This is a genomic window from uncultured Pigmentiphaga sp., assembly GCF_937950555.1.
In the GTDB taxonomy this organism is placed as follows: domain Bacteria; phylum Pseudomonadota; class Gammaproteobacteria; order Burkholderiales; family Burkholderiaceae_B; genus Pigmentiphaga.
Genome location: NZ_CALFCW010000030.1, coordinates 1 through 55,008 on the forward strand (window position 1 = coordinate 1; position 55,008 = coordinate 55,008).

The window sequence follows — 55,008 nt, forward strand, 5'->3', positions numbered from 1 at the left end:
CCCCTGCTCGATTCGGCCGGTCGGCTTATCGGCATCAACACGGCGATCTACAGCCCCTCCGGCGCCTCGGCCGGGATCGGTTTTGCCGTGCCGGTGGACACCGTCATGCGGGTAGTGCCGCAACTCATCAAGACCGGCAAATACATCCGCCCGGCGCTTGGCATCGAGGTGGACGAACAGCTCAATCAGCGCCTGCTTGCGCTGACGGGAAGCAAGGGCGTGTTCGTGCTGCGTGTCACCCCCGGCTCGGCAGCGCACAAAGCCGGGCTCGCTGGGGTCGAGATTACCCCACAAGGCATCGTGCCCGGCGACCGCATCGTTCGCATCGACGGCACGGCGATCGACGATGTGGCCAAGCTGCTCGCCCGGCTCGACGACAGGAAGGTCGGCGATGTCGTAGTCTTGTCCGTGGAGCGGGCCGGCAAATCGCGAGAGGTGCAGGTGGAGTTGCAGCCCGGGATTTGATTCAGTTGAATCTCTGGTTCATGCGGCGTTGAGCAGCCAAGCGGCTTCAGCCTCACGCCGTGTGACCAGTCCCGGCAGTACTTTTCCACCGCTATAGACCCATCGCCGCAGTTCCTGCCCAGCAGAAGACCAGTCCCGCTGGTTAATGCGCCGTCGCAGCGTCGACGTCTGCAACCGCCCCGCGCCAAGGTTGAACGTGAAGTCAACGATGGCCGCGAGCCGCGCCTCCGGCTCAGTGGCCAGTACCGGGCAGTAGCGCAGCGTCGCCGTCAGTGCCGTCTGCAGATCGCGCGCCAGATAGACCTCGGCTTCTGCCTCCGTGATCGGCGGATGCTTGGGGTCGCAGAGATGGCCGTAGCCGATCGTCGGATATCCTGCCGAGCAGATGTACGGATAGGCCCGGTTGGGATCGTGCTTTGGAACGCGGTGAAAGCCCTCGAAGCGCTTTGCAAGCTCAATGGCTTGGGGCGGCACGCGGATCACACGTTCGTCCGACCGCCCCATCACCGCAGCCCCTTTTCCAGGGTGCGATTCAGGAACCTGTAGTTCAGGATGCCTGCGAGCAAGGCCTGATCTGCCTCCGACCAAGCTGCGAGCAACGCTGGCCCGAACCCCACGCCCGACTGCACCGAGCCGACGAAGGTCGAGAGTTTCACCCCGGCATACATCAGCACGAAGAGGTAGGTGACCACGGGCCTGACCGTGGTGGACAGCGCATCGGCCCACTTCACGCCCGAGGTTCGGCCCTGCGCCGCCACCGCCTCGCGCAAGGTCTCGAGGGCCCCCACGTTCCAGGCGGCATCGGCCCCGGCGCCGATCTCGGTCATCCGCTGGGCGCCGCGCAGCTTCTCGAACGCAAGCAGCCGGTCCTGCATGGCGAGTTCATGGCTGCGCTCGCCCTTGCGGTCCAGCCACTTGAGGATCTCCGGCGCGAGACGGAAGGCCCCGCCGAGGAGGCCGCCGAGCAAGGTCTCGATCATTGGCCACCTCCCAGCGGCACAAGGACCAGTGGTACCAGGCCGAACACCCGCCCATCATCAGCCGCGAATTGTGGGACAGCGTCCACGCGATCCTGGAGACGAATGGCCGAGTGCGGGGCAACACGACGCGGGCAAAGGTTCCCTATCTGCTCAAGGGCATCGTGTTCGGCAACGACGGTCGCGCACTGTCGCCGTGGCACACCACCAAGAAGAATGGCCGTCGCTACCGCTACTACGTGCCCCAGCGCGACGCCAAGGAACACGCGGGTGCCTCGGGTCTGCCGCGATTGCCCGCCTCAGAACTTGAGTCGGCGGTGCTCGACCAACTGCGTGCCATCCTGCGTGCCCCGAATCTGCTCGGCGACATGCTGCCGCAAGCGATCAAGCTCGACCCAACGCTGGACGAGGCCAAGATCACCGTGGCCATGACCCGACTCGACGCGATTTGGGATCAACTGTTCCCGGCGGAGCAGACCCGGATCGTGAAATTGCTGGTCGAGAAGGTGATCGTGTCGCCCAATGACCTCGAGGTGCGATTGCGCGCCAACGGCATCGAGCGGCTGGTGCTTGAACTGCGTCCCGAGCCGGTCGAGCAACAAGCGGAGGCGTTGGCATGAGCGACATCCGCATCCAGAAAACTGGCGAGCCGGACATCGTTGAGGCGAGTGATGGCCGGCTAACTCTGTCTGTGCCGATCCAGATCAAGCGGCGCAGCGGCCGCAAGCTGGTCACCCTCCCGAACGGTGAGACTGCACCGGTCAGACCATGGGACGTGGCACCGACCTCCATTCAATTGGCGCTGGCCAGGGGTCACCGCTGGCTGGCGATGCTGGAATCGGGGGAAGCGAAGTCCTTGAAGGAAATCGCCACGCGGGAGGGGATCGACAACAGCTACGTCAGCCGGATGGTCAACCTGACCACGCTGGCACCCGACATCGTGGCGGCCATCCTGGACGACGAATTGCCGAACCACGTCACGCTGTTTGATCTGGCGGTTGATCCGCCAGCGCTGTGGGATGAGCAGCGGGAGAGAGTCGGACTCTGAGGTGGAGACACCACCTCAGCTCAACATGCCTTTGAGATCCTTGAGCATCAGGAACAGATGGTACGGATCAGTCGGGCTGGGCTCGAATTCCCACGATTCGTACCACTGCCGTGCTGCGTCGTCCTTGGCATGGACCAACAGGCAGCGGATACCCGCAATGTCGGCGGCCTGTGCGGTGCGCAGCAGTGCATCCTTGAGCAAGGCCTGGCCCAGACCTTTACGCTGATGCTCCTTGTCCACGGCGAGCCGGGCCAGGATCATGACCGGCACCGGGTGGCGCGCCAGCCCCTTCATCACTCTCGACGGCGTGGCTTCCGGATCGACGCTACCAACGGCTAGGCTGTAGAAGCCGACCACCACGTCACCCTGGCAGCAGACATAGGTCTGCGCGCTGTTGGCCTTCTGGTTGACGAGCGCGTAGCGCTGCAGGAACTGGTTCAGCGCGGCCTGGCCGCAGTCGAACGCATCGACCTGATCCGTTGCAGCCAGCTTGCGAACGGGCGAGTAGTCATTGCTCAATCCAGCACCCCAGGTTCACGCAGCAACTTCTTCAGACGCGGCTTGCTTTGCACCGGGCGGTCCAGCGCCTCCTGGAAGGCCTGCCACTGTGTGTCGTCCAGCACGAACTGGCGACGATCCGCCAGCGTCTGCGCGGCCGCCGTCACGCCCGCGTCGAGCAGGAACTCGCTGACGTTCTTGTGGCAGGCGCGTGCGGCTTCTTGAAGCAGCTGCTTGACCGGCGTGCTGGCACGAACGTCAATGCGTTCGGTCTTGGAAAGATTCAGGGTGCTCATGGTGCCCCTCCGGACTGATATTGGATTCCTTTATTGTACTCGTCCGGACATTGTCCTGACAAGAGGTTCCTTATCTTAGCCACCATCCAAGCACGTACTTTCGCGTTGCGACATGTCGGTAGTTCTCGATAACTACCGACGAAACGCACCCGCAGCGTGTCCTTCGCCCCCCGATGCTGCAATCCAACCGCTTGATTCGTCCGCGCGTAACCCTTTGATCTGTATGGCGCTGACTTGTGGCCCTTGCGGACTTCGGGCAACTTTCAGGGAGCGAGGTCGGAGCGAGGAATGGCTAAGAGAGAGTGGAATGTGGCCCGGAACGGGCTGGGAGGCTGACCGGCGAAGTCCGCAGGCTTCCGCAGGAGCCCCCAACAACACGCGGGAACCGGCGCGATCGGGCAAGAAAAAACCCCAACCGAGAGCGGTTGGGGTTTCATTATTGGTGGAGCCGGCGGGAATTGAACCCGCGTCCGGAAGCCCTCTACAGACAGTTCTACATGTGTAGTCGATTTATTTGGATTTAACCGCGGGCTTAGCCAACCGACAGGCCGGCACGCGGCGATTCACGTAGTTTAAGCATGAACCGTGTGACCCCAGTCCATGCCGAGTCCTTGTCAATGACGCTGCTGCGGTTCAGGATGCAGGCTGCTTCGGGGAGTATGGCCCTAGGCAGGGATCCTTAGGAAGGTTGCCCTTCCTCCGCCCGACCCAAGGACAGATCGGTGCAGCGGCTCACCGTTTAAGCGGCGAGAGCGAAACGCTCGTCGTTGGCGTTTATTTGATTTCCAGTGGTTTTACGAGCTTACTGGTGCTCGACATGCCCTGTGCTGCTTCGTGACCCCCGTCGAAACCGGTACGGCCCCGTATGGAGGATTGTAGCCCATATGGGGGCCGAAGCCCCGCTTTCAAGAGGGTTTTCTTTCTCGGGGGGCTGGGATGTGGCGACGGTTCGGCCGCACGTCTTATACCGGCGACAGCCGGCGGATGACGGGCAGCAGTTCGGGCACCGAACCTACCACGGCATCGGCCCCCCAGGCCTCGGGCGGCGCGAGGTCTCCGCAGTACCCATAGGCGGTGGCGATGGTTTTCATGCCTGCCGCTTTGCCGGCCACGATGTCCCGCTGGTCATCGCCTATGTAGAGGCAACGCTCGGGCGCCACGCCGGCCAGCCGGGCGGCATGCAGCAACGGCTCGGGGTGCGGTTTGGAATAGGGGGTCGTGTCGCCGCAGACGACGACGCGGCTATGTTGTTCGAGCGCGAGGTGGCGGACCAGCGGCTTGGTAAAGCGCGTCGCTTTGTTGGTGACGATGCCCCAGGACCATCCTCCGTCCATGAGATCGGCCAGTAGCTTTTCCACGCCTGGGAAGAGGACGGTATGGACGGCAATGTTGGCCGCGTAGTCGTCGAGAAACTGCTGCTTGGCCTCCTCGTATCCGGGGGATGCGGGCGTGAGGCCCAGCGCGACGCGGAGCAGTCCGCGGGCACCTTGCGAGGCAATGGGACGCAGCTGCTCGTACGGCAGCGGCGGCTGGCCGCGGCGGAGCCGCTGCTGGTTGGCTGCGGCGGCCAGGTCGGGGGCGGTGTCGGCCAGTGTGCCGTCGAAGTCGAAAAGGACGAGCGGTTTCATGAGCGGATCATCGCCACCAAGTAGTTCACGCTAGTGTCGTTGCTCAGTTTGTAGGTCTTGGTCAGGGGGTTGTATTCCAGGCCCTTGATCGCCAGAGCTTCGAGGCCGGCGCGGCGGGCAGCACCAATCAGTTCGCTCGGTTTGATGAAATGGTCGTAGCTGTGCGTTCCCCGCGGAACGAGGCCCAGCACATATTCCGCACCGAGAATCGCAAATGCAAATGATTTGAGATTGCGGTTCAGCGTGGAGAAAAACACGTGGCCGCTCGGTTTGACCAAACTGGCGCAGGCATGAATGACCGATTCCGGATCCGGCACGTGTTCCAGCAATTCCATGCAGGTCACGATATCGAAAGACCCGGGCTGCTCGGCTGCCAGCTGCTCCACGCTGATATTCCTGTAATCCACTTTCACGCCCGTTTCCAGGCTGTGGAGTTTGGCGACCTTCAGCGATCTTTCCGCGAGGTCGATGCCGGTGACGGTTGCGCCCCGGGCAGCCATGCTTTCGGCCAATATGCCGCCGCCGCATCCGACGTCGAGTATGGTTTTGTTACCAAGTCCGTGCGCAGTTTGGCTGATCCACTCCAGGCGCAGTGGATTAATGGCATGGAGGGGCTTGAATTCGCTTTCGGGATCCCACCAGCGCGAAGCCAACGCGCTGAATTTCGCCAGCTCGGCTGCATCGGCATTGACGGTTTGAGAGTCGTGGGCGGTAGTCGTCATGACAGGCTCCAATGAAAAAACCCCGCAGTCACTTACCTGCGGGGTTTCGAGCCAGCGGCTGTCACCGCTGGAAACCGGCTGGAATACCAGGCGGGTGCTGCTTATCGAGTGCGCGTACCAACCACTTCGACTTCCACGCGGCGGTTCTTCGCGCGGCCGGCGGCAGTCTTGTTGTCGGCGATGGGCTGCTTCTCACCCTTGCCTTCCGTGTAGATACGGTTGGCTTCGATGCCCTTGCTGACCAGGTAAGCCTTGACGGCTTCGGCACGGCGGACCGACAGGCGTTGGTTGTAGGCCTCGGAACCGATGGAGTCGGTGTGGCCGACGGCGATCACGACTTCGAGGTTGATGCCGCGGATTTGGTTGACCAGCTCGTCCAGCTTCGCCTTGGCTTCAGGCTTGACCACAGCCTTGTCGAAATCGAAGAAGGCGTCAGCCGAGTAGGTCACCTTTTCGCTGACCGGGACCGGAGCGGGGGCGGGCTTAGGAGCGGGAGGAGCCGGACGGGGAGCCGGGGCCGGGGCCGGAGCAGCGACCTTCAGCGCGCCATCGCAGGACGGATCGGCCGTGGCGGGGGTCCAGAACCCGTTGCGCCAGCACAGGCCGGTGGAGTTCTTCACTTGCACGCCGAAGGCGGAACGCCAGTTGTCGTTTGCTTTGCCGGTTTGTGCGGAGGCCACGCCCGAGGCCGATACGGCAGCGAAGGCGAGCGCCAGAGAGATTCCAATTTTGGAGCGTTTGTTCATGTTTCTCCTCTTAGCTTGAAATGAAACTCGCAGCGAACCCCCGCCGCAAACATGGATATACAGGTCCAGTATAGCATTGCGGTAGTTCAGCCATGCCACTTACTCCTGGGATAAGTAAGTGTTTGTGCCAGAAATCACACTGGATGCGCGCATGCGCCACTGCGATATCCGCGACATTATCCGTTCGAGTTCGCTTTTTGATGGCGATTTTGTTGCTTGTAGTTTTTTCGCAACTGAGTGACCATTCACCCAAACCTCTTCCACGTCCTCGCGGCCGGCCGCATATACGACGTGGGAAATTGGATCAAATACCGGCGCAAGCCGCGCCGTGTCAAGCCGGATCGCGACCAGGTCCGCGTACTTGCCGACCGCGATGGAGCCGATCTCCGCATCCCATCCCAGGGCTTTGGCACCGCCCAGCGTGGCCGCATGAAGGGTCCGGTGCGCCGGCATCGCGCTGGCATCGCCGCTCGCGCCTTTGGCCAGGATTGCCGCCAGGCGCAATTCCGAGAGCATGTCGAGGCGGTTATTGCTGGCCGCCCCGTCCGTCCCGATGCCTATGTTCACCCCGGCCGCGTCCAATTGCGCCAGCGGCGCCATGCCGCTGGCCAGCTTCAGGTTAGAGGCGGGGCAATGTGCCACGCTGACGCCGTGGCTGGCCAGCAGCTGGATGTCGCCCGCGTCGAGGTGGACGCCGTGGACGGCTATCAGCCGCGGGGAGAGCACTCCCAGCTGCGCCAACCGCTCTGTCGGGCGCATCCCGAGCCGGGCCACAGCGTCCTCGACTTCCTGGCGCGTTTCGTGCAGATGCATGGCAATGACCAGGTCGGCTTCCTCGGCGAGCGCTGCAAGGCGCTTGAGCATGTCGTCGCCCACGGTGTAGGGGGCGTGCGGCGCCAGCATGAAGCGCAGGGAGGCTTCATCCCGATATTGCTCGCGCGCGGCCAGCGCCTTGGCCAGCATGTCCTCGGCGGGAGGGGCGCCGGGCACCTCGAGCACCGCTCCGCCCACGGCGGCGCGTATGCCGACCGAGAGCGCCGCGCGCGCGACTTCTTCCGGATAGAAATACATGTCGGCGCAGCAGGTCGTGCCTCCCGCGAGCATTTCCGCGAAGGCGAGCACGCTGCCCTCATAGACGAACTCGGGGGACATCAGCTTGCTTTCCAGCGGCCAGATGCGTTCCCGGAGCCAGGCCATGAGGGGCATGTCGTCCCCGGCGCCGCGCAGCAGGCTCATGGCGGCATGGGTGTGGAGATTGACGAATCCTGGCAGGAGCGCGCAACCGGGCAGCGGCCGGGCCTCGGCGCCTGGGTGGAGCGCCAGCAGCTGCTCGTGCGGGGCGATGTCCAGGATCCTGCCGGCGCGCACGGCGACGCCGTGTCCGGCGAGCGCCGTCTGGGCCGGTTCGACGGGGATGACCCAATCGGGCAGCAATAACGTGACGGGTTCCATGCAGCAGTGAGGGGGACGGGGCGTTTATTACAGCATGGGTCGGGGCGGGTGCTAAACTCTTTAGCTTCGTCCGACGCTCGTTCGCGGGGGAATTTCCCCCTGGGATCCAGGCTGCCGTCCGGTTATTCGCCGCCCGCCGGCCGACCGGGTCTCAGCGGTACGGGGCGCGAAAACACTTCTTGATGCAGCTTGCCCATGGATTCCTTCGCCAAGGAAACACTACCGATCTCTCTCGAAGAAGAGATGCGTCGCAGCTACCTCGATTACGCCATGAGCGTAATCGTGGGACGCGCGCTTCCCGATGTGCGGGACGGTCTGAAGCCCGTGCACCGGCGCGTGCTCTACGCGATGCACGAACTGAACAACGACTGGAATCGACCCTACAAGAAGTCGGCCCGCATCGTCGGGGACGTCATCGGTAAATACCACCCCCACGGTGACCAGGCGGTGTACGACACCATCGTCCGCATGGCCCAGCCGTTCTCGCTGCGCTACATGCTGGTGGACGGTCAGGGCAACTTCGGCTCGGTGGACGGCGATGGCGCGGCGGCCATGCGCTATACCGAGGTCCGCCTGTCCAAGATCGCCCATGAGCTGCTGGCCGACATCGACCAGGAAACCGTCGATTTCGGACCCAACTACGATGGCAGCGAGAAAGAGCCCTTGCTGCTGCCGACCCGCCTGCCCAACCTTTTGGTCAACGGCAGCTCTGGCATTGCCGTGGGCATGGCCACCAACATCCCTCCGCATAACCTGGCGGAAGTGGTGGACGGCTGCCTGTATTGCCTGCGCAATCCGGCCTGCACCGTCGACGAGCTGATCGAAATCATTCCCGCGCCCGATTTCCCCACCGGCGGCATCATCTACGGCATATCCGGGGTTCGCGAAGGTTATCGCACCGGCCGCGGCCGCGTGGTCATGCGCGCCAAGACCCATTTCGAGGACATCGAAAAGGGCGGGCGGCAGGCGATCGTGATCGACGAGATCCCCTACCAGGTGAACAAGCGCTCGCTGCTCGAGCGCATCGCCGAGCTCGTCAACGAGAAGAAGATCGAGGGCATCTCCGACATCCGCGACGAGTCCGACAAGGAAGGCATGCGCGTGGTGATCGAGCTCAAGCGCGGCGAAGTGCCCGAGGTCGTGCTCAACAACCTGTACAAGAACACGCAGCTCCAGGACACCTTCGGGATGAACCTGGTGGCATTGGTCGACGGCCAGCCCCGCCTGCTCAACCTCAAGCAGATGGTGGAGCATTTCCTGTCGCACCGTCGCGAGGTCGTGACCCGGCGCACGGTATTCCAGTTACGCAAGGCCCGCGAACGCGGCCACGTGCTGGAAGGGCTCGCGGTGGCGCTGGCCAACATCGACGAATTCATCGCCATCATCAAGGCTGCCCCGACGCCTCCCATCGCCCGCCAGGAGCTGATGGCGCGTTCGTGGGACTCCTCGCTCGTGCGCGAAATGCTCACCCGCGCCGCAGCCGACACGCCGGGAGGGCGCGACGCCTACCGCCCCGACGGGCTGCCCGCGAATTACGGCATGCAGGACGACGGGCTCTATCGCCTCAGCGACGTCCAGGCCCAGGAAATCCTGAACATGCGGCTGCAGCGCCTGACCGGCCTGGAGCAGGACAAGATCGTCGGCGAGTACAAGGATGTCATGGCCAATATTGCCGACCTGCTCGACATTCTTGCCAAGCCCGAGCGCGTCACGGCCATCATTGCCGACGAGCTGACGGCGTTGAAGGCGGAATTCGGCACCGATGCCAAGGACACGCGCCGCTCGCACATCGAGCTGAATGCGACCGAGCTCGAGACCGAAGACCTGATCACCCCCACCGACATGGTGGTCACGCTGTCGCACGCTGGCTACATCAAGAGCCAGCCGCTGTCGGAATACCGGGCGCAGAAGCGCGGCGGGCGCGGCAAGCAGGCGACGGCGACGAAGGAAGACGACTGGATCGACCAGCTCTTCATCGCCAACACGCACGATTCCATCCTTTGCTTCAGCAACCGCGGCAGGGTCTACTGGCTCAAGGTCTGGGAGGTGCCGCAAGGCACGCGCAATTCCCGCGGCAAGCCCATCGTGAACATGTTCCCGCTTTCCGAGGGCGAGAAAATCACCGTGGTGCTGACCGTCAAGTCGTACAGCGAGGATCACTACGTCTTCATGGCCACCGCCAAAGGCACGGTGAAGAAGACGCCGTTGTCGGAGTTCTCCAATCCGCGCAAGGCCGGCATCATCGCCGTCGACCTGGACGAGGGCGATTACCTGATCGGCGCCTCGCTCACCGACGGCAAGCATGACGTGATGCTGTTCTCGGATGCGGGCAAGGCGGTGCGCTTCGACGAAAACGACGTGCGGCCCATGGGGCGCACGGCGCGCGGGGTGCGCGGGATGATGCTGGAAGAGTCGCACAGCGTCATCGCGCTGCTGGTGGCCGAGAACGAGACGCAAAGCGTGTTGACCGCCACCGAGAACGGCTATGGCAAGCGCACGCCGATCAGCGAATACACGCGCCACGGCCGCGGAACCAAGGGCATGATCGCCATCCAGACGACCGAGCGCAATGGCAAGGTCGTCGGGGCGGTGCTGGTCGATCCTACCGACGAAATCATGCTCATCACCACGGGCGGCGTGCTGGTGCGCACCCGCGTGAGCGAGATCCGCGAAATGGGGCGGGCGACGCAAGGCGTGACGCTGATCAACATCGACGAAGGCACCCGTTTGTCGGGCGTCCAGCGCGTGGTGGAATCTGATACCGAAGAGCAGGAGAACGGCGCCGACACTGGAGCTCCGCCTTCCAATGAGGCTGAATGAGGCAGCAGCCATGACTCGACCCTATAACTTCTCGGCCGGTCCGGCCGTTCTTCCCGAGCCCGTACTGCGGCAGGCTGCGGCCGAAATGCTGGACTGGCGCGGCAGCGGGATGTCCGTGATGGAGATGAGCCATCGCGGCAAGCAGTTCGAGCAGATTTGCGACGAGGCCGAGGCCGACTTGCGCGAGCTGCTGTCGGTTCCAGACGATTACGCCGTCCTTTTCCTGCAAGGGGGAGGCATAGGCGAGAACGCCATCGTTCCGCTCAACCTGATCGGGCGTCGCCAAGCCCATGCGGCCGACTACGTGGTCAACGGGTCGTGGTCGACGAAGTCTTTCAAGGAAGCCCTTCGGTACGGCGATGTGGCCATGGCGGCAAGCGCCGAAGGCCCGGCGGTGCTGGACGGCGTGGAGCAGGGGCCGTGGACCTACATGCCCGATCCGGCGTCTTGGCGGGTGCGCCCACAGGCGAGCTACGTCCACCTGTGCAGCAACGAGACCATAGGCGGCGTCGAGTTCATGGATTGGCCCGACCTCGCCGCGCTCGGGGCTCCCGAGGCCGTCCTGACCGTGGACGCCTCGTCGCACATCCTGTCGCGGCCGATGGATGTACGCCGCGCGGGGCTCATCTATGCCGGTGCGCAGAAGAACATCGGCCCGGCCGGGTTGACCATCGTCATCGTCCGCAAGGACCTGCTGGGCCATGCGCTGCCCATCTGTCCCTCGGCATTCGATTACGCGATCGTCGCGAAAGAACGCTCGCGGTTCAATACGCCGCCGACGTATGCGATCTACATCGCCGGGCTGGTGTTCAAGTGGCTCAAGGAGCAGGGCGGCGTGGCCGAGATGGAAAAGCTCAATGTGGCCAAGGCCAAGCTGCTCTACGACTACCTGGACGGCACGGACTTCTATCGCAACACGGTGCACCGGCCGGTGCGGTCGCGCATGAACGTGCCGTTCATGTTGCACGACGACGCGCTGAACGCTCCTTTCCTGAAGGCCGCCGAAGAGGCGCGCCTGCTGCAACTCAAGGGGCACAAGAGCGTGGGCGGCATGCGCGCTTCCATTTACAACGCCATGCCCATCGAGGGCGTGCGCGCCCTGGTCGAGTTCATGAAGGAGTTCGAGCGCACCCATGGATGATCTGCAAAAGAAGTTGGCGCCGCTCCGCGAGCGTATCGACGCCATCGATGCGCAGATCCTGGACCTGTTGTCCGAGCGCGCCCGCACGGCGCAGGAAGTCGGACGGGCGAAGGAGCACCATGCCGGCGTCGTTTTCAGGCCCGAGCGCGAAGCGCAGGTCATCCGGCGGCTGCAGGAGCTGAACCGCGGTCCGCTGCCGGGCGAGGCCTTGTCGGCCATTTGGGGCGAGATCATGTCGGCCTGCCGGGCGCTGGAACAGCCGGCGCGGGTGGCCTACCTCGGCCCCCAGGGCACGTATTCCGAGCAGGCCATGCTGGCGCACTTCGGCCATGCGATCGAGCCCATTGCATGCGGCACGATCGACGAGGTCTTCCGCTCGGTCGAAACCCGCCGCGCCGATTTCGGCATCGTGCCGCTGGAAAACTCCAACGAAGGCGCCGTCAACCGGACGCTGGACCTGCTGCTCACTTCGCCGGTGAAGGTCATCGGCGAGCGCTCAGTGCCGGTCGTGCAGTGCCTCATGACCCGTAGCGGCACCTTGGACGGCGTGACCGTCATCCGGTCCCATCCGCAGTCGCTGGCGCAGTGCCAGGGCTGGCTATCCGACCATCATCCGGGCCTGGCCCGCGCCTCGGCCGCCAGCAACGCGGAGGCTGCCCGCCTCGCGTCCGAGGATCCGACCGTTGCCGCCATCGCGAGCGAGCAGGCGGCCAAGCGCTGGGGGCTCCAGATCGTCGCGGCCGGCATCCAGGATGATCCGCACAACCGCACGCGCTTTCTTGCCATTGGCCACCAGGAGACGTCGCCGTCCGGCCGCGACAAGACCAGCCTGATCTTGGCCGTGCCCAATGAGGCGGGGGCCGTCTATCGGATGCTGGCGCCGCTCGCCGAGAACGGCGTTTCGATGACGCGCTTCGAATCGCGGCCTGCCCGTACCGGGCAGTGGGAATACTACTTTTACGTCGACATCGAGGGGCACCGCCAAGATCCCCACGTCGCCAAGGCGCTGGATGCGCTGCAGGCTCGGGTGGCCTTTTTCAAGGTGCTCGGGTCATACCCCGTGTCGCCTTGAGCAGGGTGGCATCCATGTCGCCGGCCGTACCGGGAGACCGCAGCCCCTCGCCCTTGTTGCCGGTGCTGGCGGTGGTTGGAGTCGGGTTGATCGGTGGCTCCTTCGCCGCCGCGCTGCGGCGCGCCGGCCAGGTCGGCGAAGTCTGGGGCGTCGGCCGGCACGAATCTTCGCTCGACGACGCGCTCAAACTCGGCCTCGTGGACCGCGCGGTTTCGATTGAGCAGGCCGCGCGGGCCGATCTCGTCTTCTTGGCGGTGCCGGTGGGCGCCACCGGTGCGACGCTGGATGCGCTCGCGCCGCATCTGGGCGAACGAACCGTCGTGACCGATGCGGGCAGTACCAAGATGGACGTGATTCGCGCGGCCCGCGCGTCACTCGGCAGCCGCATCGGCCAATTCGTGCCCGGTCATCCTATCGCTGGCAGCGAGCGTAGCGGCCCCTCGGCAGCGTTCCCCGAGCTATATGATGGCCGGACGGTGATCCTCACCCCCTTGCCCGAGAATCCGCGCCCGGCCGTTGCGCTGGTCGAGCAGGCCTGGGGGTACTGCGGCGCGCTGGTGCGTATCATGTCGGCCGATGAACACGACACCGTGCTGGCCTCGGTCAGCCACGTTCCGCACTTGCTGGCCTTCGCGTACATGGCGCAAGTGCTGGCCGCATCCGATGCGGCGCTGCGGCTGGACCTGGCGGGAAGCGGGTTCCGCGATTTCACACGCATCGCGGGCGGGTCGCCTGCCATGTGGCGCGACATTTTCCTCGCGAACCGCGATGCGATGATCCGGGAGACCGCCGCCGTGCGGCGGGCGCTGGACGAGTTCGAGGCCGCGATGCTCCGCAACGACGGCGCGGCCCTCGAGGCCATGCTGCGCGATGTGTCCGAGGCGAGGCGCTCGTGGCGGGCCGCCCAGCCCGAATCTCAAGACATGACGGAATGAGTGCATGACCGACGCTTCCCACCCAACGCCTTACCTTGACTTGGCCCCTGTCCGCAACGCGCGGGGCACGGTGAGCCTGCCCGGTTCCAAGAGTATTTCCAACCGGGTATTGCTGTTGGCGGCGCTGGCCGAAGGGAGGACCCGGGTCACGGGCCTCCTCGATTCGGACGACACGCGGGTCATGTTGGCGGCGCTGCGCACGCTGGGGGTGAACATTACCCAAGGCGAGCGCCCCGATGAGGTGCTGGTCGAAGGATGCGGACGTTTTCACGTGGGGCGTGCCGACCTCTTCATGGGTAACGCCGGAACGGCGATCCGTCCGCTGACGGCGGCTTTGGCGATGATGGGCGGGCATTACCTGCTGCACGGCGTGCCGCGCATGCACGAGCGCCCGATCGGCGACCTGGTCGATGCGCTGCGCATGCTGGGCGCTTGCGTGGCCTACCAGGGAAAGGAAGGGTATCCGCCGCTTTCGATAGGCTGGGGCGAGCTGAATCTGTCGCGTCCGGTCAAAGTCAATGGTTCGGTTTCGAGCCAGTTCCTGACGGCGCTGCTGCTGGCCGCCCCGTTGGCGACCCGTAGCGCAGGCCGGGATTTCGTCATCCAGGTCGAGGGCGAACTCATCTCCAAGCCTTATGTGGACATGACCCTGAACCTGATGCGGCGTTTCGGCGTGACGGTCGAGCGGGACGGGTGGCAAAGGTTCGTCGTCCCTGCCTCCGCGGTTTACCGATCGCCCGGGCAGATGCTGGTGGAGGGGGATGCCTCTTCCGCTTCCTATTTCTTGGCGTTGGGCGCCATCGGGGGCGGGCCGGTGCGGGTGACGGGCGTAGGCCGGGACAGCATCCAGGGAGACGTAGCGTTCGCCCACACGCTGGAGGCGATGGGGGCGCAGGTCGAGATGGGCGCCGATTGGATCGAGACGCGGGGTGTCAAGGTCGCCGAAGGCGGGCGCTTGAAAGCGTTCGATGCCGATTTCAATTTGATTCCCGATGCTGCCATGACGGCCGCGGTGCTCGCCCTTTATGCGGACGGGCCTTGCAGGCTGCGCAACATCGCCAGCTGGCGCGTCAAGGAAACCGACCGCATCCATGCCATGGAGACCGAGCTCTCCAAGCTCGGCGCGACGGTGCAGTCCACGCCGGACAGCCTGACGGTCACGCCGCCCGCGTCGTGGCGGCCTGCCGAGATCGGTACCTGGGACGACCACCGGATGGCCATGTGCTTCTCGCTGGCCGCGTTCGGGCCGGTTGCCGTCCGCATCTTGGACCCGGGTTGCGTCAGCAAGACTTTTCCGACCTATTTCGACGTCTACGCCGGATTGGTGGAGGCCTGAGCTTGACCGGCCGCGGGCGTCGGCACGGAGGTGGGGGAGGCGTGGCGTCGCTCCCAGAATTTGTCGAAGAAAAAATGCGCGACCGTATTGACCGCGGGTTCGACAAAGGTCACCGCGCCGCTGATGGCGACGCTGCCGGTGATAATGTAGGCCACGCTGAAGGAGGTGACGAGGTGCAGGCCGCCGAAAGCCAGGGTCTTGGCCATTGCCGCGTTCCTTTTTGTTGATGAGAATGGTTCGTATTTTGATTGCTGTGGTCTAAATACGCCAGTTGATCGATTTAAAACTATTGATAGGTTTTTTGAATGACGGCCAAGACGGTTCCCGTAATCGCCATTGACGGCCCTACCGCTTCCGGCAAGGGGACCGTTGCTGCGCGGGTTGCCGCGCACCTGGGGTGGCACATGCTCGACAGCGGGGCGTTGTACCGGCTCACGGCCCTGGCCTGCCTGGAACAGGGCGTGTCGCCCGCCGACGTGGAAGGGGCTGCCCGGGTGGCGGCGGAGCTGGACGTGTGCTTCGGTGCCACAGGCGTGAGCCTGGCGGGGCGAAATGTGAGCGAGGACATCCGTCGCGAGGAGGTGGGCAATCTCGCCTCCCAGGTCGCCGCCCTGGCGCCGGTGCGGGCTGCGCTGCTCGACCGGCAGCGTGCTTTCCGGCAGCCTCCCGGGCTGGTGGCGGACGGGCGCGACATGGGAACCGTTGTGTTCCCGGACGCTGACCTCAAAATATTCCTAGTAGCGAGCGTGGAGGCGCGGGCCGAGCGACGCTATAAACAGTTGATCGAAAAGGGGTTTTCGGCTAACCTCTTAACCCTTTTGCGTGATTTGGAAGCGCGCGATGCACGCGATACGCAACGGGCCACGGCGCCTTTGGCCGCGGCGCCGGATGCGTTGGTGCTGGACTCCTCCCACTTATCGATTGACGAGACGGTGGCGCAGGTTCTTGCGTGGTGGCAGGAGCGCGCATCCTTGGCTGGCGCCTGAAGGCGCTGCCAGAACGTGTAGGCCCTCAGCTATGAGGTTTTGCAACTCCACCGATTGGTGCGGTGTCAGGTCGAATGTCTCGGCCGCCCCCATGAGGTGCGTAACCCGGTAACACATACATGTCTTCGGTTTCCCAAAATCTTGCCGGCGAAGAAAGCTTTGCCGCCCTGTTCGAAGAAAGCATCAAGCGCCAGGAGATGAAATCCGGCGAAGTCATCACCGCCGAGGTGGTGCGCATCGACCATAACTATGTCGTGGTCAATGCCGGCCTGAAGTCCGAGGCCTTGATCCCCATCGAGGAGTTCCTCGACGACAAGGGCGAGCTCGAGGTTTCCGAAGGCGATTTCGTTTCGGTCGCCATTGATGCGCTCGAGAACGGTTACGGCGACACCGTGCTGTCCCGCGACCGCGCCAAGCGCCTGGCGGCATGGCTGCAGCTCGAGAAGGCCCTGGAGTCCGGCGAGCTCGTCACCGGCACCATCACCGGCAAGGTCAAGGGTGGCCTGACTGTCATGACCAACGGCATCCGCGCCTTCTTGCCCGGCTCGCTGGTCGACCTGCGTCCCGTCAAGGACACCACCCCGTACGAAGGCAAGACCCTCGAATTCAAGGTCATCAAGCTCGACCGCAAGCGCAACAACGTCGTGCTGTCGCGCCGCGCCGTGCTCGAGGCCAACATGGGCGAGGAGCGCCAGAAGCTGCTCGAGACCCTGCACGAAGGTGCCATCGTCAACGGCATCGTCAAGAACATCACCGACTACGGTGCGTTCGTCGACCTCGGCGGCATCGATGGCCTGCTGCACATCACCGACCTCGCATGGCGCCGCGTGCGCCACCCGTCGGAGGTCCTGTCCGTCGGCCAGGAAATCCAGGCCAAGGTCCTCAAGTTCGACCAGGAAAAGAACCGCGTCTCGCTGGGCGTCAAGCAGCTGGGCGAAGATCCGTGGGTCGGCCTGGCTCGCCGCTATCCGCAAGGCACCCGCCTGTTCGGCAAGGTGACCAACCTGACCGACTACGGTGCGTTCGTCGAGGTGGAAGCCGGCATCGAAGGCTTGGTCCACGTATCCGAGATGGACTGGACCAACAAGAACGTGGATCCCAAGAAGGTCGTCACCCTGGGCGACGAAGTGGAAGTCATGGTGCTCGAGATCGACGAGGATCGTCGCCGCATCTCGCTGGGCATGAAGCAGTGCCGTCCCAACCCGTGGGAAGAGTTCGCGATCAACCACAAGCGCGGCGACAAGGTCCGCGGTGCCATCAAGTCGATCACCGACTTCGGCGTGTTCGTGGGCCTGCCTGGCGGCATCGACGGCCTGGTGCACCTGTCCGACCTGTCGTGGAGCGAGCCCGGCGAAGAGGCCGTGCGCAACTTCAAGAAGGGCGACGAGGTCGAGGCCGTGGTGCTCGGCATCGATACCGAGAAAGAACGCATCTCGCTGGGCATCAAGCAGCTGGAAGGCGATCCGTTCAACAATTTCGTCGCTACCCATGACAAGGGCGCCATCGTCCAAGGTACGGTGAAGTCGGTCGAACCCAAGGGCGCGGTCGTGACCCTCTCGGTCGACGTCGAAGGCTACCTGCGCGCTTCCGAGATCTCCTCGGGCCGCGTGGAAGACGCTACCACCGTCCTGAACGCCGGCGACAACATCGAGGCGATGATCCTGAACATCGATCGCAAGACCCGCTCGATCCAACTGTCCATCAAGGCCAAGGACAACGCCGAGACGGCCGAGGCCATCCAGCGCATGTCCGACGCCAGCGCCTCTTCGGGTACCACCAACCTGGGCGCTCTGCTGAAGGCCAAGCTCGATCAGCGCGAAAACGGGTAATTTCCGCCCCTGTCGGCCGCGTCGCCGCTCCATGGGGCGGCGACGAGTGGCTGGCGGGCCCGGCCAGGCCTGGTAAGCCTGGAGTGCTCTGAGGCCCATGGGGGAACGGCGTTCTTTCGAGGGGGGCTTTGTTCTTTCGAAGCAAAGCCTTGTAGTTCGCGCCATTGGCAGTTCGCATGAGGTCCGAGAACTCCATGACGAAATCCGAGTTGATCGCCCGATTGGCCGCCCGGTATCCGCAGCTAGTCGCCAAAGATGCCGATTACGCCGTCAAGACCATTCTCGACGCTATGGCCCAATCCCTTTCGGAAGGGCAGCGAATCGAGATTCGCGGTTTCGGTAGTTTTTCGCTGTCCAAGCGTCCGCCGCGCATCGGGCGCAATCCCAAATCCGGAGAAAAGGTGCTCGTGCCCGAGAAACGGGTGCCGCATTTCAAGGCCGGCAAGGAATTGCGTGAGCGGGTAGACATCGCCGCTCAGGAGCCTTCCAGCCGTTGACCCAACCGGCCGTGCGGCCCGCAATGGAACCACCCCGCCTCGGCGGGGTTTTTCTTTGTCCGCATATCCATCCCCCCATGTGCGCGGGCGCGGTGCGGATTCCGGCCTGGGGCAGGCATGCGAGGTGCGCCGGGGATGGGCTCAATTACAATTCCAATTCCTCTGCCACCTGGAGTTTCGACATGCGATATCTCGTCTGGGCACTGCGGCTCGTGGTATTCGTGGTAGTCCTGCTGTTCGCGCTCAAGAATACCGACCGGGTGAATGTGTATTTCTTTGCCAATCACCTCATCAGCGAAGTGCCGTTGATCGTGGTCATGTTGGCGAGCTTCGTGGTAGGCGCCATCTTCGGCTTGTTGTTGACCGTGCCGGGCGTGCTTCGGCGGCGGCGCGAGATGGCTGCGCTCAAGCGAGAAGTCGAGCAGCTCAGGGCGGCCGGGCAGGGCGCTGCCTCGGCAGACGCCCCGCCGTCACCGGACGCGGTGCTCCCCTCGACTCCCTTGTAAGGCCGTTACGACGTGGATTTCGAACCCTGGTGGCTGATCGCCATCCCCTTGTTATTTGGATTGGGCTGGATCGCGGCTCGCGTAGATATCCGCCAGATGCTTTCCGAGCATCGCAGCGTGCCGGATTCTTATTTTCGCGGCCTCAATTTTCTGCTGAATGAACAGCACGACCGGGCCATCGATGCCTTCATCGAAGTCGCCAAGCTCGATCCGGAGACCATAGAGCTGCATTTTGCGCTCGGCAGTTTGTTTCGCCGCCGGGGCGAAATCGAACGCGCCATACGGGTGCACCAGAACCTGCTGCAGCGCGCCGACCTTCCGGACAACCAGCGGGAGCAAGCTTTGCACGAGCTGGCGCAAGACTATCTGCGCGCTGGCATGCTGGACCGCGCCGAGGCGGCTTTCGACCAACTCAAGGGCACGCGTTTTGCCCCCGATGCGTTGCGGGCGCTGATCCGCATCCACGAAACCGAGCGGGACTGGCCCCGTGCGATCCAGGCGGTCCAGGCCTTGCAGGGGTTGATCGACGAGCCCGTGCCGCAGGCTGTCCATTTCCACTGCGAGGCGGCGGCCGCCGCGATCGCATCGGGCGATCTCGAAGGTGCATATGCCGCGCTGGACGCCGCCACCCATGCGTCGATCCAGGCGGCGCGCGGTAGCGGCGATTCGCCGCACGTCCGCGTGTCGATGATGCGGGCCGACTTGGCCAAGCGGGAAGGGGATTTGCGCACGCAGCTGCTCCACTTGGAGTCGGTGCTTTCCTCCCATCCCGAATACGCCGGCCTGGTGGCCGAACCGTTCCTCGCGAACCACGAGGCGCGGGGGACGCTCAACGAAGGCTTGGAGAAACTCCAGGCGCACTACGCCCGCTATCCCTCGCTGGATTTGTTCAATGCCATTTTCCAGGCCTTGCGCCGCCAGCGCGGCTTGAACCAGGCATGGAATTTCGCGCGCGCCGCGCTCCAGCGCAATCCCTCGCTATTGGGGCTCGATCGCCTGCTGGAAGCCCAGGTGAGCGGCGAGAAGACGGCCCAAGCGGCGGCGGGGCAGCAGGCGGCGGCCAACGTCGTGACGCTCAACAATCCGCAGTCCGAGGCCGCATCGCCGTGGACGCCGGCGGATGATGCTGTGCTGATGCGCAGCCTGATACAAAAGCATACGCAACGCTTGGATCGTTATGCCTGCCAGGCATGCGGCTTCAAGGCGAAGCGGTTTCATTGGCAATGCCCCGGCTGCAACGCTTGGGATACTTACGCGCCTAAACGGCTGGAAGAACTCGATGGATAGACATGGCCCCCATTACGCCCTGAAGGGCGCTCCCGAGAATGCGGAGCGGACACGGAGGCGCCGCCTGCTGGATTGCTCCGGCACCTCCCCGGCGACGCAGGGGGGCCTCGAATGACCGGGGCAGCCATGGGCGCATTTCCCTCCGATGCCCAGCGCGCCGCCGCGCGCGTGCTGGTGGTCGGGGACGTGATGCTGGACCGTTATTGGTTCGGCGAAGTTCACCGTATTTCTCCCGAGGCGCCGGTGCCGGTCGTGCACGTGTCGCGCAGCGAAGACAGGCTGGGCGGGGCTGCCAACGTGGCGCGCAACGCCGCCGCGCTCGGGGCCCGGGTTACCCTCGTCGGCGTCGTCGGGGACGATGAGTCCGGGCGCGTCATCGCGCGCTTGTGCGAGGGCGATGGCGTCATCGCGGACCTCGTGACGGACGCCGCCGTGCCCACTACGATGAAGATGCGCGTGCTGGGCAGGCAGCAGCAATTGCTGCGGGTGGACTTCGAACAGTATCCGACCCGCGGCGTGCTGGCCGAACTGGCCGCCCGGGTGGCCGTGCACCTGGCGGACCACGACGTGGTCGTATTTTCCGACTATGCCAAGGGCGTGCTGACCGAAGTCCAGGATTTGATTGCGCTTGCGCGGGCTCGTGGCGCCGTCGTGCTAGTCGATCCCAAGGGCGACGACTACAGCCGGTATAGGGGTGCTACCCTGGTGACGCCCAACCAGTCCGAAATGCGCGAGGCGGTCGGGCGTTGGCGCGACGAAGCGCAACTGACCGAGCGCGCGCAGCACTTGCGCACGGCCTTGGACCTGGACGCGCTGCTGGTGACGCGTTCGGAACACGGCATGACCTTGTACACGGCCGAAGGCAGGGACCACGTGGATGCGCAGGCCAGGGAAGTCTTCGACGTATCGGGTGCCGGAGACACCGTCATCGCTACGCTGGCGGTCATGCGCGCCGCCGGCCTGGACTTGCACACGGCCATGCGATGGGCCAACCTGGCAGGCGGCATCGTGGTCGGCAAGTTGGGTACATCGATCGTGACCCCGGCGGAATTGCGCGCCGGCGTTGCGGCCTAGCAGAGGGTTTTGCCATGATCATCGTAACGGGAGCGGCCGGATTCATCGGCAGCAATTTGGTCAAGGGCCTGAACGCCCGCGGCGAGCGCGACATCATCGCGGTCGACGACCTGCTCGAAGGCGACAAATTCGTCAACCTCGTCGACTGCGACATTGCCGACTACCTGGACAAGAACGATTTCCGCCGGCGGGTTGCCGAGGGAAGGCTGCCCAAGGTCGACGCCATCCTGCACCAAGGCGCGTGCTCGGACACCACTGAGCGCAATGGCCAGTACATGATGGACAACAATTACCGCGTCACGCTCGAGCTGTTCGAATATGCGCAGCAGGCCAGGATTCCTTTCCTGTATGCCTCGTCGGCGGCAGTGTACGGCGCCGGGCCGGTGTATGCGGAAGATCCTGCGAACGAAAAGCCGCTGAACGTCTACGGCTATTCCAAGTTCTTGTTCGACCAGGTGTTGCGGCGCAGGCTGGGCTCGCTCACCGCACCTGTGACCGGCCTGCGCTATTTCAACGTGTATGGCCCGCGGGAACAGCACAAGGGGCGCATGGCCTCGGTGGCATTCCACAACATGAACCAGTTCCTCAAGGAGGGACACGTGCGCCTGTTCGGCGGGTGGGACGGCTATGGCGACGGAGAGCAGCAGCGGGATTTCATCTCGGTGCACGACGTGGTCGCCGTCAACCTGCATTTCCTCGACCATCCCGTTTCTGGAGTGTTCAACTGCGGGACGGGGCGGGCACAGCCTTTCAATGACGTGGCCATGGCGGTGGTCAACACGCTGCGCCAGGAGCGTGGGGAGGCACCGTTGCCGCTGGCGGAACTCGTCGCGCAAGGCCTGATCCGCTACATCGAGTTTCCCGAGGATTTGAAGGGGCGCTACCAGAGCTACACCCAGGCCGACGTCACCAAGTTGCGCGCGGCCGGTTTCACCGCACCGATGCGCGACGTGCAGGCAGGGGTGTCGGAATACATCCGGGAGCTGCGCGGCATGGTGTCCTGAGCGGGCAGGCACGCCCGCTACGCGTTTTCCCGCTAGGACTTCGGAGTTCGCGCGTGCGCCTGGACGTGCGTGCGAGGAGCAAGCTTGCAGTGTCCGGAACGCGAGCCGGATGCAGGGTGGCCGTCCGGCCACCTGCAATATTGCACGGAGTCCGACCATGAATCCATTTCTCGATCCCACTCGGGCCGAGCCCGATCCCCGGCCATTCCGCTTGCGCGGGGCGCGCCGCTATGCCGGCCGCGTCGCCCTCGCTGCGGGGCTGGGGTTCGGGGCGGTCGCCGCCGCCGGCGCGGTAGACGTGAATACCGCCACCCAGAGCCAGCTCGAAGCCGTGCGGGGCGTCGGCCCCAAGACAGCTGCCGCCATCGTGCAGGAGCGTCGCCGGGGCGGTCCGTTTTCATCTTTCCAGGACCTAGCCGAGCGCGTACGAGGCCTAGGGGAGAAACGCCTGCAGAAGCTGCGCGCGGCGGGATTGACCCTCGATCGGCAGGGCGGCGCGGGGCCTGCGATGATGATCAATATTCCTCCGGGAAGTAAGGGTAAAAGGAATTAAATTCTTCGGCTGGATTATGATGGGGCGCATGAAAAGCTATCCCACCATTGAACAGACCATAGGCAATACGCCGCTGGTCCGCCTACAGCGCATCCCGGGCGAGGGCAACGCCGCGCGCGGCAACGTCATCCTCGCGAAGCTGGAAGGCAATAATCCGGCTGGTTCCGTCAAGGACCGTCCCGCGCTCTCCATGATTGCGCGCGCCGAGGCGCGGGGCGAGATCAAGCCCGGCGATACGCTGATCGAGGCCACCAGCGGCAACACAGGCATTGCGCTGGCGCTGGTGGCTGCCATTCGGGGCTATCGCATGATTCTCATCATGCCAGACAACCTTTCCCTGGAGCGGCGCGCGGCGATGACGGCCTATGGCGCGGAATTGATCCTCACGCCTGCGTCGGAGGGCGGCATGGAATATGCCCGCGACCTCGCGATGAAAATGCAGGCCGAGGGCAAGGGCAAAGTCCTGGACCAGTTCGCGAATCCGGACAATCCGCAGGCGCACGTCGAAACGACCGGGCCCGAAATCTGGCGCGACACCGACGGGCAAATCACACATTTCGTGAGTGCCATGGGCACGACCGGCACGATCATGGGCGTCTCGCGCTATCTCAAGGGCCGCAATCCCGGCATCCAGGTTGTGGGCGCACAGCCCTCGGAGGGCTCGCAGATCCCTGGCATACGCAAATGGCCGCAGGCGTACCTGCCCAAGATCTACGATCCCAGCGCGGTCGATCGCCTTGAGTACGTCTCTCAGGCCGAGGCCGAAGCCATGGCGCGGCGCCTGGCGGCCGAGGAGGGCATCTTCGGCGGGATTTCGTCGGCAGGGGCCCTGGTGGCGGCGCTGAAAGTTGCTGAAACCGTCGAGAATGCCACCATCGTTTTCATCGTTTGCGACCGTGGCGACCGTTATTTATCGACCGGCGTATTCAACTGACCGACGCGTAGCCGGCTTGCCACGCGGTTCCGGCGCTCCAGCTCCACGGCCAGGTCGGTGACCGAGGCGGCGTAGAAATAGCTCCGGTTGTATTCGGTCAGGACAAAGAAATTCGGTGCAGCCACGCGGTATTCGGTCGTGCCGGTGGCGCCATCGTAAAGATCGATCACGCCGAGCGGCCAGCTTTGCCATTCGTCCGACATGCCGGGGACGCTGGGCGCGCGGGCGCCGGCAGCACGCAACTGTTCCCAGGTGAGCGTGGGCTTAAGGCCTCCGTCGACGAGCGCTGCGGGGTCGGCGGGTAGCGAGATGGGCAGGAATACCGGTTGCTCGCGCCGCCAGCCGTGCTCGACCAGGAAGTTGGCGACGGAAAGTATGGCATCCGCTGGACTGCCCAATAGGTCGATGCGGCCATCCCCATCGCCATCGACGGCGAACTTGCGCAGGCTGCCGGGCATGAATTGCGGCAGGCCTATCGCGCCCGCATAAGACCCTTTCACTGCCAGCGGGTCCTGGCCGGTTTCCTTGCACCAGACCAGGAACTGCGCGAGCTGCTCGCGAAAGAAGGTGCTGCGGTCGGTGCGCGCCTGGGGTGGGTAGTGGAAAGCCAGCGTCGACAAGGCGTCGATGACGCGGAAGTTACCGGTAATGCGACCGTAAAAGGTCTCTACGCCGATGACGCTTACGATGATGGATGCCGGAACGCCGTAGCGCGCTTCGGCGAGCGCCAGCGTACGGGCGTGCGCTTCTTGGAAGGCGATTCCTTCCCGGATGCGCCGGCTCTCGACGAACCGCGAGCGATAACGGGGCCAGCTGCGCATGGTGGGGGATGCGGGCGGCAGTACGAGTCTGGCGATGGTCTCGGAGTATCGGGCACGCTCGAGCAGGGTGGCGACTTCGGCCGGGTCGAGGCCGCGGCTCGCCATCTCGGCTGCGAACACCCGCTTGGGGTCCGGTTGCGGAATCTGGCCTGCGGCCGGCCCGGGCGCTGGTTCGACGGCGGTGCCCGGCGCCGGGCCGGTGGCAGGGAGCGGTACGGGAACGGCGGCTGGCGGTGGGGAGCTGTCCTGCAAGGGACCGGCGATCGCATGCGCAAGCCCCGGTGCGGGACGCGCAGATGCCGCGGGAGCCGGCGCGGCGGCCGGCGTGGGTGGTTTCGTACCACAGCCCCAAAGGCCGAGCATGGCGAGCAAGAGGGCGCCGGATCGGCGAGTTTGCAGGAAGCGGCGTTGCGGGTTCACGCGTAAGATTTCCGTCGAAGCGATATCGATAGCATGATGCTGCCGACTGTTCGGTTTCGATGCAAGTCGAGCGCATAATGGAGCCCATGGCGACGCTTATCTTTACGCATCCGGCCTGCAAGCAGCACGAGATGGGGGCGGGGCATCCGGAGTGCCCGGCGCGGCTGGATGCGATCTCGGACCAGCTGCTGGCCTCCGGCGTGGCGGCCCACTTGCTTGAGCGTGAGGCGCCGCGCGCTACCCAGGAAGCGCTGCTGCGGGTGCATACGGCCGAGTATCTGGCGTCGCTTGCGGCGCGCGCGCCGAGTCAGGGGTACGTCGAACTCGATCCCGATACGGCAATGAATCCCTATTCCTACGTTGCTGCGCTGCATGCCGCGGGCGCGGCGGTTGCGGCCGTGGACGCCGTCTTGGCGGGCGAGGGCGAGGCCGCGTTCTGCGCCGTGCGCCCTCCGGGCCATCACGCCTGCCCCGATCGCGCGATGGGTTTCTGCCTGCTCAACAACGTGGCGATCGCGGCGCGCCATGCCATTGCCAGGCACGGCTTGGAGCGCGTGGCGATCGTGGATTTCGATGTTCATCACGGCAATGGCACCGAAGCCGCGCTGGCGGGCGACGAGCGCATCCTGATGTGCGGATTCTTCCAGCATCCGTTTTATCCCTTCAGCGGCCTCGAGCCGTTGGGGAGCAATATGCTCAACGAGCCCGTGGCGGCCTACACGGAGGGTTCGGCCATACGCGATTTGGTATCTTCCAAGTGGATGCCGCGGCTGGATGCGTTTCGGCCGCAACTGGTGCTGGTGTCGGCCGGGTTCGACGCGCACCGGGAGGATGACCTCGGGCGCCTGGGGCTCGTCGAGGCAGATTACGCGTGGATGACCGAGCAGCTCTCTGAATTGGCGCGCCGCCACGGTGCGCGCGTGGTGAGCTGCCTGGAGGGCGGTTACAACTTGTCCGCGCTGGGCCGCAGCGTGACCGCCCACATCCGCGCGCTGGCCGGCATATGAGCGCCGAGCACGGCACTGGGCGTGCCGGCCAATGGCACCACCCCGCGAGGTCCGTATTTACCCGTATCCCCGCGAGAAAAGCGGCGCCGTCCGATTCCCTATAATCAAACGATTGCCTGTTCCGCACGCGGAGTCGCCTGCGGTCGCGCCTGGCTAAGCCGGTTCACTTAAACGAGGTTGCAAGCATATGAAGGTGTTAGTGCCAGTCAAACGAGTGGTTGACTACAATGTGAAGGTCCGGGTGAAGTCGGATCAGACAGGCGTGGACATCGCGAACGTGAAAATGTCGATGAACCCGTTCGACGAAATCGCGGTGGAGGAAGCGACGCGCTTGAAGGAAAAGGGCGTCGTGACCGAGATCGTGGCGGTGTCGTGCGGCGTCGCACAGTGCCAGGAAACCCTGCGCACGGCCATGGCGATCGGCGCCGATAGGGCAATCCTGGTCGAAACCCAGGAAGAGCTGCAGCCGCTGGCGGTGGCCAAGCTGCTCAAGGCCCTGGTCGACAAAGAGCAGCCGCAACTCGTGATACTCGGCAAGCAGGCCATCGACGACGATGCGAACCAGACCGGCCAGATGCTGGCCGCGTTGCTCGATTGGCCCCAGGCGACCTTTGCCAGCAAGCTGGAACTGGCCGACGGCAAGGCCACGGTGACCCGTGAAGTGGACGGCGGCCTCGAGACGGTGGCGCTCGCGCTGCCTGCGGTGGTGACCACGGACCTGCGGCTCAACGAACCGCGGTACGTGACCCTGCCCAACATCATGAAGGCCAAGAAGAAGCCCTTGGACACGGTCAAGCCTGAAGACCTGGGCGTGGACGTCAAGCCGCGCCTGAAGACGTTAAAGGTCACCGAGCCGCCTGCGCGCAAGGCGGGCGTGAAAGTGGCCGACGTGGCCGAGCTGGTCGACAAACTCAAGAACGAAGCGAAGGTGGTGTAAAGATGGCGATACTCGTCGTAGCGGAACATGACAATGCCCAGCTGCGTGGCTCGACGCTGAATACGATTACGGCGGCGCAACGCCTGGGCGGCGAGGTGCACGTCCTGGTGGCCGGCTCCGGCGTGGCCGGCGCGGTTCAGGCAGCGGCCCAGGTGGCGGGTGTGGCCAAGGTGCTGGCGGCCGATGGCGCGCCGCTGGCCGAAGGGTTGGCCGAGAACGTGGCCGCGCAGGTGTTGGCGGTCGCCCAGGGATACAGCCACATTCTTTTCCCCGCCACGGCCTACGGCAAGAACGTGGCGCCGCGCGTGGCCGCGAAGCTGGACGTTGCACAGGTCTCGGACATCATCGGCATCGAGTCCGCCGACACTTTCGAGCGGCCCATCTACGCGGGCAACGCCGTCGCGACGGTGCAGTCCTCGGACCCGGTCAAAGTAATCACCGTTCGCACCACGGCGTTCGATGCGGCCGGGGCCACTGGCGGTTCGGCCGCCGTGGAGAACGTGCAGGCCGTGGGCGATAGCGGCAAGTCTTCGTTCGTGGGCCGTGAGGTGGCCAAGACCGACCGGCCTGAACTGACTGCGGCCAAGGTGGTGGTGTCGGGCGGACGCGGCATGGGCAGTGCCGAGAACTTCAAGTTGCTCGAGCCGCTGGCCGACAAGCTCGGCGCGGCGATGGGCGCATCCCGTGCCGCGGTGGACGCCGGCTATGCCCCCAACGACTGGCAGGTCGGGCAAACCGGCAAGATCGTGGCCCCGCAGCTGTACATCGCCGTGGGGATATCGGGCGCCATCCAGCATTTGGCCGGGATGAAGGATTCCAAGGTGATCGTGGCGATCAACAAGGATCCCGAAGCACCCATCTTCGGCGTGGCCGACTACGGCTTGGTGGCGGATTTGTTCACTGCCGTACCCGAACTGACCAACGCACTCTAGCCCTAGACGCGACCATGCGTCCCCGAGGGACCGGCGGGCGTGGGTGAGGCCCGCCCCGCGGCGTTCCCGGGGCGGGCCGCGCGACGGCGCTTCCAGCCGGTTTCTCGCGCGGCCTCGGTGAGTTTTCGACCGGAGGTTTCCATGGCTTATGCTGCTCCCTTGCGGGACATTCGATTCGTGCTTCACGAATTGGCCGGCTTGGAGAAGGTGCGTCAATTGCCCGGCGGCGAGGAAGCCAGCCCGGAGTTGGTCGATGCGATCCTGGACGAGAACGCCAAGCTGCTCGAAGACGTGATCGCGCCGCTGAACCGCGACGGCGACCTTCGGCCGCCTTCCTGGAGCGACGGCATCGTGACGTCGTCGCCGGGCTTCAAGGAGGCGTTTCGCAGTTTCGTCGGGGGCGGCTGGCAAGGGCTTCAACACCCCATTGAGTACGGCGGCCAAGGCCTGCCCAAGCTCGTGGCGACCCCGTGCATGGAGAATCTCAACGCGGCCTGCCTGGCGTTCGCCCTGTGCCCATTGCTCACGGACGGCGCCATCGAAGTGTTGCTGGCGGCCGGCAGCGAAGAGCAAAAGCGCCGGTTCATTCCCTCCATGATCGACGGCTCATGGACGGGCACCATGAACCTGACCGAGCCACAGGCAGGTTCGGACCTTTCGCTGGTGCGGACGCGGGCGGTACCCCAGGCCGACGGCACTTACCGCTTGTTCGGGCAAAAAATCTTCATCACGTATGGCGAGCACGACATGGCACAGAACATTGTGCACATGGTGCTGGCCAGGGTTCCGGACGCCCCGGAAGGCGTGAAGGGGTTGTCGCTATTCATCGTGCCCAAGTTCCTCGTCAACGACGACGGTTCGCTGGGCAAGCGCAATGATGTCTGGTGCGCATCCATCGAGCACAAGCTGGGCATCAAGGCCAGCCCGACCGCCGTCCTGCTCTACGGCGAGGGCAAGGGCGAGGTGGGTGCAGGCGCGGTGGGTTACCTCATCGGAGAGGTCAATCGCGGGCTGGAGACCATGTTCATCATGATGAACGCGGCCCGGTTCGCCGTGGGCATCCAGGGGGTTGCCTTGGCCGAGCGTGCCTATCGGCATGCGGCCGCCTATGCCAAGGAGCGCGTCCAGAGCCGCGCCGTGGAGGGGTCCGCCGGGCCGGTGGCCATCGTCCATCATCCCGACGTGCGCCGCATGTTGCTTACCATGCGCACCCTGACTGAGGCGGCCCGGGCGGTGGCGTACGTGGCGGCCGGCGCGCACGATTTCGCGCACCGGCACCCCGATGCGGAAGTGCGCCGGCGCAACCAGGCCTTCTACGAGTATATGGTTCCCATCGTGAAGGGCTTTGCGACCGAGATGGCGGTGGAGGTCGCGTCGTTGGGCATCCAGGTGCACGGCGGCATGGGCTTCATCGAGGAGACGGGGGCTGCGCAGTATTACCGTGACGCGCGCATTCTCTCGATATACGAGGGCACCACCGCCATCCAGGCCAATGATTTGGTCGGCCGCAAGACGGCGCGCGACGGCGGCGCCGTGGCCATGGCCATCATCGGGCTGATGCGCGAAACCCTCGCCGAGCTGGACGCCGAAGGCAGCTTGAGCGAATTGCGCACGCAGTTGGCCGAGGCGGTGGGCGCCTACGAGGACGTAGTGCGCTTCGTGGCCGAGCGCTACCGAGGCGACGTGCGCGAAGTCTATGCGGGCAGCGTGCCCTACCTGATGCTGGCGGGCTATGCCCATGGGGGATGGCAGATGGCCCGCGCGGCGCTTGCCGCCCAGCGCAAGATCGCCAAGGGCGACGTCGACGACTTCTACCCGGCCAAGCTCGCCTCGGCGCGGTTCTATTGTGCGCACCTGTTGCCGCGCGTAGAGGCCTTGCGCCGCGAAATCCTCCATGGGGCGACGAGCACGCTCGCCATGCCGGCGGATGCGTTCTGACGCCGGCGCGGCGTTCAGTGCGAGGCGCGGTGCGGCGAGCGGTGTTGCGGCCCAGCCGAATGCGGAGGAGGCAGGGGCGGCGTGCGGCACGGCGCGATCGGGATTCTCCAGTGTGCCCGCCGCCTCAGCGCGGCAAGCAGCTTCAGTCCGTGCGGCCATGCGCCGAAGCCCGAGTCGGCGTTGATGTGACCGCCGTTTTCGATCTGCTCGAACCTGCTGCCCCAGGCTTGCGCAAATTCTCGAGCCCGTTCCAACGAACAATAAGGATCGTTGGTACTTGCCACGACCACACTCTGGAACGGGAGCGTCTGCATCGGTATGGGGCAGAACGACCGCAGCGCCTCCGGCGCGCCTTCCCGCTCCACGTCGGCCGGCGCGCCGAGCAGCGCCCCCGCCACTTTTTCCCGAATGCGTAGCGGCAGGTGGCATACCGTGATGCAGCCGAGGCTGTGAGCGATGAGGAGTGGCGGCCGGGGTGCCGCTTCGATGGCGGCGGCCAGGGCACAAGTCCACTCATGGACGTTGGGGGAAGTCCAATCCCGCTGCTGTACGCGTACTGCGCGGGGTAAACAGGCTTCCCAAAGGCTTTGCCAGTGTGTGGGGCCGGAGTTGTTCCAGCCGGGGACGATCAAAGGTTGCAGTCGCATGAGCACATGATGACGACGAGGCTCATTACTGGGAACAAACAATTTCGCGTTTGTTAATTACCGCAGTTTTTATGGTCGGTCGACAAGGGCTTATACCCAGAAATAAGCATTAACCCATATCTTATTCTGGGTAGATATAAGAATATGTGTAATTGGTCGTTCCCGCCCCCGGGTTGGAGGACCAAAATCTCTGTTTCGGAATTTGCACATTTGGAGAGGAGGCTGCCATGGCTGCACTGCGTCTGGGCGATACCGCGCCCGATTTCGAACAGGATTCTTCGATCGGCCGTATTCGTTTCTATGAGTACCTTGGCGATAGCTGGGGCGTGCTGTTCTCCCACCCGGCCGATTTCACGCCGGTATGCACCACGGAATTGGGTTACACGGCAAAGCTGGCAGACGAATTCGCCAAGCGCAACGTGAAGGTGCTGGCGCTGTCGGTCGATCCGGTCGATTCCCACCAGAAGTGGATCGGGGACATCAACGAAACCCAGAACTGCACCGTGAATTTCCCCATCCTGGCCGATGCCGACCGCAAGGTCTCGACGCTGTACGACATGATCCACCCCAACGCCAGTGCGACGGCTACGGTGCGTTCCGTGTTCATCATCGATCCTGCCAAGAAGGTGCGGCTCACCATTACGTATCCCGCCAGTACCGGCCGCAATTTCGATGAAATCCTGCGCGTGATCGACTCGTTGCAGCTGACGGACAATTACAGCGTGGCCACGCCCGTGAACTGGAAGGACGGCGATGACGTGATCATCGTGCCGACGCTGCAGGATCCGGAAGTCATCAAGCAAAAATTCCCCAAGGGCTATAAGGCTGTGCGGCCCTATTTGCGTATTACGCCGCAGCCGAACAAGCAGTAATGAAAATCCGACGAGGCCGCTGCTGCGGCCTCGCCAGCAGTGCTTGCGCCATGGACATATGATGTAATGCGAGACTTCGTCCTCTACTCCATGCGCAACACATGCTCCAGACCGCAGACGATCTCGGCAAACTCCTGCTTCGCGTAACCATTGGGGTGCTCATGCTGATGCATGGCATCCCCAAAGTCATCGGCGGCATCGGTTTCGTCAAAAGCTTGCTTGCCTCGCATCATTTACCCACGGCGCTCGGGTATTTCGTCTACGTGGGTGAAGTCGTGGCGCCCATCCTCCTGCTCGTCGGCTTGTACGCCCGCGTGGGCGGGTTGCTCGTGGCCATCAACATGGTGGTGGCGATAGCCCTGGCGCACAGCAACCAAATTTTCTCCGTTACCAAGAACGGGGCCTGGGCCTTGGAGCTCCAAGGTCTTTACTTGTTCGGGGGCCTAGTCATCGCGTTGATCGGCGCCGGCCGCTTCAGCGCGGGGGGCAAGAACGGTACCCTGAACTGACGAGAGGGGCGGTGCCTGCTGCGCTTCGACTGGGCTTCTTCGTTGTCAGGCATCGACCGCTTCGGCCGCGTAGTGCGTGGCAGCGCCGTCCTGCCGTTGGGCCGTGATGGTTTCTTGGTCCAGGTGAGGCGCAAACATTTCGATGAACGCGACGGCGAAATTGCGTAGCAAGGCTCCCCGGCGCACGGCGACCCGCGTCATGTTCGATACAAAAAGGTGGTCCGCCGGGATTGCCCGCAGCTTTGCATCCTCGTTGCTGTCGTATGCCATCGCGGCGATGATTCCAATGCCTAGCCCCGCCGCGACATAGGTCTTGATGACGTCGGCATCCATGGCGGTCAGCACGATGTTTGGCTCGATGCCGGCGCTGGCGAAGGCCTGGTCGATGTGTGGACGCCCGGTCAGGCCCGTGTCATAAGTGACGATGGGGTGGCGCGCGAGGGCCTCCAGCGAGGGCTGTACGATGTCCAGCAACGGATGGCCTGGGGGCGCAACGATGATGTGGCTCCAACGGTAGCCGGGAAAGGTCACGAGCCGGATGTCCTGCGCGAGTCCTTCGGTTGCGATGCCGATGTCAGCCTGCCCGTTGGCCACCCATTCGGCGATGTGCTGCGGCGATCCCTGCTGCAGATTGAGGTGCACTTGCGGGAAGCGGCGACGGAATGCCTGGATCACGACGGGCAGGGCGTACCGAGCCTGGGTGTGGGTCGTGGCGATGGATAACCGGCCCTGGTTTCGAATGCTGAAATCCTGCGCGGCGCGCTTGAGGTTCTCCTGTTCCAGCAGCAGCCGGTCGATGATCTTGACGATTTCCTTCCCTGGTTCGGTCAGGCCGGTCAAGCGTTTGCCCGCGCGCTCGAAGATGGCCGTGCCTAATTCGTCTTCCAATTCGCGTATCTGCCGGCTGACGCCGGGCTGCGACGTATAGAGGGTGTTCGCGACTTCCGTGAGGTTGAAATTACGGCGCAGTGCCTCGCGCACCGAGCGTAGTTGCTGGAAATTCAAGACAGTCCTCCTGCAGCGGCTGCGTACGCAGACGACCGCCCATGTTCCGTCGCGGGCGCGAAAAAGAGAACGAAGAATTGAATATTTCCTACTAGCGCGGGTTCATAACGGAAACCTGGTTCTATGTCCGTGCCGGTTTATATCGGCGCGGAATAAGCAACCAGCAAAGATATCGTTCCCTACACCCGGGCTTTTGTCCGACCATTCCACCTCCTTCAAATTCATTGGAGCCGAGCATGGGTTGGTTGTCGGGAAGAAATCTGGGCGTAGCCGTACTGGCGCTGGCGGCCATGGCCGCGTGGCCCGCCGCCGCGCAGCAGAAGCAGACACTGCTGAACGTTTCGTACGACCCGACACGCGAGCTCTATAAAGACCTGGACAAGGCATTCTCGGCCGCTTACAAGAAGAAGACCGGCATCGACGTCACGATCCGCCAGTCCCACGGTGGGTCCGGCAAGCAAGCGCGCGCCGTCATTGACGGCCTCGATGCCGACGTGGTGACGCTGGCGCTCGCCTATGACATCGATGCATTGCACGAACACGGCAAGTTGCTTCCCGCCGACTGGCAAAAGCGTCTGCCGCAGAACAGCTCGCCTTATACGTCCACCATCGTCTTCCTCGTGCGCAAGGGCAATCCCAAGGGGATCAAGGATTGGGGCGATCTGATCAAGCCCGGCGTGTCGGTGATCACGCCCAATCCCAAGACTTCCGGCGGCGCCCGCTGGAACTATCTCGCCGCGTGGGCCTATGCCCTGCAACAGCCGGGCGGCAACGAAGCCAAGGCGCGTGAGTTCATTGCCGAACTCTTCAAGCACGTGCCGGTGCTCGACAGCGGCGCGCGCGGCGCGACCACGACCTTCGTCGAGCGCGGCCAGGGCGACGTGCTGCTGGCTTGGGAGAACGAAGCCCTGCTGTCGCTGAAGGAACTCGGTCCGGACAAGTTCGACATTGTCGCTCCCTCGCTCTCCATCCTCTGCGAGCCACCCGTGGCATTGGTGGACAAGAACGTCGACAAGAAGGGTACGCGCCAGGCCGCGCAAGCTTATCTGGAATACCTGTATACGCCGGAAGCGCAGGAAATCATCGCGAAGAATCATTACCGCCCGCGCGATCCCGCCGTAGCAGCCAAATATGCGTCGGCGTTCCCGAAAGTGAACCTCATCACGATCGACGATGTCTTCGGGGGATGGCAGAAGGCCCAGAAAACGCACTTCGAGGATGGTGGAACCTTCGACCAACTCTACCAACCGGGCAAGCGTTGAGGTGACGTAGCCAAGTTGGAGGAAACGAGGCGACGGCGGCTCGCAGAAACGGGGCCGCCGTTTCGAGCATTCAGTGATATTCGGCAGTCCATGTCTTCCACTTCTACCCTCGGGGCGCTGAGCACGGCCCGGCCGCAACCGCGGCGTGCGAATCGGTACGGCATCCTGCCCGGGTTCGGGCTAAGCATGGGGTTCACGGTGTTCTACCTGAGCCTCATCGTATTGATTCCGCTTTCGACCCTGTTCTTCAAGAGCGCGACGCTGTCCTGGGACGCTTTTTGGGGCGCCGTGAGTGCGCCGCGCGTGGTCGCTTCCTACCGGCTCACCTTTGGTGCTGCATTGGTTGCCGCGCTGGTCAACCTGGTGGCGGGCCTGGCCGTTTCGTGGACGCTCGTTCGCTATGATTTCCCGGGCAAGCGCATTGTCGATGCGCTGGTCGATCTGCCCTTTGCCTTGCCTACCGCCGTTGCAGGCATTTCCCTCACGGCGCTTTATGCGTCCAACGGATGGATGGGCCGCTGGCTCGAACCGCTCGGCGTCAAGGTCGCCTACACGCCGCTGGGCGTCGTCGTCGCACTGATATTCATCGGCTTGCCCTTCGTCGTCAGGACTGTGCAGCCCGTGCTCGAAGATGCCGAGCGCGAGCTCGAGGAAGCGGCCGCGAGCCTCGGCGCAAGCCGCTCGCAAACCTTCGTTCGCGTGCTGCTTCCTACCATCATGCCGGCGTTGCTCACGGGCTTTGCGCTGGCGTTCGCGCGCGCGGTGGGGGAGTACGGATCGGTAGTGTTCATCGCGGGCAACATGCCCATGGTGTCGGAAATTACGCCGCTGCTCATCATCACCAAGCTGGAGCAGTATGACTATGCGGGTGCCGCGGCCATCGCCATGGTCATGTTGATGCTGGCGTTCGTGATGCTGCTGGTCATCAACCTGCTGCAATGGTGGCAGGCCAGGCGTGGGGCGGGGAGGGCGCCATGAGCGTGATTGCACGGTCATCCCCTCACTTGAGCGAGCCGCCGTGGGTCAGGAGCTTGCTGCTCATTGGATCGCTCGGATTCTTGGGGTTGTTCTTGCTGCTGCCGCTGGCGGCCGTGTTCGCCGAGGCGTTCAAGAAGGGCTGGGAGCTCTATGTCGAGGCGTTGGTAGAGCCCGACGCCCTGGCTGCCATTCGCTTGACGCTGACGGTCGCTGGCATTTCCGTCCCGTTGAACCTGCTGCTCGGCGTAGCCGCAGCGTGGGCGATTACCAAGTTCCGCTTCCGCGGCAAGCAGGTGTTGGTGACACTCATCGACCTGCCGTTCTCCGTCTCGCCGGTCGTGGCCGGCCTCATCTACGTCCTGCTTTTCGGCACGCACGGCTGGCTGGGGCCTTTCTTGCAGGCCCACGACGTCAAGATCGTCTATGCCGTTCCCGGCGTGGTGCTGGCGACGCTATTCGTGACCTTTCCCTTCATCGCCCGCGAGTTGATCCCTCTCATGCAGGCGCAGGGAAGCGAGGAGGAGCAGGCGGCGCTGACGCTGGGGGCGTCGGGCTGGCAGATGTTCTGGCGGGTGACGCTGCCCAACATAAAATGGGGCCTGCTTTACGGGGTCATTCTGTGCAATGCGCGGGCCATGGGCGAGTTCGGTGCCGTTTCGGTCGTGTCGGGTCACGTGCGCGGCCTGACCAACACCATCCCGCTGCACGTCGAGATTCTCTACAACGAGTATGCGTACCAGGCGTCGTTCGCCGTAGCCTCGGTGCTCGCGTTGCTGGCGCTCGTGACCCTCATTCTCAAGAGCGTGGTTGAATGGCGCAGCGCCAAGCTGGTCGACGACCAGCCAGCCTCCGAATTTCCAGGCGCCGTGCCGCTGCAATTGAAGGCGGCCGGCTGATCGCCGCAGGGAACGAAAACATGAGTATTGAAGTCCGCAATCTATCCAAGCGTTTCGGGAGTTTCCAAGCCCTCAAGGACGTGTCGCTGCATATCGAGTCAGGAGAGTTGGTGGCCCTGCTCGGGCCGTCCGGCTGCGGCAAGACTACCCTGTTGCGCATCATCGCGGGATTGGAGACGCCCGACGAGGGCAGCGTCTATTTTTCCGGTGAGGACGCCACCGACGTGCACGTGCGCGAACGCCAGGTCGGATTCGTGTTCCAGCACTACGCGCTCTTTCGCCACATGACGGTGTTCGAGAACGTGGCGTTCGGCTTGCGCGTCAAGCCTCGCAGCCAGCGCCCTTCGGAGGAACAGATCAGGGAGAAGGTCCACCGCCTGCTCAACCTGGTCCAGCTCGATTGGCTGGCCGACCGTTATCCGTCGCAGCTATCTGGCGGCCAGCGCCAGCGTATCGCGTTGGCGCGCGCGCTGGCGGTCGAACCGCGCGTGCTCTTGCTCGATGAGCCGTTCGGCGCGCTCGATGCGAAAGTGCGCAAGGAGCTGCGGCGGTGGCTGCGCCGCCTGCACGATGAGCTGCACGTGGCCAGCGTGTTCGTGACGCACGACCAGGAGGAGGCCCTGGAAGTGGCGGATCGCGTGGTGCTGATGAATGCCGGCCGCATCGAGCAGGTCGGGACCCCGACGGAAGTCTGGGAGCGGCCGGCCACGCCCTTCGTCTACGGGTTCCTAGGCGACGTGAACCAGTTCCGCGGCAAAGCCCACGCGGGCGTCCTGCATGTAGACGGTTTGGCCATTCCCACGCCCGAGCTGGCTGATGCCCAACACGCCAACGCCACCGCCTACGTGCGGCCGCACGAGTTCGACGTGCAGCGATACAGCGAAGGCGATGTCGGCCTGGTGACGATCTTCAACCGTGCCTACCTGTCTGGCCCGAGTGCTTATCTCGAATTGACCCGCCAGGGGTCGAATGAACCGATCGAGGTCCAACTGCCCGCCGAGGTGTTCCGGCAGCTCGACCTGAAAGGCGGCGAGGCACTCTTGGTGAAGCCGCGCAATGCCCAGGTGTTCCTCACCTGACAAATGGGATCCCGTCCAGGAATGACCGCTACCTCTTCTTCAATTGCGCCGCGGTGGAGCGAACTGGTGGAGCGCTTGGCGCAGGTCGCCCGCTCGCATGCCGACGTGGCGCTCGCCTCCTCGCTGGCCGCCGAAGACATGGTGCTCACGCATGCCGTCTTCGAGAACGACCTGTCGATCGACATTTTTACGCTCGACACGGGGCGGCTCAATACCGAGACCGTGGCGATGGTCGATCGCATCGCTGAGCGCTATGGTCGCTCCATTCACGTCGTCCGCCCGGATCCGGCGGCGGTCGAAAAGTACGTCAGCACGCACGGCCAGAACGCATTCTATGAAAGCGTGGCGCTGCGCAAGGCCTGTTGCGAAATCCGAAAGGTCGAGCCGCTGCGCGGAGTGCTGGCGGGCCGCAGCGCGTGGATCACGGGCCAGCGGCGCGAACAGGCCGTGACGCGCGGGGAATTGCCGCTCGACGAGCACGACCCGGTATTTGGCTTGCATAAATACAACCCGCTCGCGCTTTGGACCCACGAGGAAGTCTGGGCCGTCATTCGCGCCTTCGACATTCCCTACAACCCGCTCCACGACCGCGGTTATCCCTCCATCGGGTGCGAGCCCTGTACCCGCGCCATCCGGCCAGGCGAGGACTTGCGCGCCGGCCGCTGGTGGTGGGAGTCGTCCGACTCCAAAGAATGCGGCTTGCATGCCGGCAACCTGTCGGCCATTCCGGTCTCCGTCGTTACAACCAAGTCATCAGCCTGAACCATGCCCGCCATCTCGAACACTACGCGCAGCCATCTCGATTGGCTGGAATCAGAAGCTATCTTCATCATGCGCGAAGTCGCGGCCGAATGCGCCCGGCCAGTGCTGCTGTTTTCCGGAGGCAAGGATTCCTGCGTGCTGCTCAGGCTGGCGGAAAAGGCATTCAGGCCCGGTAAGTTTCCATTTCCGCTGATGCACATCGATACCGGGCACAACTTCGACGAAGTCATCGCATTCCGCGACGCACGCGCGGCCGAGCTGGGCGAAGCGTTGATCGTGCGCAGCGTGGAGGACTCCATCCGGCGCGGCACCGTCGTGCTGCGCAAGGAAACCGATTCGCGCAATGCGGCCCAGGCCGTCACGCTGCTCGAGGCCATCGAGGAATTCGGTTTCGACGCCTGCATAGGGGGTGCGCGGCGCGATGAAGAGAAGGCGCGCGCCAAGGAACGCATTTTTTCGTTCCGCGACGAGTTCGGCCAATGGAATCCGAAGGCGCAGCGGCCGGAGCTCTGGAACCTCTACAACACCCGGGTGCACGCCGGGGAGAACATGCGGGTATTTCCGATCTCCAACTGGACCGAGCTCGACGTGTGGCAATACATCGCGCGCGAGAACCTGGCGCTGCCCTCGATCTATTACGCGCATCGGCGCGACGTGGTCCGGCGCAACGGCCTCCTGGTGCCGGTGACGCCGTTGACGCCGCCGCGCGAAGGCGAGCGCGTGGAGAACCTGTCGGTCCGATTCCGTACCGTGGGCGACATTTCGTGCACCTGCCCGGTGGCGTCCGAGGCTGCCGACCCGCAGGCCATCATCGCCGAGACCGCGGTGACGGACATCACCGAGCGGGGCGCCACGCGCATGGATGACCAGACCTCGGAGGCTTCGATGGAGCGCCGCAAGAAGGAAGGATATTTCTGATGAACGTCATGACCGATCCCGAATTTTTCTCCGCCGCCGACAACGGAGTGTTGCGCTTGATCACGGCCGGTTCCGTGGATGACGGCAAGTCGACGCTGATCGGGCGGCTGCTCTACGACAGCAAAGGGGTGTTCGCCGACCAGCTTGATGCCATTTCGCGCGCCAAGTACAAGCGCACGGTAGGCAATACCATCGACCTGTCGCTGCTCACCGACGGCCTGGAGGCTGAACGGGAGCAAGGCATCACCATCGATGTGGCGTATCGATATTTCTCGACGCCAGCGCGCAAATTCATCATTGCCGATGCGCCCGGCCATGAGCAGTACACGCGGAATATGGTGACGGGCGCATCGACCGCCGACGTCGCCGTCATCTTGATCGATGCGACGCGCGTCGCGGACGGCCAGCTGTTGACCCAAACCAAGCGGCACAGCACGCTTGCCCATTTGCTCGGCATCCGCCACATCGTCGTGGCGGTGAACAAGATGGATCTCGTGGATTGGAGCCAGTCCGCGTTCGAGCGCATCCGCGATGCTTACGGCGTGCTGGCGGCCAAGCTGGGGATTGCGGGTTTCCACATCCTGCCGCTTTCGGCGCTCACCGGCGACAACGTCGTGGGCAAGTCGGCACGCACGCCATGGTACGACGGTCCGGCTTTGCTGGAGCTGCTCGAGCGCCTGGAGGTGCGGGCTGATGCACCGGCCAAGGCCTTCCGCTTTCCGGTCCAGATGGTCGCGCGCCATGGTGGGGACCGGGCCGATGATTTCCGCGGGTACATGGGGCAGGTCGCGAGCGGGTCCGTGCGCGTCGGTGATCGCGTGCAGATCCAGCCCTCCGGCGTGACGGCCACGGTGAAGTCGCTGGTGGTTTACGGCGGGCAGGTCGACCATGCCGTAGCGGGGGATTCGATCACCATCGTGCTCAATGAAGACGTGGATGCTTCGCGTGGAGACGTGCTGGTGCATGAGTCCGCGCCGGCCACGGTGTCGCGGCAGTTCCAGGCCGACCTATGCTGGCTGGACACGCAGCCTTTGAACCCGGCACGCAAATACCTGTTGAAGCACGGCACCCGCCTGACCTCTGCCAAGATCAAGGGCGTGCTGTCGCGGCGGGACATCCATGAGTTGGGAGAGATTCCTGGGAACGAGGCGCCTTTTGCGATGAACGACATTGGTCGCGTGGAGCTGGCTACGCGCGATGCGCTCGCCCTTGATCGCTACGACGACATACCGGCTACCGGCGCGTTCATCCTGATCGACGAGGCGACGAACCAGACTGCCGCCGCAGGCATGGTGAGGTAACAAATCGTCAAGTGCGGTTTCCGGAAGCATCGTCGCGACGACGTTCGGTGGGTGAGTGGTCGCCCAGGGGTTCCGGTCGCATCCACAACCAAATCGCAACCGCCGCCATGAAGCCGGTGGCGAGAATTGCGGCCCAGGGCGGGGCAGGCGTGATGAACAGCAGCGCGGCGCATGCGCCCATCATGAGCGTTGCGCTCCACTTCGCCCGGCGGCTGACCGCACCCTGTGTGCGCCAGTTGCGGATCATCGGTCCGAACAGGGGGTGATTTTCCATCCATGCCAGCAAGCGGGGCGAGCCGCGAGCAGCGAACCAAGCCGCCAGCAAGATGAATACCGTCGTCGGCAGCCCCGGCACAAAGATGCCAACGATGCCTAGCGCCAAGCACAGCGCCGCCGCAAGCAGCGCCAAACCCCTGACGAGGGGGCTGGGATGCGGCGATGGCGGTCGTTCCTGCATGATGCTATGCGGAAGTGCTGGCGGGTACTGCCGATTGTTTCATGATCGGCCGCCGTCGTCATCGGACGGCAGCCATTTACTGAAAGGCCGTTTCGGCATCGCGGCCGATATCCACCATTTCCTCTGCACGTTGTCCCACTGCGCGCCCAGCTGTTTGGCCGCGTCTTTCTCTGCGTAGGGCACATCCAGGTAGATGCGGGGCCGGCTTGGTGGCACGACGGGGGATGCAAGCGCCGCGCGCCGCGCAGCGGGGAGGTCGAGCGCGCGCATGAAATGACTTTCTTTTCCCGCCGGAGTGTAGAGAAACAGCTGGTCGCTGGTTCGCGTGATCGCGACATAGAACAGCCTCCGTTCTTCTCCGGGCTCGGCCTGTGCCTGCGGAAACTCGCCGTCGGCCACGAAGGGAATGTGGACGTAGCGCCACTCCTTGCCCTTGGCTGCCCGCGCCGTCGTGAGCGTCACGGCGTATTGGCGTTGCTTGAGCGTGCCGGCGCGCTTCTGCGCCTGGTGCAGGTGGTCGAGCAAGCCCGCCGCGTCGAGCGCGGTCAAGCGGGCATAGCCGATGAACCCGTCGATGGAGGCGGAGACCGCATGGGCGTCCTGCTTGTGCACGAAGAGCCTGCGAGTCACGGAAACGAGCTGCAGCGCTTCGGCGGCCAGGGCGAGCAGTTCGCCGGCAGGGACGTGCGCGGCCCGTGCGATCAGGTCATTGCATACGTCGGCGAAGCGGGCGCGCCAGCGGCGCGTCGCCGGGTCGACGGCTTCTTGCGTTTCGGACGTGCGGCTCAATTGGCCGCTGTAGAAATAGCGGATGGTGTCGGGATCGGTCGCGATCGTGCGCTCCGCCTCCGCCCACTCCTTTTCGGTATGGGTCAGGCCTGCGAATAGCCCCAGCGCGCGCAATACGGCCCCGACCTCGCGCCGGTCGCGCACCGGAGCCATTGAGCCCCGCGCAATATGGAGAATGCCGCGCAGCATGAGTATCTCGATCCGGTCGAAATAGCTGGGACAGCCTTCGGTGACGTAGGGGACGTCGCGGGCGATCAACGCGTTTTCCAGCGCGATGCTTTGGTGGGCGTCGCGCAAGATGACGGCGCAATTGGCCAGGTCACGCCCGCCGCCGGCCGATGCCACCCGCGCCAGTTGGTCCGCGACTTTGGCGGCGCCATCCTCTGCGCTGCCGTCGTAGTGGACGATTTCCACCTCCGTGTCGCCTTGGCGTCCGGACAGGAACTCTTGCGACGTGAGCGCCTGCGCGCAGGCGCCCAGCGTGGGGCCACAGCGGAACGACCGGCTCAGCGGCAGTCGCCGGGTGCCGGGAAACGCCTCTTCGAAGGCCGCACCCATGTAGCGCGGGTCGGCGCCGTTCCAGGCGTGGACGACTTGTTCCTTGTCGCCCGCCGCGATGATGCGGGTGCCCGGTCCTGTGAGGCGGCGCAGCAGGGTGATGTGGGCAGCATTGGCGTCATGCCATTCGTCTGCCGCGATGAGGGCGGGGCAGGGTAGAGCGACGACGTCGGGTAACTCGTCGCAGACCGCGAGCACGTCGGTGACCAGGTCATGTTCGCTCTGGAAGGCGAAGTGGCCGGCCTCGAGTCGGCGCAAGCGCTCGTAAGTGCGGCAGATGGACACCAGTCCCCGCGGCAGGTCGAGCTCTTCGGCCAGTTCCGCGTCCGATGCGTCGGCATGGCGGGCGAGCGCCAAGGTTCCCTTGAGGCGCGAGAGCTGGTTGATGACGATTTCCGCGTGCAGGTTGGTCAGGTCGTAGGCGTAGTCTCGGTCGGCGCGGGGGTCGGCGGCGGCTTCCTCGATTGCCTCGAAGACGTAGGGGCGCATTGCTTCGGCATTGCCCAGGTACACCTCGGCGCCTTCAATCAATCCTTGCGCCTGCCAGGCTTGGAATATCGTGCGCGCAAATGCCGAATACGTGGCTACGCCCACGGCGCGGGAGGCCCCTGCCTCGGCAAGGCGGCGGCGGAAAACCTGCTCGGCGGCATCGGTGAACACCAGTGCCAGGATTTCCTCGGCCGGCGTTCCTTGGCGCTCGCGGTACGCCACGCAATGCGCCAGCGTGGTGGTCTTGCCGGAACCGGCCACGGCTTCGATGAGCAGGAATCTGCTGCTCTGCGAGACGATCTGCCGCTGTTCCGGCGTCAGCAATAAGGCACTCATGGGTGCCAGTGTAAACCGGGGGGGCCGGGGTCCACCCCGCGGACCGCCGCGCTGTTCCGCAGGGCATTCCCTGGAGGTGCCCCGCTCCGGGGCGGCCATCGGATCAGAATTGGTGATTGATGCCGAAGCTGAACGCGCGGTTGCCCGCGGTCAGGTTGCCCACGTCATTGGCGTTCCACACCCGATAGAAGCCCGTGGGGGAGGTGTTGGCGGCCTTATTGTGGATGTAGGCATACGACGCGTACAGGCTAGTGCGCTTGGACAGCGCGTAGACGTAGCCGATCGCATACTGTTGCGCGTCGAAATCGTCGGCCGTGCGGTCGTCTTTGTTGATGTAGGAAAGAATCACGCGCCCGCGGCCCATGGGCACCACGGCGCCGACCAAAATGTCCTGCGATTTGTAATTCGGCGTGCCGGGGACGATGGCGCCCCGGTTGATGACGTAGTTTAGATAGCCGATTACCGGACCGAAGTCGTAGCGCACGCCCAGGAACGTTTCCTTGGCATCCCTGCCTGGACCGTTCGCATCCTTGGCGTTGGCGTAAGCAATCTTCCCGCGGAATGCCCCCTGCGCGTAACCCAGGGAGGCGCCATACTGGTCGTTGGTGCTGCCGTTCGTCGTTTCGCCCGGGGCGTAGGAGGCTTCCAGCTCCAAGCCGTACAGCGTAGGCGAGTTGTACTTGACTGTATTGTCGGCGCGGTTGTTGCCGCCGCGACCGCCTGCCGAGATCAGGTTGGCGGAGGTACCGGCCATGCCGGTCGAGAACGGGTCGAACTCGACCTGCGCAACGGCCACCGTGGTGTATTGGCGACCTAGGCTCACCCGGCCGTAGGGCGATCCCAGCCCGACCAGCGCCTGCCGGCCGAACAAGGTTCCGCCTTGGCCGGACATGCCAGTGTCCATGAGGATGCCGGCTTCCAGCGTGAAGAACGCGCTCAATCCTGAACCGAGGTCCTCGTGTCCGCGGAAGCCCAGGCGCGACCCGGACATCATGCCGCTGGTGAGCTTGTTGCGCGAGCCATCGGCGGCACCGCTTTCGTGCACGAAACCCATGTCGGCGACGCCGTACACGGTGACGCCGGTGGTTTGGGCGTGGGCGGCTCCCATGCCGGCCAACAGGCAGGCAAAGGCATACCGCTTCATGGTGGTTTGACCGACCTTGAACATGTTGTCTTCCAAAGGAATGCGTGCCCGCGCCGGGCACGGGGAGGGTGGCAGCGTCAGCCCGCAAAGCGCTGACGCCGGGGATAGCGGTGCTTCTTAGTTCGCCTGGATGCCGAATTCTTTGATGAGGCGGGCGTAGCGCGTGTCTTCGGCAGCGATGCGCCGGGCCAAGGTCTCCGGCGCGCCGCCGGTGAGCGTGAGGCCCATCACTTGGGTCCGGGAGACGATGTCCGGCATCTTGATGATCTCGTTGACGGCTGCGTTGAGCTTTTGGACCACGTCGGCCGGGAGACCGCGTGGCCCGAGGAGAGCCTGCCAGGCTCCGACTTCGACATTCTTGTAGCCTAGCTCGGTGAAGGTGGGCACGTCGGGAGCGAAGGGCGACCGCTGCGCGTCGGCGACGGCCAGCAGGCGGAGCTTGCCCTCAGCGACGTAGGAGACGATGGGTCCGAGCGTCGTGTACATCAGCGGAACCTGTCCGCCCACCAAGTCCACGATGGCGGGCGCGCTGCCGCGATACGGGATCTGCGTGATGCGCGTTCCCGCTGCCTTGTCGAAGAGCTCCGCCAGGATATGCATGGGCGACCCGGAGCCGGGGCTGGCGTAACTCTGCAACCTACCGGCCTTCACCGCTTCGACCATTTCCTTGACGGATGCCACGCCGGATTGCTGCGAGCTCGCCAGAAACAGCGACTGCGTGCCGATTTCGACGATGGGCGTGAAGTCGGCTTGAGCGTTGTATTGCGCGCCGGTGCCAGGCTTGAGGACGTGCGGCACGATGGCCAGCGTGTTGGGCGCGAGTAGCAGCGTGTAGCCGTCTGCGGGAGACCGGGCCACGTAGGCGCTTCCTATGGAACCGGCTGCGCCGCTGCGATTTTCGACGACGACCGGCTGGCCCCACTTGGCGGTGAGTTTTTCGCCTATCCAGCGGGCGAGGACGTCGCTATCGCCCCCGGCAGGGTAGGCGACGACGATCTTGATCGGCTTTTCGGGATAGCCGGCAGCCACTACCGCAGCGGACGGCATGGCGAAGGAAAGGGCCGCGACGGCGGCAAGTGTGGTGCGTTTGGCGAAATCGAGCATGGGCGATCCCTCAGGGCCTGGCAAGGAATTTATATGAAGATGCTAAAATATAAGAAGTTGAAAAAATATAAATTATTTAGAGTCTTGTGAATTTAGGGGGAAACCCTGTATCGCTCGATCCAAGGGTGAAACATTCCTGAGCTAGAATTTATGAATAAGCTCAGTTCGTATATTTTCCGTTCGCGTCGGAGGGGGTGCATGCAATCGAACGAAACGCCTGCCAAGGCCCGGGTGCTTGGCGCGAAGGCGCCTTCGGAAACCATGTCCGAGCGGGCGTATCAATATCTGCGTGCCGACGTGATCGCCGGCGTGTTGGCCCCCGGCCAGAAGCTCAGGCTGCAATCCTTGCAGCAGCGTTATGAGCTCGGCATCAGTCCGATACGGGAAGCCCTGATGCAGCTCTCGGGCGAAGGATTGATCAGCAACGACGGCCAACGCGGCTTCAGCGTTTCTCCCTTGTCCAAGGAAGACTTGCTGGATTTGATGCATGCCCGCACCGCCATCGAGACGCTGCTGCTGCAGGATGCCATCGAGCATGGGGATGATGATTGGGGCGCTGGCCTGGCGGCCGCCTATTACAAGTTGACCCGGGCTCGCTTGCCCCAGGATCCGAACGATCTCGTCGCGGTGGAGCTCTGGGAGACGGCCCATCGGGGATTCCATGCAGCGCTCCTGAGCGCCGCCCGTTCAAAGTGGCTAATGCGCATCGGTGAGCAATTGATCGATCACTCGGAACGTTATCGCCGGATCCGGCTCGCATATCCGTCGTCGCCCCAACAGCTTGCCGATGACGTATTGAGCGAACATGCGCAGTTGATGGAAGCCGCGCTGGATCGCAACGCGGGCTTGGCCTGCGAACTACTGCGCAGCCACTTGATGCGGACGGCACAAGTGTTGGCCGAGCGCTTTGCCGAATAGCGCTAGCCGTCGCCCGGCCCTTTGCAGGCTTCCCCCAAGGTGGGGGATGGCCACGCCCGGCCCCGGACGGCGCCAGGCAGCGGACTAGCGGCGGGTCTGCGCGAAGAGCGCTTCGAGGTCCTCATACCACTCGTGGGCGGGGTCTGCCAGCACCTTGTGGGTGTCGAAGTGATCCAGGCCTTTCCACTCCTTGAGCCGGGCGGGCGCCGGCTGGCGCTTCAATAGCTCGTGCATGCGCGTATTGGCGCTGATCACGCGCGAGCTATCCCGTTCCCCGTAGCTGGAGAGCATGGGAACGCGATTGCCGGTGGTCCAGCTGATTGCGCTCATCAAGGAGTCGTGGGACGGGTGCTCGAGCAGCGTGGTGTACACCCGCTCCTCGAGGCTGCCTGGCTGGGGGCAAGGGTGGTGCAAATCCATGACGCCGCTGATCGGCAGGCAAGCACGGACGGCATCAGGCGGCACCCCCGCTTGGTCCAGGGCGTCTCGCCGCAGTGCCGCCATGGCGGCAATGCCTCCGCCAGCGGAGTGTCCGGCCAGATACAGGTTCTGGCGATCCCCGCCCCATTGACCGACGGTTCGATGCAGTTCGGCAAGAAGCCGGACAGCGTCGTCGAAGGCGGCGGGCAGGCGATGCCCTGGCGCCAGCCTATAGGTGGGCGTAATGAACAGAAACCCGCGCCGGACGATCGCCTCGGCCATGAAGTGCGCGTACTCCTTGTAGCCGTTGGTCCATCCTCCTCCATGCCAGAAAACGAGCACCGGGGCGTCCCGCATGCCTTCGGCGCCAAACACGTCGTAGCGGTGTTGGGTATCGGGGCCGTAGCTCAGGTCGCGCGCACGCAGGTGCACCGGATCCACCTCGCGTGCCCATTGCAGGACGGTTTGTTCGTAGTCCTGGGCGGTGGGAAACGGAAGGGGAGGTTGGGGCGGTAGCGAGAGTGGATGCATGGAAGAGGTCTCATAATTTCTAATTAATTATAGAAATTATAATTTTTATAGGAAAATATTTTTTATTCGTCCAATTGTGTCAGATACTGTATGTTTGTACAGTATTAGCATGGACGATGACACTTCGCCGCCCGCTTTGCTCCCGCAACCACCCCTGGCACCCCGGCGCGGTCGGGGCGCCGTGGCCAATGTCAGGCATCGCTTCGAAACCCTGGAACGAGAGGCGGTGGACGATGGCTGGGCTCCTCCCGCAGGAACGCCGGCCGGGGCCAAGACCGAAGTTGCCGTCGAACGAGCGCGCACGATCCTGTCCCGCAACGATTCCCCTGACATTCCCTTCGACCGCGCGATCAACCCCTATCGCGGCTGCGAGCACGGTTGCGTGTACTGTTTCGCCCGTCCGACGCATGCCTACCTTGGCTGGTCTCCAGGTCTCGATTTCGAGACCAAGCTGGTCGCCAAGGTCAATGCCGTCGAGGCGTTGCGGGCCGAGCTCTCGCGTCCCGGCTATCGGGTGGACGTGGTCAATATCGGTTCCGCCACCGATGCCTACCAGCCCATCGAGCGCCAGTGGAAGCTGACCCGCGGATTGCTGGAGCTGCTGCTGGACACCCGGCACCCCGTGTCCCTGGTGACCAAGGGCAGCGCCGTCACGCGGGATCTCGACATCCTCGCCAAGCTTGCCGAGCTCGATCTCGTCGCGGTCTACGTCACCATCCCCACGCTGGACGCGCGGGTGGCCCGCACGCTGGAGCCGCGTGCCGCGGCGCCATGGCGACGTGTCGAAATCGTCAGGGAGCTGAGTTCGGCGGGCGTGCCGGTAGGAGTATCGCTGGCACCGGTCATTCCGTTCATTACCGACGACCAGATCGAGCACGTGCTGGAGGCCGCGGCCGAGGCCGGCGCACAAGCGGCCTTCTACACCATGCTCAGGCTGCCCTGGGAGGTCAAGGCCGTGTTCGCGCAATGGCTGGAGGCCCACTTTCCCGATCGCAGGGGGAAGGTCTTGCACTGCATTGAAGACCTGCGCGGCGGCAGGCTCAACGATCCGCGCTTCGGCGATCGCATGCGGGGGCAGGGCATATGGGCCGACCTGGTCCGCCAGCGTTTCCACCGCGCCGCCCGCAAACTGGGCTTGTCGCAGCGTCGCATCGTGCTCGAGACTGGATTGTTCCGGCCGCCGGCGCGCAGCCGCGGCGGGCCGCTTCCGGAGGACGGGCGGCAGATGCCCTTGTTCTAGGCGAGCAGGATGGACATGGCTAGGAACGAGGGGGCTTGCAATGCCGTCTCAATGCTCTGCTTGCTTGACCTCGCGTAGCAATCCTTTGGCCGTGAGTGAATCATATCCGGGCACGACGCGGGCATCGATGACGCAAACCCGGCCCGCCTGGACCTCGGCAATCGCCTGCTTCATCGCGGCGCGCAGTTCTCCGACGGTGCGTACCGGTCCATGACCGACTCCTCCCTGGCACCGGGCCATGCCGGCAATATCGATGTCGGGATCTCCAATATGCTGGCCGACGGCCTTGTTCTCTATGGGGCGATTGCGCGTGCGGGCGACTTTCTCCTGGTGCAACTCATCATTGAAGTACGCCGTATTGTTGGCGACGACGAATAGCAAAGGAATGCGGTAGCGTGCCGCCGTCCAGACGGCGCTGACTCCCATCATGAAATCGCCGTCTCCTATGACGGCGAGCGGAAGTCGTCCCATTCCCTGCAAGGCCAGCGCACCGCCGACCGCCATGCCCGGCCCAGATCCCAAGCCTGCGCCGCCATCCTTGCCGAGAAAGTCGAGGGGGTGGCGGAAGTGCCAGGCGTCTCCGGGCCAACCCAAGGGCGTGCGCAGCAGGGAGACCTCGAGGTGCTCGGTGGCCTCACGCAGCGACCGGGCGAGCGTTTGCAGCGTCAACGGGGCGCCGTCGTCGGGAGCAGGGGCGCGGGCATGGGCTGGGCGGACGGGCGCCCGTTCGCACCGATCGAAGATGCGCTCTTTGTCGTCGAGGGCGAGCAGTGCGTCGACGAGCGCATCGGGGTCACATAGAAGGTGAACGTCGGTCGGGGCCAGAGACTGGTAATCCATGCTCCAGCCGTTGTGGGCGTATTGATCCGGCGAGCATTGGATAATGCCGGCGCCCAGCCTTCCGTTTTTCGCTGCGATTTTCAACGTGCCGCCGAGGTCTATCCAGTCCAGGCTGAGCACGATGTCTGCTTCCCTCAGGACCGTGCAACCTTCCTCGCCCATGAAAAATGCTGGAGGCACGGGATGGTAGGGATGATCCGTCGGGAATGCGGCAGGCTGCTTCAGATCGGTCATCACCGTGGCACCCAGTCGTTCTGCCAGCCGGACTCGTTTTTGCCAGGCGTCCTCGGCCCGGGAGACCCTGCCAGCCAATATGACCGGTTTCTTGGACTCGGAGAGGCGCTCGGCGATGCGGCGCACGCTGGCTGGATCGGGGTAAGGGGTGGCCGGGCCGGAGAAATCGTCCGGCTCAGGGATCGACGCGCTCCCGTCGATGCGCGCTTCCTGCAGGGCAGCGTCGAGGCAGATGTATACCGGTCCTTTGGGTACGGTATTGGCGATGAGCGCTCCGCGGATCATGGCTTCCGCGGCCGCCGGCAATGACGCAGGCTGGTCGTCCCATTTGATGAAGTTCCGCACGAGTGCCCCTTGGTCCCGCGACGTGTGAATCCAGTCTATCCAGGGGCGGCGCGCCGCTGCATCCAGCGGGCCCGTGGCGCCGATCACGACCATGGGGGCCCGGTCGCACCAGGCGTTGAAAATACCCATGGATGCATGCATCAATCCCACGTTGGCGTGCACCACGACTCCCATGGGCTTGCCTGTCACTTTCGCATAACCGTGCGCGATGGAGACCGCATGGTCCTCGTGCAGGCACAACAGCATCTGCGGATTCTCATTGCCTAGGTAGTTCACCAGGCTGTCGTGGAGGCCGCGCAAGCTGGCGCCGGGATTGATGCTCAAGTATCGCAGGTCGAGCCGGCGTATGACTTCGGCCAAGTAGTCGCTGCCCCATTCTAAGTCGACCGGTTTCGCGACGACCGGTTTTTCGATGTTCATTCATGCACTCCTTCGTGATGCTTCTGGGTACGCCGGATCAGGGCCGCGTTTTCTCGAGAGGGGTGAGGAAAGGCGTCCAATGCTCGAGCTCCGACTGCACGTAGCGGGTGAAGGCCGAAGCATCCATGTCCTCGGTCACCATGTTCTGTTGACGGAGCTCCTTTCTCACCTCGGGCGTACGCAGCGCGTCGCGCACGGCTTGATTGATGCGCGTTACCACGGTATCCCGCATGCCGGGCGGGCCCGATAGCGAGAACCAGGTCGTTCCCGTCAACCTGGGGTAGCCCAATTCTTTGAAGGTGGGTACGTCGGGGAAGTCGTCCAGCCGCGAGTCCGCAGTCAACGCGATGGCGCGAAGCCGGCCGGATTTCAACCCAGGCATGGCGCTGCTCAAGGTAATGAAGGCGGCCTGGATCTGGTTGGCGATGAGGTCGGTGACGGCCGCATTGGCGCCTTTGTAGGGGGCCTGGACCATTGTCAGGCCGGTGGCCTGCGCAAAGGCTTCTCCGATCAGCGAGCCGTGGGTGCCCTGCCCGGGCGAGCCCCAGCTGACGCCGCCTGGTTTGTCCTTCGCGTAGCTGATGAAGCCTTGCATGTCTTTGACCGGGCCTTCGGCATTGACGACCAATACCGTGGGCGGACCGCCCAGCAGGGCGATGTGCGTGAAGTCTTTGATGGGGTCGAACGAGCTGGGCGTGAGCTTGGGCGCGATCACGTGCGAGCCGATGCCCGAGATCACGAGCGTGTAGCCGTCCGGCTCGGCGCGGGACACTGCTTGCGAGCCGATCATCCCTGAGGCGCCCGCGCGATTCTCTACCACCACGCTTTGCCCGAATGCCTTGCCGAGGGCGAACGACAAGGCACGTCCCAGGGTGTCGGCGCTGCCGCCGGGCGGGTAGGGCACGATGAGGCGGATCTGCTTATTGGGCCAGGAAGCCTCTTCCGCCGCCCATGAGGCGCTTGCTGTGGCCACCGTCAAGACAGCAAGCGCGGATAGGGCCCCACGGCGGGAGATTGGCGGGGTGGTGGGCATGGGCGTCTCCTCCTAGTTATTGATGGATAGGTGTGCTTATTCGACATGCCGGCCTGGGCGCGACGCGCTTTCAGTTCGTCAGGATTCGTACCCCGGAAGCACGCGCGCGTCGATCACGCATAGCGCCCCGTCGCGGACGCGAGCGACGGCGTCGCGCATGGCATGGGCAAGTTCGCCCGCATTGCGGGCCGGGCCGTAGGCAATCGCTCCCTGTCCGCGTGCGATCGCCGAAATATCGATTTCGGGGTCCGTCATGCGCTGCGCGATGCCCTTGTTTTCCACGGGCCTGTGGCGCTGCCGGGCGATGCGTTCTTGATGTATTTCGTCGTTGAAGTACGACTGATTGTTGGCGACTACGATTAACAGCGGAATGCGGTAGTGGGCAGCCGTCCACAGCGCGCTGGAGCTAAACATGAAGTCGCCATCACCTAGTACGGCCAAAGGCAGGCGGCCGCTGTCTTTGAGCGCCAGAGCCGCGCCAACGGCCATGCCCGGCCCCGACCCGATGCCTGCCCCGCCGTCCTTGCCCAAGAAGTCCAGAGGGTGGCGATACTCCCAGACATCGTTTGACCACCCCAATGGCGTGCGGATCAAAGTGACGGGGACATCGCGCGTTGCCTCCCGCAAGACATGGGCCAGTACGCGTATGCTCAGCTCGGCATCTGGGGGAACGGGAGCGGCCGGTTCGCGGGAGGAAGGGGGCTGGCCGGCTTGGTCCTTGCCTCGGCCAGGAAAGATTCGTTCCTCGTCGTCCAACTCCAAGAGTGCATCGACCAAGGCCTCCGGCTCGCACAGAAAGTGCGTGTGGGCCGCCGCGAGCGCCTGATGGTCCATGCTCCACCCATTGTGCGAGTATTGATCCGGGGAGCAGTGCACATATGGAGCCTTGATGGGAGCGCCACGCTCTGCGAGCAACTTGAAAGTGCCTGCGGGATCGATCCAATCCAGGCTCATGACGACGTCGGCCTCCCGCAGCACCTGCATGCCGCGGGACCCGACCGAGTACGCCACATGCAGTGGGTGATCGGTTGGGAAGGCAGCGCCTTGCTTGAGGTCCGATACCACTGTGGCGCCGAGGCGCTCTGCGAGTTCGATCCGCCGCACCCAATCGCGGATGTCGCGGCCGATGCGCCCAGCCATGATGACGGGGCGTTTCGCTTCTGACAGAAGCTGCGCGACGCGACGCAACGCCCTCGGCTCAGGGTACGCAGGCGTGGGCCGGGAGTACATCGACGGATCAGGTACCTCGAGCGGGCCGGAAAGTTTGCTTTCTTGTAGCGACACGTCGAAGCAAAGATAAACCGGACCCCGGGGCGCAGTTTCGGCGATCAGTCTTGCCCGGACCAGGGATTCGGCGGCGGCGGGCAATGAGGCCGGCTGGTCGTCCCACTTGATGAAGTGACGGACCAAGCTGCCTTGGTCGCGCGCGGTGTGCAGCCAGTCTATCCACGGACGGCGCTCGACGGCGTCGACCGGCCCCGTGGCGCCCAGGACGACCATCGGGACGCGGTCGCACCATGCGTTGTAGATGCCCATCGAAGCATGCATCAGGCCGACATTGCTGTGGACTGCCGCGGCCATGGGTTTGCCGGTTACCTTCGCATAACCGTGCGCGATGGCGATCGCATGGTCTTCATGTAGGCAGAGAAGCAGCTTCGGGGATTCGTTGCCGAGATAGTTCACCAGGCTGTCGTGCAGGCCGCGCAGGCTGGAGCCAGGGTTAATGGCGATAAAGCGCAGGTCGAGTTGGCGAATGACAGCCGCGAGGTAGTCGCTCCCCCATTGCATGGCGGCTGGCTCGGTGGTGATGGGTTTCTCTACGTTCATGCGTCTCTCTTTTCGAATGCAAGGCCGTCCGCCGGTGTTTGTGCGGCACGAGCGAGCGGTCGCGCGCAGCGGTGCTCTGGTGGATCGTGGGTCCAAGGTGGGAGCGACTGGACTGCCCGTATCCCACCCTTTGCCCCCCGGGGGGCGATGTGCGGCAGCGTTGCCCGGACTGTTCCGGGTTCAAGGGGAGCTGGGCTTGATAAAGGGTTTCCAGTGCTCGATTTCAGATCGCACGTAGCGATTGAAGGCCGCGACGTCCATGTCTTGGGTTTCCATGTTCTGGCGCTGCATTTCCGCGACTATCTCGGGGGCCTTCAGGGCGCGCCGCACTTCGGCGTTTAGCCGTTCGACGAGGGCGGGAGGCATGCCGGGCGGGCCCGACAAAGAGAACCACGTCGTCCCGGTCAGTGCGGGGTAGCCGAGTTCGGTGAAGGTGGGGAGGTCGGGGAAACCGGCGGCGCGTTGGGTCGACGTGATGGCAAGGCCGCGGAGCTTGCCGGAGCGGATATAAGGGGTGGCCGTCCCGAAAGACATGAACGCCGACGGTATGTGTCCGGCAAGCAGGTCCGTCATGGCCGGGTTGCCGCCTTTGTAGTTGACCGCCACCATTTTTATTTTCGCCGCGGCGGAAAAGGCTTCCCCAATCATGGAGCCGTGGGTGCCTTGTCCCGGCGAACCCCAGCTGATGGAGGAGGGGCGCGCCCTGGCGTAGGCAACGAACTCGTCGATGTTCTTGTAGGGTTGGTTCGGATGCACGACCAGGACGGTCGGCGGCCCGCCGAGGAATGCGATATGCGTAAAGTCGGAAATGGGATCGAAGCCGACATCGTTGAGCAGCGGGGCGACGACGTGGGAGCCGATGCCCGAGACGACGAGCGTATAGCCGTCGGGCTCTGCGCGCGCGACGGCGCCCGAGCCTATGGTGCCCGCAGCGCCAGCCCGGTTTTCCACCACGAAGGGTTGCTTGAACGTTTCGGAGAGTTGTTTGGCGACGAGGCGGCCGAGGGCGTCTGAGCCGCCACCGGCCGCATAGGGGACGATGATGCGCACGGGGCGGCTCGGCCAGTCGTCGACGCCCTCGGCAAAGGCGGGCTGGAGGGGAGTTGAGGCCATCAGCGCGCAAGGCAGGGCCAGGCAGACGAGGCGTCGGTTCATGGTGTCTCCTTTTCCATCCACGCATGCTTCGATGCGCCGGCGAAGGCAGCCCGGGGGTGGTCGTTCTTGTCGTTCTAGTATCGGATAGGAATCTTTCGTTCCTTTATGAGGAACGTTGATCCTCTATAAGGAATAGTATAGGGAGGGGCAAGAGGGTGTCAACGCCGCGGGCCGTGGGCAGGGAAGCGCGGCCCACGGCCGGCGAAGCGTCGGGGCCCCACGATGGTAGTGCTCGGGTTGCCGCGGAGCCGCGCCTCGGGGCGGCGGGGCTGCCTGGGAGGGAAGATGGAAAATTGAGGACGGGCTAGCCGGACTTACGGGGCGACCCCCTCGAAAAAGCTTTGGAACAGCAGCACGATGCCCAGCATCAAGATGGCTGTGCCAATCGCCAATGTGGCGGCGGCCACCAAGACCGCCCCCCATCCCGACTCGTTGCGGCGGTCGCTGCCGGCGTTATATTTAGCGTCGAACTTCGCATCCGGCGTCAGGCAGATGACCAGCGCCTCGATGAATCCTGCCACGGCAGGAATCAGGAAGAGGAAGAATCCCGGGTGGAAGTACCAGGTCTCGGCGCGGAAGGCCGTGCCTAGCGCCAGGAGCGAGAAAAGCAGCGGCAGCCACCCATGGCGGCGGCCGAGATACCACCAATGGGCGCCTGCCCAGCCGAGCAGGAATGCCAGGAGGCCGGCCAGTGCCTTGTGCCGGAAGCGGGCGTTCTGGTTCCGGGTGGTATGTTCATCGAATGAAGCCGAATTGTGTTGGGAAGTCATCGTCGAACACCTTGATTTTGAAGGACTTTACCGCATGCTGGCTTGCTAGGGCCCTTGTGCCGGGCTATACTTTATAGCTTTTGTTATTTAACCTTTTTCCAAGGATTACCTATGGTGGTGATTCGTATGTCTCGCGGCGGTTCGAAGAAGCGCCCCTTCTACAACCTCGTTGCTGCCGATTCGCGCAACCGTCGCGATGGACGCTTCATCGAGCGCGTAGGGTTCTATAACCCGGTCGCCTCGGAGGGTGAAGAAGGTCTGCGTATCGCGCTCGACCGCATCGAGCACTGGACCAAGCACGGCGCCCA

At 64.1% G+C, this 55,008-nt stretch carries 55 protein-coding genes and 1 other RNA gene (1 of these 56 only partly in view); 33 read left to right on the forward strand and 23 right to left on the reverse strand.

The window, feature by feature from the left end:
- The coding region (locus tag Q0319_RS06600; protein ID WP_299451507.1) for a PDZ domain-containing protein at positions 1-465 on the forward strand (465 nt) is incomplete at its 5' end.
- An 18-nt stretch (positions 466-483) separates the two neighbouring features.
- Here Q0319_RS06600 and Q0319_RS06605 read toward each other — a convergent pair.
- Both Q0319_RS06605 and Q0319_RS06610 read right to left on the reverse strand, forming a co-directional pair.
- The gene (locus Q0319_RS06605; RefSeq protein ID WP_296465849.1) at positions 484-948 is read right to left on the reverse strand and encodes a lysozyme; all 465 of its coding nucleotides are present in this window, start codon (positions 946-948) and stop codon (positions 484-486) included.
- 20 nt (positions 949-968) lie between these two features.
- Entirely contained in the window at positions 969-1,445 is a 477-nt protein-coding gene (locus Q0319_RS06610) for a hypothetical protein (RefSeq protein ID WP_296465846.1), read from the reverse strand.
- Between Q0319_RS06610 and Q0319_RS06615 the strand changes: the two genes are divergently transcribed.
- Positions 1,445-2,062 carry a recombinase zinc beta ribbon domain-containing protein gene (locus Q0319_RS06615; protein WP_296465845.1) on the forward strand — a complete coding sequence of 206 codons (618 nt, stop codon included), beginning with the start codon at positions 1,445-1,447 and terminating at the stop codon, positions 2,060-2,062. The two genes, Q0319_RS06610 and Q0319_RS06615, sit on opposite strands and share 1 nt — an antisense overlap.
- Positions 2,059-2,490, forward strand: a complete 432-nt coding sequence (locus tag Q0319_RS06620; protein WP_053821301.1) for a hypothetical protein — start codon at positions 2,059-2,061, stop codon at positions 2,488-2,490. Before Q0319_RS06615 ends, Q0319_RS06620 begins: the two co-directional genes overlap by 4 nt.
- A gap of 15 nt (positions 2,491-2,505) precedes the next feature.
- Here the strand turns inward: Q0319_RS06620 and Q0319_RS06625 are convergent, their stop codons facing one another.
- The 7 genes from Q0319_RS06625 to Q0319_RS06655 all read right to left on the reverse strand — a co-directional run bounded on the left by Q0319_RS06625 (position 2,506) and on the right by Q0319_RS06655 (position 7,832).
- A complete protein-coding gene (locus Q0319_RS06625; RefSeq protein WP_053299180.1) occupies positions 2,506-3,009 on the reverse strand; it encodes a GNAT family N-acetyltransferase in 504 nt (167 codons plus the stop codon).
- Complete coding sequence (locus Q0319_RS06630; protein WP_029577227.1) at positions 3,006-3,284, reverse strand: DUF1778 domain-containing protein; 279 nt, start codon at positions 3,282-3,284, stop codon at positions 3,006-3,008. Before Q0319_RS06630 ends, Q0319_RS06625 begins: the two co-directional genes overlap by 4 nt.
- Positions 3,285-3,724: 440 nt before the next feature.
- Positions 3,725-4,147: a transfer-messenger RNA gene (gene ssrA, locus Q0319_RS06635) on the reverse strand.
- Positions 4,148-4,246: 99 nt separating this feature from the next.
- Positions 4,247-4,912, reverse strand: a complete 666-nt coding sequence (locus tag Q0319_RS06640; protein ID WP_296465819.1) for an HAD family hydrolase — start codon at positions 4,910-4,912, stop codon at positions 4,247-4,249.
- A complete protein-coding gene (ubiG, locus tag Q0319_RS06645; protein ID WP_296465816.1) occupies positions 4,909-5,634 on the reverse strand; it encodes a bifunctional 2-polyprenyl-6-hydroxyphenol methylase/3-demethylubiquinol 3-O-methyltransferase UbiG in 726 nt (241 codons plus the stop codon). The genes Q0319_RS06640 and ubiG overlap by 4 nt, the downstream gene beginning before the upstream one ends.
- A 101-nt stretch (positions 5,635-5,735) precedes the next feature.
- Positions 5,736-6,380 (reverse strand): outer membrane protein OmpA, encoded by a 645-nt coding sequence (gene ompA / locus Q0319_RS06650; protein ID WP_299451508.1) that lies wholly within the window; start codon positions 6,378-6,380, stop codon positions 5,736-5,738.
- A gap of 99 nt (positions 6,381-6,479) precedes the next feature.
- The gene (locus tag Q0319_RS06655; protein ID WP_299451509.1) at positions 6,480-7,832 is read right to left on the reverse strand and encodes a TRZ/ATZ family hydrolase; all 1,353 of its coding nucleotides are present in this window, start codon (positions 7,830-7,832) and stop codon (positions 6,480-6,482) included.
- 195 nt (positions 7,833-8,027) lie between these two features.
- Here Q0319_RS06655 and gyrA point away from each other — a divergent pair, with 195 nt between their 5' ends.
- Genes gyrA through aroA form a run of 5 tightly spaced genes read left to right on the forward strand, consistent with a single transcriptional unit; the run spans position 8,028 to position 15,136 of the window.
- Positions 8,028-10,652: a DNA gyrase subunit A gene (gene gyrA, locus Q0319_RS06660; protein WP_296469462.1), complete on the forward strand. Its 2,625-nt coding sequence runs from the start codon at positions 8,028-8,030 to the stop codon at positions 10,650-10,652.
- Positions 10,653-10,662: 10 nt separating this feature from the next.
- On the forward strand, positions 10,663-11,793 hold the full coding sequence (gene serC, locus Q0319_RS06665) for a 3-phosphoserine/phosphohydroxythreonine transaminase (RefSeq protein WP_296469464.1): 1,131 nt from the start codon (positions 10,663-10,665) through the stop codon (positions 11,791-11,793).
- Positions 11,786-12,865 (forward strand): prephenate dehydratase, encoded by a 1,080-nt coding sequence (gene pheA, locus Q0319_RS06670; protein WP_296469466.1) that lies wholly within the window; start codon positions 11,786-11,788, stop codon positions 12,863-12,865. The genes serC and pheA overlap by 8 nt, the downstream gene beginning before the upstream one ends.
- Before the next feature lie 14 nt (positions 12,866-12,879).
- Entirely contained in the window at positions 12,880-13,800 is a 921-nt protein-coding gene (locus Q0319_RS06675; RefSeq protein WP_296469468.1) for a prephenate dehydrogenase/arogenate dehydrogenase family protein, read from the forward strand.
- A 4-nt stretch (positions 13,801-13,804) separates the two neighbouring features.
- Positions 13,805-15,136, forward strand: a complete 1,332-nt coding sequence (gene aroA, locus Q0319_RS06680; protein WP_296469470.1) for a 3-phosphoshikimate 1-carboxyvinyltransferase — start codon at positions 13,805-13,807, stop codon at positions 15,134-15,136.
- On the opposite strand, the gene Q0319_RS06685 is transcribed toward aroA, so the two are convergent.
- On the reverse strand, positions 15,112-15,342 hold the full coding sequence (locus Q0319_RS06685; protein ID WP_296469472.1) for a DUF2061 domain-containing protein: 231 nt from the start codon (positions 15,340-15,342) through the stop codon (positions 15,112-15,114). The two genes, aroA and Q0319_RS06685, sit on opposite strands and share 25 nt — an antisense overlap.
- Before the next feature lie 99 nt (positions 15,343-15,441).
- On the opposite strand from Q0319_RS06685, the gene cmk reads away from it, so the two are divergent.
- From cmk to cysM, 9 genes are all read left to right on the forward strand, one after another.
- On the forward strand, positions 15,442-16,122 hold the full coding sequence (gene cmk / locus Q0319_RS06690; protein WP_296463778.1) for a (d)CMP kinase: 681 nt from the start codon (positions 15,442-15,444) through the stop codon (positions 16,120-16,122).
- 119 nt (positions 16,123-16,241) lie between these two features.
- A complete protein-coding gene (gene rpsA / locus Q0319_RS06695) occupies positions 16,242-17,951 on the forward strand; it encodes a 30S ribosomal protein S1 (RefSeq protein ID WP_296463776.1) in 1,710 nt (569 codons plus the stop codon).
- Between the two features lie 194 nt (positions 17,952-18,145).
- Positions 18,146-18,448 carry an integration host factor subunit beta gene (locus Q0319_RS06700; protein WP_296463774.1) on the forward strand — a complete coding sequence of 101 codons (303 nt, stop codon included), beginning with the start codon at positions 18,146-18,148 and terminating at the stop codon, positions 18,446-18,448.
- A 182-nt stretch (positions 18,449-18,630) separates the two neighbouring features.
- Positions 18,631-18,954: a LapA family protein gene (locus Q0319_RS06705; protein WP_296463772.1), complete on the forward strand. Its 324-nt coding sequence runs from the start codon at positions 18,631-18,633 to the stop codon at positions 18,952-18,954.
- Positions 18,955-18,966: 12 nt separating this feature from the next.
- Positions 18,967-20,241 carry a lipopolysaccharide assembly protein LapB gene (gene lapB / locus Q0319_RS06710; RefSeq protein WP_296463770.1) on the forward strand — a complete coding sequence of 425 codons (1,275 nt, stop codon included), beginning with the start codon at positions 18,967-18,969 and terminating at the stop codon, positions 20,239-20,241.
- A 126-nt stretch (positions 20,242-20,367) separates the two neighbouring features.
- Complete coding sequence (rfaE1, locus tag Q0319_RS06715) at positions 20,368-21,315, forward strand: D-glycero-beta-D-manno-heptose-7-phosphate kinase (RefSeq protein WP_296463768.1); 948 nt, start codon at positions 20,368-20,370, stop codon at positions 21,313-21,315.
- Positions 21,316-21,329: 14 nt separating this feature from the next.
- Positions 21,330-22,319 carry an ADP-glyceromanno-heptose 6-epimerase gene (gene rfaD, locus Q0319_RS06720; RefSeq protein WP_299451510.1) on the forward strand — a complete coding sequence of 330 codons (990 nt, stop codon included), beginning with the start codon at positions 21,330-21,332 and terminating at the stop codon, positions 22,317-22,319.
- A 157-nt stretch (positions 22,320-22,476) separates the two neighbouring features.
- Complete coding sequence (locus Q0319_RS06725; RefSeq protein WP_296463765.1) at positions 22,477-22,872, forward strand: DUF655 domain-containing protein; 396 nt, start codon at positions 22,477-22,479, stop codon at positions 22,870-22,872.
- Positions 22,873-22,900: 28 nt separating this feature from the next.
- Positions 22,901-23,806, forward strand: coding sequence for a cysteine synthase CysM (gene cysM / locus Q0319_RS06730; protein ID WP_296463762.1), 906 nt, complete (start codon positions 22,901-22,903; stop codon positions 23,804-23,806).
- On the opposite strand, the gene mltB is transcribed toward cysM, so the two are convergent.
- Positions 23,779-25,047, reverse strand: coding sequence for a lytic murein transglycosylase B (mltB, locus tag Q0319_RS06735; RefSeq protein WP_299451511.1), 1,269 nt, complete (start codon positions 25,045-25,047; stop codon positions 23,779-23,781). The genes cysM and mltB overlap by 28 nt on opposite strands.
- An 86-nt stretch (positions 25,048-25,133) precedes the next feature.
- On the opposite strand from mltB, the gene Q0319_RS06740 reads away from it, so the two are divergent.
- The 4 genes from Q0319_RS06740 to Q0319_RS06755 all read left to right on the forward strand — a co-directional run bounded on the left by Q0319_RS06740 (position 25,134) and on the right by Q0319_RS06755 (position 29,861).
- Complete coding sequence (locus Q0319_RS06740) at positions 25,134-26,054, forward strand: histone deacetylase family protein (RefSeq protein ID WP_296463759.1); 921 nt, start codon at positions 25,134-25,136, stop codon at positions 26,052-26,054.
- Between the two features lie 187 nt (positions 26,055-26,241).
- A complete protein-coding gene (locus tag Q0319_RS06745) occupies positions 26,242-26,991 on the forward strand; it encodes an electron transfer flavoprotein subunit beta/FixA family protein (RefSeq protein WP_296463756.1) in 750 nt (249 codons plus the stop codon).
- A gap of 2 nt (positions 26,992-26,993) precedes the next feature.
- The gene (locus Q0319_RS06750; protein WP_296463754.1) at positions 26,994-27,923 is read left to right on the forward strand and encodes an FAD-binding protein; all 930 of its coding nucleotides are present in this window, start codon (positions 26,994-26,996) and stop codon (positions 27,921-27,923) included.
- Between the two features lie 141 nt (positions 27,924-28,064).
- Complete coding sequence (locus tag Q0319_RS06755) at positions 28,065-29,861, forward strand: acyl-CoA dehydrogenase (protein ID WP_299451512.1); 1,797 nt, start codon at positions 28,065-28,067, stop codon at positions 29,859-29,861.
- Between the two features lie 14 nt (positions 29,862-29,875).
- Here Q0319_RS06755 and Q0319_RS06760 read toward each other — a convergent pair whose 3' ends face one another.
- The gene (locus Q0319_RS06760; RefSeq protein WP_299451513.1) at positions 29,876-30,508 is read right to left on the reverse strand and encodes an alpha/beta hydrolase; all 633 of its coding nucleotides are present in this window, start codon (positions 30,506-30,508) and stop codon (positions 29,876-29,878) included.
- 227 nt (positions 30,509-30,735) lie between these two features.
- On the opposite strand from Q0319_RS06760, the gene Q0319_RS06765 reads away from it, so the two are divergent.
- Both Q0319_RS06765 and Q0319_RS06770 read left to right on the forward strand, forming a co-directional pair.
- Positions 30,736-31,380, forward strand: a complete 645-nt coding sequence (locus Q0319_RS06765; protein ID WP_296463750.1) for a peroxiredoxin — start codon at positions 30,736-30,738, stop codon at positions 31,378-31,380.
- A 101-nt stretch (positions 31,381-31,481) separates the two neighbouring features.
- Positions 31,482-31,889 carry a DoxX family protein gene (locus Q0319_RS06770; RefSeq protein ID WP_296463749.1) on the forward strand — a complete coding sequence of 136 codons (408 nt, stop codon included), beginning with the start codon at positions 31,482-31,484 and terminating at the stop codon, positions 31,887-31,889.
- Positions 31,890-31,934: 45 nt separating this feature from the next.
- Here Q0319_RS06770 and Q0319_RS06775 read toward each other — a convergent pair whose 3' ends face one another.
- Positions 31,935-32,894: a CysB family HTH-type transcriptional regulator gene (locus tag Q0319_RS06775; RefSeq protein WP_299451514.1), complete on the reverse strand. Its 960-nt coding sequence runs from the start codon at positions 32,892-32,894 to the stop codon at positions 31,935-31,937.
- A 236-nt stretch (positions 32,895-33,130) separates the two neighbouring features.
- Here Q0319_RS06775 and Q0319_RS06780 point away from each other — a divergent pair, with 236 nt between their 5' ends.
- From Q0319_RS06780 to Q0319_RS06810, 7 genes are all read left to right on the forward strand, one after another.
- A complete protein-coding gene (locus Q0319_RS06780) occupies positions 33,131-34,156 on the forward strand; it encodes a sulfate ABC transporter substrate-binding protein (RefSeq protein WP_296463745.1) in 1,026 nt (341 codons plus the stop codon).
- Between the two features lie 90 nt (positions 34,157-34,246).
- A complete protein-coding gene (gene cysT, locus Q0319_RS06785) occupies positions 34,247-35,134 on the forward strand; it encodes a sulfate ABC transporter permease subunit CysT (protein ID WP_296463744.1) in 888 nt (295 codons plus the stop codon).
- Complete coding sequence (cysW, locus tag Q0319_RS06790) at positions 35,131-36,030, forward strand: sulfate ABC transporter permease subunit CysW (RefSeq protein WP_296463742.1); 900 nt, start codon at positions 35,131-35,133, stop codon at positions 36,028-36,030. Before cysT ends, cysW begins: the two co-directional genes overlap by 4 nt.
- A gap of 20 nt (positions 36,031-36,050) precedes the next feature.
- Positions 36,051-37,109, forward strand: coding sequence for a sulfate ABC transporter ATP-binding protein (locus Q0319_RS06795; protein ID WP_299451515.1), 1,059 nt, complete (start codon positions 36,051-36,053; stop codon positions 37,107-37,109).
- Between the two features lie 21 nt (positions 37,110-37,130).
- Positions 37,131-37,871 (forward strand): phosphoadenylyl-sulfate reductase, encoded by a 741-nt coding sequence (locus tag Q0319_RS06800; protein WP_296463737.1) that lies wholly within the window; start codon positions 37,131-37,133, stop codon positions 37,869-37,871.
- A 3-nt stretch (positions 37,872-37,874) separates the two neighbouring features.
- Positions 37,875-38,789 carry a sulfate adenylyltransferase subunit CysD gene (gene cysD, locus Q0319_RS06805; protein WP_296463735.1) on the forward strand — a complete coding sequence of 305 codons (915 nt, stop codon included), beginning with the start codon at positions 37,875-37,877 and terminating at the stop codon, positions 38,787-38,789.
- Positions 38,789-40,090 carry a GTP-binding protein gene (locus Q0319_RS06810; RefSeq protein ID WP_296463734.1) on the forward strand — a complete coding sequence of 434 codons (1,302 nt, stop codon included), beginning with the start codon at positions 38,789-38,791 and terminating at the stop codon, positions 40,088-40,090. The genes cysD and Q0319_RS06810 overlap by 1 nt, the downstream gene beginning before the upstream one ends.
- Before the next feature lie 7 nt (positions 40,091-40,097).
- Here the strand turns inward: Q0319_RS06810 and Q0319_RS06815 are convergent, their stop codons facing one another.
- The 4 genes from Q0319_RS06815 to Q0319_RS06830 form a co-directional block, all read right to left on the reverse strand.
- On the reverse strand, positions 40,098-40,547 hold the full coding sequence (locus Q0319_RS06815) for a YbaN family protein (protein ID WP_299451516.1): 450 nt from the start codon (positions 40,545-40,547) through the stop codon (positions 40,098-40,100).
- Positions 40,548-40,586: 39 nt separating this feature from the next.
- Positions 40,587-42,719: an ATP-dependent helicase gene (locus Q0319_RS06820; RefSeq protein ID WP_299451517.1), complete on the reverse strand. Its 2,133-nt coding sequence runs from the start codon at positions 42,717-42,719 to the stop codon at positions 40,587-40,589.
- Between the two features lie 103 nt (positions 42,720-42,822).
- Positions 42,823-43,887: a porin gene (locus tag Q0319_RS06825; RefSeq protein ID WP_296463731.1), complete on the reverse strand. Its 1,065-nt coding sequence runs from the start codon at positions 43,885-43,887 to the stop codon at positions 42,823-42,825.
- A 93-nt stretch (positions 43,888-43,980) separates the two neighbouring features.
- Positions 43,981-44,967: a tripartite tricarboxylate transporter substrate binding protein gene (locus tag Q0319_RS06830; RefSeq protein WP_299451518.1), complete on the reverse strand. Its 987-nt coding sequence runs from the start codon at positions 44,965-44,967 to the stop codon at positions 43,981-43,983.
- A gap of 198 nt (positions 44,968-45,165) precedes the next feature.
- On the opposite strand from Q0319_RS06830, the gene Q0319_RS06835 reads away from it, so the two are divergent.
- Positions 45,166-45,885: an FCD domain-containing protein gene (locus Q0319_RS06835; RefSeq protein WP_299451519.1), complete on the forward strand. Its 720-nt coding sequence runs from the start codon at positions 45,166-45,168 to the stop codon at positions 45,883-45,885.
- 84 nt (positions 45,886-45,969) lie between these two features.
- On the opposite strand, the gene Q0319_RS06840 is transcribed toward Q0319_RS06835, so the two are convergent.
- Entirely contained in the window at positions 45,970-46,836 is an 867-nt protein-coding gene (locus tag Q0319_RS06840) for an alpha/beta hydrolase (protein WP_299451520.1), read from the reverse strand.
- A gap of 109 nt (positions 46,837-46,945) precedes the next feature.
- Between Q0319_RS06840 and Q0319_RS06845 the strand changes: the two genes are divergently transcribed.
- Positions 46,946-48,076 carry a PA0069 family radical SAM protein gene (locus Q0319_RS06845; protein ID WP_299451521.1) on the forward strand — a complete coding sequence of 377 codons (1,131 nt, stop codon included), beginning with the start codon at positions 46,946-46,948 and terminating at the stop codon, positions 48,074-48,076.
- Positions 48,077-48,124: 48 nt separating this feature from the next.
- Here the strand turns inward: Q0319_RS06845 and Q0319_RS06850 are convergent, their stop codons facing one another.
- From Q0319_RS06850 to Q0319_RS06870, 5 genes are all read right to left on the reverse strand, one after another.
- Complete coding sequence (locus Q0319_RS06850; protein WP_299451522.1) at positions 48,125-49,915, reverse strand: thiamine pyrophosphate-binding protein; 1,791 nt, start codon at positions 49,913-49,915, stop codon at positions 48,125-48,127.
- Positions 49,916-49,952: 37 nt separating this feature from the next.
- On the reverse strand, positions 49,953-50,948 hold the full coding sequence (locus Q0319_RS06855; protein WP_296469774.1) for a tripartite tricarboxylate transporter substrate binding protein: 996 nt from the start codon (positions 50,946-50,948) through the stop codon (positions 49,953-49,955).
- A 78-nt stretch (positions 50,949-51,026) separates the two neighbouring features.
- Positions 51,027-52,775 carry a thiamine pyrophosphate-binding protein gene (locus Q0319_RS06860; protein WP_299451523.1) on the reverse strand — a complete coding sequence of 583 codons (1,749 nt, stop codon included), beginning with the start codon at positions 52,773-52,775 and terminating at the stop codon, positions 51,027-51,029.
- 180 nt (positions 52,776-52,955) lie between these two features.
- The gene (locus Q0319_RS06865) at positions 52,956-53,930 is read right to left on the reverse strand and encodes a tripartite tricarboxylate transporter substrate binding protein (protein ID WP_299451524.1); all 975 of its coding nucleotides are present in this window, start codon (positions 53,928-53,930) and stop codon (positions 52,956-52,958) included.
- 314 nt (positions 53,931-54,244) lie between these two features.
- Positions 54,245-54,700 (reverse strand): hypothetical protein, encoded by a 456-nt coding sequence (locus Q0319_RS06870; protein ID WP_299451525.1) that lies wholly within the window; start codon positions 54,698-54,700, stop codon positions 54,245-54,247.
- Positions 54,701-54,811: 111 nt separating this feature from the next.
- Between Q0319_RS06870 and rpsP the strand changes: the two genes are divergently transcribed.
- A protein-coding gene (rpsP, locus tag Q0319_RS06875) for a 30S ribosomal protein S16 (RefSeq protein WP_296470244.1) crosses the window boundary here: on the forward strand, positions 54,812-55,008 show its 5' portion. 64 nt of this gene lie beyond the right edge of the window; 197 of the gene's 261 nt are visible here — the first part of the coding sequence; it begins with the start codon at positions 54,812-54,814; its stop codon lies off the right edge, out of view.

What these genes read in the sequence shown, in the direction of transcription:
- Q0319_RS06610 (WP_296465846.1), bottom strand. Translation starts at nt 1,445, where the DNA reads ATGATCGAGACCTTGCTCGGCGGCCTCCTCGGCGGGGCCTTCCGTCTC.
- Q0319_RS06620 (WP_053821301.1), top strand. Translation starts at nt 2,059, where the DNA reads ATGAGCGACATCCGCATCCAGAAAACTGGCGAGCCGGACATCGTTGAG.
- Q0319_RS06630 (WP_029577227.1), bottom strand. Translation starts at nt 3,284, where the DNA reads ATGAGCACCCTGAATCTTTCCAAGACCGAACGCATTGACGTTCGTGCC.
- Q0319_RS06640 (WP_296465819.1), bottom strand. Translation starts at nt 4,912, where the DNA reads ATGAAACCGCTCGTCCTTTTCGACTTCGACGGCACACTGGCCGACACC.
- ubiG (WP_296465816.1), bottom strand. Translation starts at nt 5,634, where the DNA reads ATGACGACTACCGCCCACGACTCTCAAACCGTCAATGCCGATGCAGCC.
- ompA (WP_299451508.1), bottom strand. Translation starts at nt 6,380, where the DNA reads ATGAACAAACGCTCCAAAATTGGAATCTCTCTGGCGCTCGCCTTCGCT.
- Q0319_RS06655 (WP_299451509.1), bottom strand. Translation starts at nt 7,832, where the DNA reads ATGGAACCCGTCACGTTATTGCTGCCCGATTGGGTCATCCCCGTCGAA.
- gyrA (WP_296469462.1), top strand. Translation starts at nt 8,028, where the DNA reads ATGGATTCCTTCGCCAAGGAAACACTACCGATCTCTCTCGAAGAAGAG.
- serC (WP_296469464.1), top strand. Translation starts at nt 10,663, where the DNA reads ATGACTCGACCCTATAACTTCTCGGCCGGTCCGGCCGTTCTTCCCGAG.
- pheA (WP_296469466.1), top strand. Translation starts at nt 11,786, where the DNA reads ATGGATGATCTGCAAAAGAAGTTGGCGCCGCTCCGCGAGCGTATCGAC.
- Q0319_RS06675 (WP_296469468.1), top strand. Translation starts at nt 12,880, where the DNA reads ATGTCGCCGGCCGTACCGGGAGACCGCAGCCCCTCGCCCTTGTTGCCG.
- aroA (WP_296469470.1), top strand. Translation starts at nt 13,805, where the DNA reads ATGACCGACGCTTCCCACCCAACGCCTTACCTTGACTTGGCCCCTGTC.
- Q0319_RS06685 (WP_296469472.1), bottom strand. Translation starts at nt 15,342, where the DNA reads ATGGCCAAGACCCTGGCTTTCGGCGGCCTGCACCTCGTCACCTCCTTC.
- cmk (WP_296463778.1), top strand. Translation starts at nt 15,442, where the DNA reads ATGACGGCCAAGACGGTTCCCGTAATCGCCATTGACGGCCCTACCGCT.
- rpsA (WP_296463776.1), top strand. Translation starts at nt 16,242, where the DNA reads ATGTCTTCGGTTTCCCAAAATCTTGCCGGCGAAGAAAGCTTTGCCGCC.
- Q0319_RS06700 (WP_296463774.1), top strand. Translation starts at nt 18,146, where the DNA reads ATGACGAAATCCGAGTTGATCGCCCGATTGGCCGCCCGGTATCCGCAG.
- Q0319_RS06705 (WP_296463772.1), top strand. Translation starts at nt 18,631, where the DNA reads ATGCGATATCTCGTCTGGGCACTGCGGCTCGTGGTATTCGTGGTAGTC.
- rfaE1 (WP_296463768.1), top strand. Translation starts at nt 20,368, where the DNA reads ATGGGCGCATTTCCCTCCGATGCCCAGCGCGCCGCCGCGCGCGTGCTG.
- rfaD (WP_299451510.1), top strand. Translation starts at nt 21,330, where the DNA reads ATGATCATCGTAACGGGAGCGGCCGGATTCATCGGCAGCAATTTGGTC.
- Q0319_RS06725 (WP_296463765.1), top strand. Translation starts at nt 22,477, where the DNA reads ATGAATCCATTTCTCGATCCCACTCGGGCCGAGCCCGATCCCCGGCCA.
- cysM (WP_296463762.1), top strand. Translation starts at nt 22,901, where the DNA reads ATGAAAAGCTATCCCACCATTGAACAGACCATAGGCAATACGCCGCTG.
- Q0319_RS06740 (WP_296463759.1), top strand. Translation starts at nt 25,134, where the DNA reads ATGGCGACGCTTATCTTTACGCATCCGGCCTGCAAGCAGCACGAGATG.
- Q0319_RS06745 (WP_296463756.1), top strand. Translation starts at nt 26,242, where the DNA reads ATGAAGGTGTTAGTGCCAGTCAAACGAGTGGTTGACTACAATGTGAAG.
- Q0319_RS06750 (WP_296463754.1), top strand. Translation starts at nt 26,994, where the DNA reads ATGGCGATACTCGTCGTAGCGGAACATGACAATGCCCAGCTGCGTGGC.
- Q0319_RS06755 (WP_299451512.1), top strand. Translation starts at nt 28,065, where the DNA reads ATGGCTTATGCTGCTCCCTTGCGGGACATTCGATTCGTGCTTCACGAA.
- Q0319_RS06760 (WP_299451513.1), bottom strand. Translation starts at nt 30,508, where the DNA reads ATGCGACTGCAACCTTTGATCGTCCCCGGCTGGAACAACTCCGGCCCC.
- Q0319_RS06765 (WP_296463750.1), top strand. Translation starts at nt 30,736, where the DNA reads ATGGCTGCACTGCGTCTGGGCGATACCGCGCCCGATTTCGAACAGGAT.
- Q0319_RS06770 (WP_296463749.1), top strand. Translation starts at nt 31,482, where the DNA reads ATGCTCCAGACCGCAGACGATCTCGGCAAACTCCTGCTTCGCGTAACC.
- Q0319_RS06780 (WP_296463745.1), top strand. Translation starts at nt 33,131, where the DNA reads ATGGGTTGGTTGTCGGGAAGAAATCTGGGCGTAGCCGTACTGGCGCTG.
- cysT (WP_296463744.1), top strand. Translation starts at nt 34,247, where the DNA reads ATGTCTTCCACTTCTACCCTCGGGGCGCTGAGCACGGCCCGGCCGCAA.
- cysW (WP_296463742.1), top strand. Translation starts at nt 35,131, where the DNA reads ATGAGCGTGATTGCACGGTCATCCCCTCACTTGAGCGAGCCGCCGTGG.
- Q0319_RS06795 (WP_299451515.1), top strand. Translation starts at nt 36,051, where the DNA reads ATGAGTATTGAAGTCCGCAATCTATCCAAGCGTTTCGGGAGTTTCCAA.
- Q0319_RS06800 (WP_296463737.1), top strand. Translation starts at nt 37,131, where the DNA reads ATGACCGCTACCTCTTCTTCAATTGCGCCGCGGTGGAGCGAACTGGTG.
- cysD (WP_296463735.1), top strand. Translation starts at nt 37,875, where the DNA reads ATGCCCGCCATCTCGAACACTACGCGCAGCCATCTCGATTGGCTGGAA.
- Q0319_RS06810 (WP_296463734.1), top strand. Translation starts at nt 38,789, where the DNA reads ATGAACGTCATGACCGATCCCGAATTTTTCTCCGCCGCCGACAACGGA.
- Q0319_RS06815 (WP_299451516.1), bottom strand. Translation starts at nt 40,547, where the DNA reads ATGCAGGAACGACCGCCATCGCCGCATCCCAGCCCCCTCGTCAGGGGT.
- Q0319_RS06820 (WP_299451517.1), bottom strand. Translation starts at nt 42,719, where the DNA reads ATGAGTGCCTTATTGCTGACGCCGGAACAGCGGCAGATCGTCTCGCAG.
- Q0319_RS06825 (WP_296463731.1), bottom strand. Translation starts at nt 43,887, where the DNA reads ATGTTCAAGGTCGGTCAAACCACCATGAAGCGGTATGCCTTTGCCTGC.
- Q0319_RS06830 (WP_299451518.1), bottom strand. Translation starts at nt 44,967, where the DNA reads ATGCTCGATTTCGCCAAACGCACCACACTTGCCGCCGTCGCGGCCCTT.
- Q0319_RS06835 (WP_299451519.1), top strand. Translation starts at nt 45,166, where the DNA reads ATGCAATCGAACGAAACGCCTGCCAAGGCCCGGGTGCTTGGCGCGAAG.
- Q0319_RS06840 (WP_299451520.1), bottom strand. Translation starts at nt 46,836, where the DNA reads ATGCATCCACTCTCGCTACCGCCCCAACCTCCCCTTCCGTTTCCCACC.
- Q0319_RS06845 (WP_299451521.1), top strand. Translation starts at nt 46,946, where the DNA reads ATGGACGATGACACTTCGCCGCCCGCTTTGCTCCCGCAACCACCCCTG.
- Q0319_RS06850 (WP_299451522.1), bottom strand. Translation starts at nt 49,915, where the DNA reads ATGAACATCGAAAAACCGGTCGTCGCGAAACCGGTCGACTTAGAATGG.
- Q0319_RS06855 (WP_296469774.1), bottom strand. Translation starts at nt 50,948, where the DNA reads ATGCCCACCACCCCGCCAATCTCCCGCCGTGGGGCCCTATCCGCGCTT.
- Q0319_RS06860 (WP_299451523.1), bottom strand. Translation starts at nt 52,775, where the DNA reads ATGAACGTAGAGAAACCCATCACCACCGAGCCAGCCGCCATGCAATGG.
- Q0319_RS06865 (WP_299451524.1), bottom strand. Translation starts at nt 53,930, where the DNA reads ATGAACCGACGCCTCGTCTGCCTGGCCCTGCCTTGCGCGCTGATGGCC.
- Q0319_RS06870 (WP_299451525.1), bottom strand. Translation starts at nt 54,700, where the DNA reads ATGACTTCCCAACACAATTCGGCTTCATTCGATGAACATACCACCCGG.